Genomic DNA, 57,671 nt, shown 5'->3' on the forward strand with positions numbered 1-57,671 from the left:
TGACCTGCGACGCCGAAGGTCATTTCTACACCTTCGCTGCGACCAATCCAGTTGCGCTGCATGGTCTTAACCTGTTCAGGCCAGCCATCTAAGGTATCGATATCGTTTAACAATTCTTCTGCATAGGCAGTGATCTTAATAAACCACTGTGGAATTTCTTTTTGTTCCACAGGGGTATCACAGCGCCAGCAGCAACCGTCTTGAACTTGCTCGTTCGCCAGTACGGTTTCATCGTTTGGACACCAGTTGACTGAAGCTGTCTTTTTATAGACTAGGCCTTTCTCGTACAACTTAGTGAAGAACCATTGTTCCCAGCGATAATATTCAGGGGTACAAGTGGCGATTTCACGGCTCCAATCGTAACCAAAACCCAGCAATTTCAGCTGGTTCTTCATGTATTCTATGTTTTCATAGGTCCATGGCGCAGGCGCAGTCTTGTTGTTAATCGCGGCATTTTCTGCGGGCAAACCAAAGGAGTCCCAACCAATAGGCTGGAGCACGTTTTTGCCTTGAAGACGTTGAAAGCGTGCAACTACGTCACCTATGGTATAGTTGCGTACGTGTCCCATGTGGAGTCTGCCAGAAGGGTACGGAAACATCGAAAGGCAATAAAACTTTTCTTTGTTTGCGTCTTCAGTGACTTCGAAGGTTTTGTTGTCATGCCAGTGCTTTTGCACTAAGGCTTCAATTTCTGAGGGATTATATTGCTCTTGCATCACTCTATTTCCGGCAGTGCCGCCTATTATTGGATCTAACGCCATATCAGCGCGAGTAAGATCTGCATAGAATAAACTAGAAGCGATGCATTAAAAAGGTTCGTATGAAGGAGTATTGGTTATGAATGATAGAAGTAACGCGTTACTAGGACTGTATCAAGCCTTAATTACCGAAGTGAAATCTCAATTTGCAGAAGATAACACTATGACTGTAAAGAACTTATTCAACTCTGTCACTCAAGGTAAGGAGTATTTACGTCTTAAAGAACAGGCAGGGGAAGATGAACTCGCTTTAGTCGAACAATTCTTAAAGCGTGATATTACGAGTTTTCTCCGTGAGCAGAACGCGGATAGTTTGAGTCATAGCCCAACCGTGATTACTTTAGAGAATACGCTTTGGCATTGGCTCAGTGAAATCACCGACCGCAGCCAAGTCGAATGGCATGAGTTAACGCAAGATTTTAAGCACCAAGGCTACTACAAGAGTGGTGATATTGTGAATCAGGGCATCATGGTGTGCACTAACTGTGGCAATGAAATGAGTATTGAATTTCCAAGTCCCATCCCAGATTGTCCAGAGTGTGATCATGAAGAATTTACCCGCGAGCCGCTAACGCCTTAATCAAGGTGGTGATGTTATGCAGCTAAAACGACGCCTCAGCGTCGTTTTTTTTGAGTTCTATTAGACCTAAATTGCTCATATTTGCATTAATTAGGCTGTATCAACTGTTGGTACGAGAGTAGTTGAGGATTTGACCGCCAAAGGGCGCTAATAAAAATTCAGTGTGAATGGGTTTATGTTGTGAGTGTTCGTAACCTAAGGTCACCATACGTTTACTGAATTTTGCATGATTACCACGGCCTGGATCGACTAAGACTACATCACAAATTGGTTTAGCATGCTGCTCAATAAATTGTGATAAGAGATCGGCATGTTCTTGTTCGTACAAGAGATCGCTGCCGATAATGAGATCAAATAAACCTAAATTAGTTTGTGCATCTGCCCATCCTGTTCGAACAAACGGAATCGCACGACCATGATTTAAATCGACATTTTGCTTAAGGAAATTCTCTGACTCGGGGTGATAGTCGGTTGCTGTGATGTCGGCATGTCTGTGGTTTAGCACTAGACTTGCCAGCCCTATACCGCAGCCAACTTCAAGAATGCGTTTATTATCAATTTGATAATCGGCCATATGATGGGATAGCACTTGGCTAGACGGCCAAACTATGCCAAATAATGGCCAAGTTGCGGAGGAAATACCGAGCTTTTCAGCTTCGCCATCTATGTCTTCAAATTCTTGGTTATTTCTTAGGGTTCTGACATGAATGTCGAGATCCCCAAATTCGTGGGTTTGGTAGCGCACGCGAAGCTGTGCCATAGAGTTGCCTTGACTGTGTACCTTGGTTAAGGAACGAGGTAATGGTACCAATCTATTGGCTATGCAGACACAGTCACTGTGATTGGTATAAGGCCACGTCTAATCGTTCACCTTAACGTGGAACGCGCAATCAGCCTAATGTATTCGCAGACAATTGCGGGATAACACAGGTTAACTGAGTGTCAGCCTAACAACCTTGGGTGTTGATATCATATTGCGGCGCAGTGTTGGCATCGCTGGCTTGGGTGTAGCGGAAATAGCATTGGTCATCATTCACTAAGGAATTGTTGTTAAGATCGTAGCCTATATAAGTGATATCAATGCCTTGATATTGAATGATAAGTTTATCATCTGAGGTGATCCATTTTTCCACATCAGTATTATCGAGGTAACCCCATTTTAATCGTGTATCTGGAGTGCCATCACCATTGAGGTCGATATCAATAATATCATCGCGCCCAGCTACCGCTTGGCTCAGTAGGCTAGGCATTTGGGTTTTTGAGTAAGCTAGCATATTGGCTGTTTTAACGCTGGCCTGTACTTGGCTTAAGGTTTGTACCCGCGCTTCTTTACTTAAGCCGATAAATTTAGGCGCGGCGATCACAGCCAAGATCCCAAGCACAATAATCACAACGACAAGTTCAATTAAGGTAAAACCTGCCACATCTTGTTTATTGACTTGGTAATGCATGGCCTAAATCCTATTGCGCTTTAAAACGTCGGGCAAGACCGAGTAGAACGATTAAACCACAGAGTATCAGTAGGGGCATTTGGCCTAATTTTGCAAACCAAGTTTGTCCTGTGACTAATGGAATGGTTGCACTTAGCACGCCTATTTCAAACTGTGGCAATGACGCTGTGATATTGCCATGCTCATCGACTATGGCTGTCACGCCATTGTTGGTTGCGCGTAATAGAGGCCGACCCAATTCAACCGCGCGCATTTGAGCGATTTCCATATGCTGTAATGGCCCATTTGAGCTACCAAACCATGCATCGTTAGAGACAGTTAATAGTATATCTGTCCCTTGATTAACGTTGTCGCGCAACTGTTCCGGAAAGGCTATTTCATAACAAATTGCTGGCGCGATTTTATGGCCTAGTGCGCTGAGGTTAGGCTGTTGATATTCGCCTCGCGTAAAGGACGACATGGGCAAATTAAAGAAAGGTGCTATCGGGCGCAGCAGCGCTTCAAAGGGGACAAACTCGCCAATTGGCAACAGATGGTGTTTCTTAAATTGATTGCTACCATCGCCCTCATAGTCTGGGCCAGCTTGTTGTTTCTGATTATGATTACCAAGCACAATCAATGAATTATAGAACTCATTGTTTTGATGGCTAATAATGCCTGTGATAATTGAGGTATGGTTTAGATTGGCGACTTTATTGGCGTTATCTAAAAAGTCCTGCACCATAGATTCTGGCGCTGGAATTGCTGCTTCTGGCCAAATAATGATATCGGCATCCAGATGTTCGCGGGATAAATCCATGTATTTTAACAGCGTCGGCCACAGGGCATCGGGTTCCCACTTCATGCTTTGGGGAATATTGCCTTGTACCAGTGCCACTTTAACATTTTCACCCGTAGGATGAATCTCCCAAAGTTTAGGCGCAGCCCAAACGGCCAGAATACTGAGCGGCAGTAAAAGCAGTAAACTCTTATAACGCTTAGTAAAACAAAGGGCTAATGCACCAGCGAGCATGGCCAATACAAAACTTATTCCCAGTGTGCCTATGATGCTGGCAAGGGGTTTTAGCGGCCCTTGAGTTTGCGAGTAACCCGCCCATAACCAAGGGAAGCCTGTCATTACCCAGCCACGAGCCCATTCGGTCAAGGTCCATAACGCGGGGAATAGGGCGAGATTACGCCAAAGACCAAATCGAGTTTCACCATCATGGCTCAGCGTTTTAGTTAACCAAACCAGCGCTAAACCAGTTAGCGCTGGATACAAGGCTAAATACAAGGCTAACAAGGCCATTAACCCAACGGAGGCAATGAGCGGCATACCACCAAAGGTATCCATGCTCACGTGAACCCAGCTGATCCCTACGGCAAAACAGCCAAATCCAAAGCTTAACCAATAGTAAAAGCTTGCCTTAGCGCTCAGCGTTCGGCTGTGCCAGAGGGTAATCGCCATGGCAAACGGATAGATTATCCAAATGGAATAGGGCGCAAATGAAAGCGCCGTACTGGCGCCAAGGGCAAATGCCAGTACGAGTCTCACAGCACTAGGTTGGGACTGTTGTTGGGCAAAAGCCCGGATTTTTTTTAGCACGAGTGATTATTCTACGTCTTCGCCAGTATTAGGATCGGGGAGTTTAACTCTGAGTTGGATTAAACGCCTAGTGTCAGCATTGATGACTTTAAATTCTATGCCTTCAATGATGATGCTCTCGTTACGTTCTGGCAGATGGCCAAAGGCGTGTGAGACTAAGCCACCGACGGTATCAAACTCTTCATCGCTGAATTCAGTGTTGAATTCTTCGTTGAAATCTTCGATTGGCGTCAAAGCTTTAACCATATAAACCGTGTTACCGACTTTGCGGATCTCGGTTTCTTCAGTGCTATCGTGGTCGAATTCGTCTTCAATCTCGCCGACAATTTCTTCAAGAATATCTTCGATAGTCACGAGTCCCGATACGCCGCCGTACTCATCAACCACAATCGCCATATGGTAGCGTTGAGAGCGGAATTCTTTTAGCAGAACATCGACGCGTTTGCTTTCGGGCACAACCACGGCGGGACGGATCACGCGATCCAGTGAGAAGGGCTCATCACTGTTGGAGAAACCGTAAGGGATCAAATCTTTGGCAAGCAATATGCCTTCGATATGGTCTTTATCTTCGTTAACGACGGGGAAGCGCGAGTGACCTGAACCAATAACAGTCGCAAGTAACTCTTCGACCGAGTTGTCTATCTGGAGGGCGACAATTTGAGCTCTTGGGATCATGATATCCCGAACACGCATATCAGAAACGTCTAATACACCTTTTATCATCTCGCGGGTATCTTGGGTGATCAAATCGCGCTGCTCGGCACCATCAATCACATCGACTAGATCTTCGCGATTTTGAGGTTCGCCCTGAAATAGCTGACTTACTCTATCAAACCAACCTTTCTTGTGGGCGTTCGTACTAGGGGGGATATCGTCACTCATAGTTTTCTCATTAGCTTTTGATAGGGATTATCTTAGCTAATTATTGTTCCTTATATGGGTCAGTAAAACCTAAGCTTTCAATGAGTTGAGTCTCTAATGACTCCATCTCTTCAGCTTCTTCATCGTCGATGTGATCATACCCTAGCAGATGCAAGCAACCATGTACAACCATGTGTGCCCAGTGCGCTTCTAGTGGTTTTTGTTGTTCACGGGCTTCATTTTCAACGACTGCCGCGCAAATGACAAGATCTCCGAGTAAAGGAAGTTCAATTTCTGGTGGTGCTTCAAAGGGAAATGACAGTACATTGGTCGGTTTGTCTTTACCGCGATAGGTATTGTTGAGCATTTGGCTCTCGCGGCTATCGACGATACGTATGGTTAATTCAGCTTCATCCATGCTATTGCCAATTGCGGTAGTGGCCCAAAGGGCGAATTGTTCGTCCGTTGGTAGCCACTCACTGGTGCTGGCATGTTGAATATCTAAGGCTAACTCAAGACTCATGTGTTGCGGCTTCCTGCTGTTGCTTTTGGTACTGGCTTTCTTTTTTGGCTTTTAAGGTTTGCTCTTTTAACTCGAAGGCTTCATAGGCTTCAACGATACGGGCAACCACAGGATGGCGCACTACATCTTGGGAGACAAAAAAGTTAAAGCTGATTTCTTCGACTTGGCTTAACACTTCAATCGCGTGACGTAGTCCTGACTTTTGATGTTTAGGTAAGTCGGTTTGAGTGATGTCGCCTGTGATCACCGCACGGGAATTGAAACCGATACGGGTAAGGAACATCTTCATCTGCTCGATTGTGGTGTTTTGGCTTTCATCGAGAATAATAAAGGCATCGTTCAAGGTACGACCGCGCATATAGGCAAGCGGTGCCACTTCTATTACATTTTTCTCGATGAGGCGTTCCACTTTTTCAAAGCCAAGCATTTCGAACAGGGCATCGTAGAGCGGACGCAAATAGGGGTCTACCTTTTGACTTAAGTCACCGGGTAAGAAACCGAGTTTTTCACCCGCTTCCACTGCAGGGCGAGTCAGCAGAATGCGGCGCACTTCTTGGCGCTCTAACGCATCTACTGCCGCTGCTACGGCAAGGTAGGTTTTGCCCGTTCCTGCAGGACCAATACCGAAGGTAATATCGTGACGCGTAATATTGGCCACATATAAGCTTTGATTCGGATTGCGTGGCTTAATGACACCGCGGCGGGTTTTGATATTAATACCGCTGTCGTCGTTAGCGTCTGCTTGCTCTAGGGCAATGGCCGCTTGAATGGCGATATGGACTTGCTCAGGCTCAAGATCGGGCGTGCTGCCTTTCACCGTTTGGGTCTCGATGTAGAGTTCTTTGAGTAAGTTGTTGGCGCTTAAACAATTGCGTGGCAGTCCGGTGATCTGGAAATGATTGTTCTTACGGACGATTTCAACGCCAACGCGACGTTCTATCTGCTTGATATTGTCATCGAATGGACCGCACAGTGAAGCCAAACGGCGTGTTTCTGCGGGTTCGATATACAGATTCATGGTAGTTAATTTACTGGACAAATAGCACTCCCAATAGCGAATAAGAAAGCAAGGTACGAGGTTGGTTAACCATCGCAAGATAATTTTAGTTTACGAGCCATAGCCGATAATTGCTAACGGAAAATAGCAATTGCCTCGGTAGACTTAAATAAAAGTGCGTTAAAGCAAAAGGGCGACTAAGTCGCCCTTCTTTATATAGGTACTGATATCGGTACTGTTTAAGTTAAGCCGATTTAACGCTTATGGCTTAAATTGAGTCACACCCAGTTCATCATCTTGCTTGCGCTTGGCCAGAATTTCTGCAGGGCGCAGGCTACGACGTAGATCCATTTCATCTTCGCCGCGAATAAAAGTACCGCGCAGTGAGTTAGTGTAAACGTCGACGATTTCGACATCCACGAAAGTACCAATGTGTTTTGGTTGACCTTCGAAGTTCACCACTCGGTTGTTCTCAGTACGGCCGCGCAGTTCCATAGGATTTTTCACCGATGGTCCTTCAACCAGAATACGTTGCACTGTGCCCATCATGTGGCGGCTGTAGCGCATGGCTTGCTGGGTGATGCGGTCTTGCAGAATCGCCAGACGTTGTTTTTTCTCTTCCATATCGACGTTATCGGGCAAATCTGCCGCTGGCGTGCCCGGACGTGCGCTATAGATAAAGCTGAAGCTGTGGTCGAAACCTATGTCTTCAATCAACTTCATGGTATCGGCAAAGTCTTCTTTGGTTTCGCCTGGGAAGCCAATGATAAAGTCTGAGCTGATTTGAATCCCTTCACGGGCTTTACGCAGGCGGCGGATGATTGACTTATATTCAATCGCCATATGGCCGCGTTTCATCGCTGTGAGAATACGGTCAGAACCCGATTGCACTGGCAAGTGCAAGAAGCTTACAAGCTCAGGGGTATCTTCGTAAACGTCGATGATATCTTGTGTAAATTCAATCGGGTGACTGGTCGTGAAGCGGATACGGTCGATACCGTCGATGGCTGCCACGAAGCGCAGTAATTCCGCAAAAGTACAAATTGCGCCATCGTGAGTTGCGCCGCGATAGGCATTCACGTTTTGGCCGAGCAAGTTTACTTCGCGCACACCTTGCTCCGCCAATTGGGCGATTTCAAGGATAATATCGTCCGATGGACGGCTGACTTCTTCGCCGCGAGTATAAGGCACAACACAGAACGAGCAGTATTTGCTGCAACCTTCCATGATAGACACAAACGCGGTTGGGCCTTCGGCGCGTGGCTCTGGCAGACGGTCGAATTTTTCGATTTCAGGGAAGCTGATATCGATAACCGCTTTGTCGCCACGGCGCACTTGCTCGATCATCTCGGGCAGACGGTGCAAGGTTTGTGGTCCGAAAATAATGTCGACACATTGGGCTCTGTCTTTAATGGCTTTGCCTTCTTGTGAGGCAACGCAGCCGCCCACGCCAATAATCAAATTGGGATTTTTATCTTTAAGCGTCTTCCAGCGTCCTAGCTGATGGAACACTTTTTCTTGCGCTTTTTCGCGGATAGAACAAGTGTTGAGCAGGAGAATGTCTGCCTCAGACGCTTCTTCAGTCAAGGTATAACCTTGGTATTCGCCTAACAGATCAGCCATCTTGGATGAGTCATACTCATTCATTTGACAGCCCCAAGTCTTGATATGGAGTTTCTTACTCATCAGTTGTGTCGCCCTAGATGACCAATAAAAATAGCGCGACATTTTACCTGCTGTTACGGCTGCTGACCAGCTTTGTCCACACTTTTAGCTGTTGGCTTTTGCCAAGGGCGATACCCTCACAAATGCTAGGTTTTTATTGTTCGGCTGCATTTGGGCAAGATTAATATTGTTAACAGGTTGAGCTTTCGTTATTTCCAGCAAACTATTCGGGCTTGAATGCCTATGTCTTCACGGATTTCGAATCGAAATGCGCTCAACATTTCCGTGGTATCTTGATATAAGGCATAATCAAGCGGGTTTGTGAAAAGTCGCTTAGGCAGAAATACAGAAGGGCTTAAAGGTGCTAACTAAGGTGGTAACTAAGGTGGTAACTAAGGTGGTAAGTAGGATGAGCCAGATTGAAGAGACACATGCACAGATGATATCCGACACCACAGATTCTAACGTGACTCATGCTGACGTCACTCATGCAGAAGGCACTGAGTTCGATGTCATTCTTGTCGGCGGCGGTATGGTCGGTGCGGCGACGGCAATTGGATTAGCCCAACAGGGTTTGCAAGTGGCGGTGATTGAATCTTTTGCGCCAGAAGCTTATCAAGCCGAACAGCCATTAGATGTGCGAGTCTCGGCCATCAGTGTGGCTTCTGAAACGCTGCTTGAACGTCTTGGCGCCTTGGACTCATTGCTCAAGATGCGTAATGTGCCTTATTTGGGCTTAGAAACTTGGGAGCTCGATGGCTGCATCACCCAATTCCACTGTTCACAAATTGGCGCCAGCCATTTAGGTCATATAGTCGAAAACCGTTTAATCCAACTTGCCCTGTGGCAACAGATGACACAATTGGCTGGCATCACCTTATATTGTCCCGATAAAGTGGTGGCATTTGCCCGCGATAGCGACGGTGTGAGCGTGCACTTACAGTCAAATAGTAAACTGACCGCTAAGTTGTTGGTTGGCGCCGATGGTGCTCACTCGCAGGTACGTCAATGGGCGGGAATTGGCATTTCGGGTTGGGATTACGCTCAATCGGCCATGTTGATTAATATCAACACCGCACAGGGGCAACAGGATGTGACTTGGCAGCAGTTTACGCCCAAAGGACCGCGTTCATTATTACCTTTACCAGGCAATAACGCTTCGCTGGTGTGGTACGACGATGCCAATCGAATTAAGCAGTTAATGCAGCTTAATAATAAACAGCTTGCAGATCAGATAAGAGTGCATTTTCCAGCGCGTTTGGACGCTGATTTTACCGTTGAGAATAAAGGCAGTTTTGGCCTCACTCGTCGCCATGCCCAGCGCTACTATAGTCATAATGTGGTGATTTTAGGCGATGCCGCCCACACCATTAATCCGCTCGCTGGCCAAGGGGTGAACCTTGGGTTTAAGGATGTCGAAGCGTTTTTGGCGGTCATCAAGGATGCATTAGCCCAAGATAATATCTGGTGGTCGAATGAAGTGCTTGCCCAATATCAGCGCAAACGTTATCGCGATAATCAATTGATGATGACGGCGATGGATTTGTTTTACGCCGGTTTTAGCAACGATTTTCTGCCGCTAAAGCTGCTGCGTAATGGCGCGTTAAAGTTGGCAAACATCAATTCCCCGCTCAAAAAGACAGTCCTTAAATATGCTATGGGACTTAATTAACGCTGAGTTGTTCTGTGTTCTGACCTTGTGTTCTGCTCCTGTGCGATGACGTGGCATTTGTTGACTTGGGGTTTGAGTGCTAAAATGCCGCGTTTTTAGCAGGTATGGTCAGTTCAGTCGGCACTTTGCGCGGCTGTCATCAACGAAATATCAATATTGAGTGTCATGAGCGAAATAAAATTAATAGTTGGTCTGGCTAATCCAGGTGCTGAATATGCACACACTCGCCATAATGCGGGGGCTTGGTACGTACTTGAGTTAGCGAGAATTTGCGGCGTGACTTTAGTGGCTGACAGTAAGTATTTTGGCTTGACTGCCAGAGCCGTATTGCACGGTAAAGATGTCCGCTTATTGATCCCAACGACTTATATGAATTTAAGCGGTAAAGCGGTTGGCGCTTTGGCGAATTTTTTTCGTATCACGCCGGAAGAGATTCTGGTCGCTCACGATGAACTCGATCTGCCGCCCGGTGTGGCTAAGTTTAAGCTCGGTGGCGGTCATGGCGGCCACAATGGTCTGAAAGATATTATTGCTAAACTGGCTAACGATAAAAACTTCTACCGTTTACGCTTAGGTATCGGTCATCCCGGTGATAAAAATCAAGTGAGTGGTTACGTACTGGGAAAAGCACCTGCTAAAGAGCAAGAACTTATCGAGGCGGCGATAGATGAAGCCGTGCGTTCTACCGAAATTTTGTTTAAACAAGACATGGTGAAAGCCATGAACAGATTACACTCCTTTAAAGCGGAGTAGGTTTTGCCTTTGGCGAGACTTAAGTGTTAAGTGATTCAAGTGATTTAATTATTCAGTAATGTGCTGCCATAGGGCAGGACGACTAAACCTCGCTGATGAGTGTGACTTGTCAGCCAATAATCGAGAGAAAGGTAAGCATATGGGTTTTAAATGCGGCATTGTTGGTCTTCCTAACGTAGGTAAATCAACGCTTTTTAATGCGTTAACTAAGGCTGGCATCGAAGCGGCTAACTTCCCGTTTTGTACCATTGAACCTAACACTGGTGTTGTACCTGTGCCGGATCCACGTCTGGATGCGTTAGCTGCGATTGTGAATCCACAACGTGTGTTACCTACCACCATGGAATTCGTGGATATTGCGGGTCTTGTGGCTGGCGCATCTAAAGGCGAAGGCTTAGGTAACAAGTTCCTCGCTAACATCCGTGAAACCGATGCCATTGGTCATGTAGTACGTTGTTTTGATGATGACAACATTGTTCACGTTGCTAACAAGGTTGACCCAGCTGGCGATATCGAAGTCATCAATACTGAATTAGCGTTAGCTGACTTAGACAGTTTAGAGCGTGCGGTTCAGCGTCAGCAGAAACGTGCTAAAGGTGGCGATAAAGACGCTAAGTTTGAAGTAGAAGTATTAGAAAAAATGCGCCCCATTTTAGACGAAGCTCAAATGTTGCGTTCAATGGATTTATCGAAAGAAGAACTGGAAGCGGTGGCTTACCTGAACTTCTTAACCTTAAAGCCGACCATGTATATTGCTAACGTTGCGGAAGATGGTTTTGAAAATAACCCGCACTTAGATGCCGTTCGCGCCATTGCTGCCACTGAAAACGCTATCGTTGTTGCAGTATGTGCGGCGATTGAATCTGAACTGGCCGAGATGGAAATCGAGGAGCGCGATGAGTTCATGGCGGATCTGGGTATCGAAGAACCAGGTTTAGATCGTGTGATCCGCGCAGGTTATGAATTACTGAATCTGCAAACCTATTTCACCGCAGGCGTGAAAGAAGTGCGTGCTTGGACTGTGCCAGTGGGTGCGAGTGCTCCGCAAGCGGCAGGCGTTATCCATACCGATTTTGAACGCGGTTTTATCCGTGCCCAAGTGATGGCATTTGACGACTTTATTGCCCACAAAGGTGAAGCTGGCGCGAAAGAAGCCGGTAAGTTACGCGTGGAAGGTAAAACCTATATTGTTAAAGATGGCGATGTGATGCATTTCCTGTTTAACGTATAACAAAGCTTATTCACGCTGTAAGTCTCGATAAATTAAGCTAAGTATGGGCAACAAGGTGTTATTTAGCACATCTGTTGCTCAGTTTGGTGAAGTAATAGCCGAACAGCTTAACCTAAGGGAAATAGCGAAAAAAAGCTGTTGACCTAGATACCTCGAATAAGCATAATACGCCCCGTTCCTCGCTGAGAGGGGCGCGTAATATCGATGTGGCAATGTAGCTCAGCTGGTTAGAGCACAGCACTCATAATGCTGGGGTCGCAGGTTCAAGTCCCGCCATTGCTACCATTTTATTTAAGATAAACTTCTTATATAAAATGAATCACGATTTTACTCTAGCATTGATTGCTAGCATCTCTTCACGATGTAAACATGAAGCTGTGCGGGAATGGTGAAATTGGTAGACACGCCAGATTTAGGTTCTGGTGCCGCAAGGTGTGAGAGTTCAAGTCTCTCTTCCCGTACCATTTTTTAGATATATGAATTTAGAAACATCGGCGATAGCGGATGTTTGAAACAGAGTTAGTTGGGGTATCGCCAAGTGGTAAGGCACCGGGTTTTGATCTCGGCATTCCAAGGTTCGAATCCTTGTACCCCAGCCATTTTTTCTCAGTTTCCAAGTTGATTGGGGTATCGCCAAGTGGTAAGGCACCGGGTTTTGATCTCGGCATTCCAAGGTTCGAATCCTTGTACCCCAGCCATTGGCAATGTAGCTCAGCTGGTTAGAGCACAGCACTCATAATGCTGGGGTCGCAGGTTCAAGTCCCGCCATTGCTACCATATTTAACTCTGTTAAAGTGATTTATCAGAGAAAAATCCAAAAATGTTGAATAGACAATTTTGGTACATTTTGATGCGGGAATGGTGAAATTGGTAGACACGCCAGATTTAGGTTCTGGTGCCGCGAGGTGTGAGAGTTCAAGTCTCTCTTCCCGTACCATCAAAATGCAATCTTCGATAGAAGATTAAACACAGTTTATTGGGGTATCGCCAAGTGGTAAGGCACCGGGTTTTGATCTCGGCATCCCAAGGTTCGAATCCTTGTACCCCAGCCAAAAAGTTAAAAAGCCTGTCTTCGGACAGGCTTTTTGCTTTTTAACTTTTAACTATTTTCAGCTTAGCGTTATTTTGCTTTCAGTTTCCCTTCAATATTAGCCCTTCCAGTCTTTCCCTTGTCTCTATAATTCCCGTTGGTTGTGGCAATTCAGCTATTTTCAAAGTTAATCCACAGTGCCATTTGAGCTGGCACTGTGGTGATCCGTTTTATTGCTTTTTGACTTCAGGAGTAACAGGTGGCGATTTTATTTCTGCTGGAGCCGCTGGAACGGCGACTTTTGCAGCCGCTTCAGTGCTATTGATTGGCATTGCAGCATTCTTAATGACGGCATTCTCTGTGACCGCACTATCAATAACGGCACCTTGGGCCGCTTTAACATCACCTGTTGCAACGGCTTTGACAGCATCAGGTATTGCTAATTGTTGCTGTACTTGATTTGCGCCCGCTTCTAAGGCTTTTTGTTGTAACTTCTGTGGATCGGTATAGTCGGCTAATTCCTTCGGCCAACTTGGGACCCGTTTTTCTACCTGATTACTGAGTTGCTCAGAAATCACTAAGGGTGCACCGCCTTTCATCAGCATGACTGCCATTTGGTTGGTGTCTGAGTTCCAAACAAGACCCGCTTTTTCGGCCATTTCGGGGACAGGGGTGTAAGTTGACACTAAGTAGATGAGTGGACCTTCCTGTTGGATCTTGTCGGCCGTTTTGAGCAGGGATAGGGTGGTATCGTAATTTTTACCCAGCAATTCCTGCATACGGTTTTTGATGAGCGGTTGTTCGAATAATCCGACATCGTTCGGATCTAAACCGACAAGGGGTTTAAGCAGGGCCCACATGAGCTGGCCTTGAGGTGACATTAATAATAGTGGTGCAACGCAGGCGTTGAGCATTAATGCGAGCCACACAATATGCAGGCAGCGCATTTTTTTGAGCAGAGATGTACTCAAGATGATATTTCCTTGGAAGTACCAGCAAGTCGCCGGCGGCGGATTGTAGCTGATTGGCATAAGGTAAACGAGAGGGTGGCAAAGTAAATTTTAAGGAAAAAAGTTAGCCCAAATGTTGAATTTTATCCTTATGAATTTTATAGGTATTTACAGGTGATACAATAGATTGTTTGCTGCTAATTTAATCGAAGGTAATGGTTTTTGAGTGCTAAAAACAGATTTACCCCTAAGTGCTTTATTTTTAGCACTTATTTTCTTCTTACTTTTTAACTTCTTTTTCAGTATTGAATATGTAAAGTTTGTAAACTTTGTTCTGTTTGATAATCGATCTCATTTAATCTCGGCGCATTAAATTAGTTTAATGCAGCTCATTTCTATCCTTAGCTGCATAGGGAAAGCAGACTCTGGAGGTATTTCTCTTCGGTTTGTTTTTGAGAGTGCATCATTGAAATTAAGAGTCAGTAAGTCGTCTTTGTCCTTTGCCCGCATTATTCATGTTTATGTGTCTATGGCTTTATTGTTGCTGATGCTGTTTTTTGCGGTGACAGGTATAACGTTAAATCATCCTAATTGGTTTTCTCAAGCTGATCAGGAACCTAAGCGGGAGCAAGTGCCAATCCCGGCCTATTTGTTACCCGTTAATGCCCAAGACTCACAATGGCGTCTGGCTGCGGGTCATTGGTTGAAAAGTGAATGGGCTATGGATATGGCGAGTGCCGATATCGATGAAGATGAAATTAGTTTAGTCAGCAAAGGGCCCGGCACTTACCGCAGCCTGACTTTGGACTTACTCGACAGCCAAGCCTATGTCGAAACCTTAGATTACGGTGTCGTTGCCGTAGTGAATGATTTGCATAAGGGCCGTAACACAGGAGCAGCTTGGGCTTGGATACTCGATCTCAGCGCTGTGCTTATCATTTTATTTTCGCTTACTGGGGCTTATTTGTTGCTGCCTCAAACCAAGCGCCTCAAAAAGTCATTGTTATACATGGTACTCGTCAGCAGCAGTTGCGGGTTTGTGTATGTTTATTTTGTTCCATAAGGAGTGTAGGCCGAGTATGCGTCATCTTATTCGCACCATTACGGTGAGTGCTTTGTTTGTCAGTTCTGTGGCGTTTGCGACGCCTAAAATGACAGTCGATTTAACCTTGCCTGAAATTACCGAAGGGCAATATCACAGACCTTATGTGGCCGTATGGGTTGAGGATGCCAAGGGGCAAACGGTTAAAACCTTAAGCCTTTGGGTATGGGATGAAGGCCATAAATGGTTGAAAGATATCCGTCGTTGGTGGCGTAAAGCCGGACGCGAAGATATGAGCTTTGTTGACGGTATTGCATCTGCGACACGTCCCGCGGGTCATTACAAAATCGATTGGGATTTAAAAGATGAGGCGGGAAAAGTGCTTGAACCTGCCACTTACACTGTATTTATTGAAGTGGTGCGTGAACACGGTGGTCGCGATCTTGTACGACAAAATATCGATTTAGCTGCAGGAGATTTCTCTGTGCAGTTGCCCGCCACGACAGAAACTGGCGTTATCGACATACGCTTAAGCGGCATGGCTCGTTGAGTCAATCCATTAAATATTTAGCCCGTATATTAATCGTTAAACTTAAGGAAAAGGCATGAAATTACGTCTTATTACATTACTTGGCACACTTTGTATTAGCCCATTGGCAAGTAGCCACGACAGATGGATTTTACCTAGCCACTTCAACGTTTCGGCTGAAAGTGAAGAAATTGTGTGGATTACTTCAGATGTGTCTGCCAGCAATCAAGTGTTTATGATGGATAAACCTTTTAGTGCCAGTGATGTGCGTGTGTTACAGCCAAATGGAAAACCAACGTCTCCAAGCTCAAGTTATACGGGCGGACGTAAGTCGGTGTTTGATGTGCAACTGATGCAAGATGGCACTTATAAGTTTGAAAAAGAAGTTTCACCTCGTTATTTTTCTCAATATAAAGTTAAAGGAAAAGAAGGGGTTGTACGCAGCCGTATGGATAAAAAAGCCACAACTGCTGCTATGCCAAAGGGAGCCTATGAACTTGAAAGTTCTTTAAATGTGTCGCGGGTTGAAACCTATGTCACACGTAATAAGCCAACTGAGGAAGTGTTAAAGCCTAAGGGGGAATATTTAGAACTAGTGCCTGTGACTCATCCTGCAGATATTGTTGAGAATGAAGCTGCTACCCTGCAATTTGTTTTCGATGGTAAGCCCGTTGAAGGCGTTAAAGTCGCCATTATGAAAGACGGTAGCTTATATCGAAACAAACCAGAGGAAATCGAATTTACCTCAGATAAAGACGGTAAAGTTTCAATGATCTTACCTTCAGCAGGACGTTATCTCTTACATGCGGCAATTGAGCGCCCTAATTCAGATAAATCCCTTGCTGATAAAACGGTTAGTGAAATCTTTTTGACCTTTGAGGCAGGGCTTGAATAAATGAGTTAACCTCTATTTGAGGTTTTTGCTTTGAGTCTTAATGCCCACAGTCTAAATGGCGAGTGGGCATTTTTGTACCCATTTCGAGCTAAAAATTGTGCGAAATTTCCTTATGTATACAGATTTGAATTTGATTACTGGTAACTCTGCTTAAGGTTGGGTAAGCTGCGTCAATGCATTGTTCTTGGTGCATCAAAAGCGCATAACGATTAGAATAGCGCAATTCCACCCTCATTTGACTGTGTTGACCTTAGCGTTGGCACGGGTTGCTTTTGTTTTAAAGGAGACGAAAGAAGTTATGACTAAGGTTCCTATGACAGTTGTCGGTGCAGAGCAGCTGCGTAAAGAGTTAGATATTCTCAAGTTTGACCGTCGTCCTAAAATCACTGAAGCAATTGCTTCAGCGAGAGAGTTAGGCGACTTGAAAGAAAACGCGGAATACCATGCGGCTCGTGAGGAACAAGGTATTTGTGAAGCACGTATCCGTGATATTGAGGGTAAGTTATCTAACGCGCAAATTATCGACGTCACTAAGATGGTGAATAACGGTCGTATCATTTTTGGCGCCACTGTGACTATTTTAAATCTTGATACCGATGTCGAAGTGACTTATCGCATAGTCGGCGATGACGAAGCGAATATTAAAGAAAACCTGATTTCAGTGAATTCACCAATAGCTCGTGGCTTAGTCGGCAAAAATGAAGGTGATGAAGTGTCTATTACTACGCCAGGTGGTATGACAGATTACGAAATCATCTCAGTACAGTATTTATAATCTGCTTATAATACTTTGCTTATAGTGTTGTGAGCGTGACTCATGCGATATCGCTAAAACCGTCCTAGGGCGGTTTTTTGTTATCCGCGAATTAAGTTTGTTTACGGCTTGAGTTTAGGGCTCGAATTTAGTGCTTTAGCCAAGGATATCGACCGCGCTTCAGCGTTGAATTCGGGGTAAGATGGACAAAGTTTAATTTGTCTCTTTGTAGGTTTTTGCCTAAGCTGCCATCCTAGCAAATTCAACATTGGCGAAATGTGTATGTTGTTTTTTTGCGCGAGTTTCACTTTATGGACCCACAGTTAAGCATCAAAAGCTAACAATGAATAGGTTCATCTTTAGTTTGATAATGTTTTATAAGAGGGCACGCTTTGGTCAAACATTGGCGTACAGGATTGATGTTAGTTTGCGTGGCGATCATGTTGATTGCGCACTCGGCTAGCTATGCGCCAAAACCCTCAGTACAGCGCAGTGATGCAACTCGCCATTATGCTCAGATGCATACTGTGAGTCTTGATAGCTCGACTCCCCATACAAAGCGAAGCGCTGAGCCTCAAAGCTTGCCCGATGCCGATGTTATCGCCCAAGACAATGCACAGCTCAATGCCCAATCTAATGCACAGTCTGATGCGCAAACCGTTGAAAGCTGCGGCTCACCGAATAGTCATGATACCGATCTAGTCAATTCAGAATTAGAATCACAGCCAGCACCTTGTCCGAGCTCTGACTATGTAAGTCATTCTGATGACTTAGATTTTGCCCCGATAAATTCGCCGCGATTTATCAGTCTTGCCCAGCACGATGTGCGTGAGGTCAAGCCAGTATATGTACTCGCTGTAGACTTTACTGCCGAACCGACATCCAATGTTGTTGAACCCACCGATCTTGATATCACATCAGATTGGACGCTTTCTGCTGTTTCTTCCCCCGCCCGAATTTCGGGTTGGAAAGTCTCAAATCTTCAATATCGATTTAGCCAACAAGCCGCTTAACTCGCCTATTTAGGCATGATGTTGATAGGAGCCTACTCTTATCGATTTTTCATGCTGTTGCCTTTTTGTACTCACCGAAACTTTTTATAGCTGCTTAAGTAAGCAGTGATGATTTGAGCCTTACGAGCTTAGCCGCTGGTACTCAATTACGGGTTTCGGACTGATATCAATATGTTCGCTTAGCGATTTGATTTAAATGCTGAGCGTTAAATAGCGAGTTAATCCCATGGAAAGAAAACCCAATCAACGGCTGCTAAATCACTATTCAGCTTGGAAATACTTAGTGCTTATCGTCACTATTATCGTGATGCTATTTAGTGCTTTGCCGACATTTTACGGTGAGGATGCGGCTGTGCAGGTGGGCGCGAAGGCGGGGTTAACGCTCACACCTATTGCCCTTCGAGATAAGCTACAAGCTGAAGGCGTGACGGTAAAACGTATCGACCAAAAAAATGGTGAAACCATAATTGTCCTCGATGCAGATAACCAACAAACCTTAGTCAAAACTTTAGTCTCTTCTATGGTCGCAGAGCCAAAAGAGTTGACTTTATCCCTTGCCAGTGCGGCGCCAAGTTGGTTACAAAACTTAGGCTTTCAGCCGATTAAACTCGGGCTCGACTTGCGCGGTGGCGTACAGTTCTTACTCGATGTTGATATTGATCCTGTTTATCAAACTCAGGCCGAGACGCTTGTTGATTCGCTACGTCAATTCATCCGTGAGCAGAAAATTCGTGGTGCTAGCGTGCATTTGGACCAAAGTCATCAGTTAAACATGACGTTGCCGGATAATGACGCCCGTGCAGCTGTGCGTCAAATGATGAAAGAGTCCTATCCTCATTGGCAGCTATCCAATGCAGATGGCGCGGGTTTACTGATTAAGTTGAGCCAAGAAGAGCAAACGAAACTGCGTAATTTGACAGTGCAGCAAAACTTACAAGTGATGCGCAGCCGTATTGAAGAACTCGGTATCACTGAAGCTTTAGTGCAGCGTCAAGGGGAGCATCGAATTCGGATTGAATTGCCTGGAGTACAAGATCCTGCAGCCGCTAAAAACGTTATCGGTGCTACGGCGAGTCTGGCCTTTTTCGAGGTTAAAGAGTCTGGCTCCGTTAATGCTATGGTGCTCAATGACAAGTCTGGTAAGCCTATTTATGTGAGCCGCACACCAGTGCTGGGTGGCGATCATATTGTCGATGCGAGGGCGAGTTTAGGCGAGATGGGCATGGCGGAGGTGAACATTAACCTTGACCGTGTGGGCGGGCAGAAAATGTCTGAGTTTTCCCGTACCAATATCGGCAAACCTATGGCGACGTCTTACAGCGAATACAGCCGTGATGAGCAAGGTAAGGCAAAGCAAACACAAGAGATTATCAGTGTTGCGACGATTCAATCCCAACTTGGAGATCGTTTTCGCATTACGGGTGCAGGCTCCTATCAAGAAGCACAACAATTAGCTTTGTTACTGCGAGCTGGCTCTATGACGGCGCCAGTGACTATTGTTGAAGAGCGCACTATTGGCCCGACGCTGGGTGCTGAAAACATTGAAAACGGTTTTGCTGCCCTTGGTTTAGGGATGGGGATTACCTTGCTGTTTATGGCGCTTTGGTATCGCCGTCTCGGTTGGGTGGCGAATATAGCGCTGATCTCCAATATGGTGATCCTGTTTGGTTTACTGGCGCTTATCCCTGGCGCTGTGTTGACCTTACCTGGGATTGCGGGTTTGGTGTTAACAGTCGGTATGGCTGTCGATACCAACGTACTGATTTTCGAGCGAATAAAAGATAAGTTAAAGGAAGGTCGCAGTTTTGCGCTGGCAATTGATACGGGGTTTGATAGCGCGTTTTCTACCATTTTCGACGCCAACTTCACTACTATGATTACTGCTGTGGTGCTTTACTCCATAGGTAATGGTCCAATCCAAGGTTTTGCCTTGACCTTAGGCCTAGGTCTATTGACCAGCATGTTTACCGGTATCTTTGCTTCAAGGGCCTTGATCAACTTAGTTTATGGACGTGATGCTAGCCGTCATGTAAAGGTATAACTATGAAAAATATCAATCTAACTAAATGGCGTTATGTTTCGAGTGCTATCTCAATTTTGTTAATGCTAGTGTCATTAACCATCATCGGCGTGAAAGGTTTTAACTGGGGCTTAGATTTTACTGGCGGTGTCGTCACCGAAGTGCAGATCGATAGAAAAATTACCAGCAGTGAATTGCAACCTTTACTCAACGCCGCTTATCAGCAAGAAGTGAGTGTAGTCTCCGCCAGTGAGCCGGGACGTTGGGTGTTGCGCTATTCCGATATAAAGAGTGCCGATACAGAGCAAGGTAATATCGATATTCAGCAGGTATTAGCGCCGCTTAACTCTGAAGTGCAAGTGCTTAACAGCAGTGTTGTCGGGCCGCAGATTGGTCAAGAATTGGCAGAGCAGGGCGGTTTGGCGCTGTTAGTCGCTATGCTGGCGATATTAGGTTATTTAAGTTACCGCTTCGAATGGCGACTCGCATCGGGTGCACTATTCGCGTTAGTGCATGACGTAGTGTTCGTGCTGGCATTTTTCGCGTTGACTCAGATGGAGTTTAATTTAACGATACTTGCGGCTGTGCTGGCGATTTTAGGTTATTCCTTAAACGATTCGATCATTATCGCTGACCGTATTCGTGAATTATTGATTGCTAAGCCAAAGCTTGCTATTCAAGACATTAACAACCAAGCAATTGTGGCGACGTTTTCTCGCACTATGGTGACCTCAGGAACAACCTTAATGACGGTCGGTGCGCTGTGGATCATGGGCGGTGGGCCGCTGGAAGGATTTTCGATTGCAATGTTTATCGGTATATTAACCGGCACATTCTCTTCTATTTCAGTTGGTACCTCATTGCCTGAGTTATTAGGCTTAACGCCAGAGCATTATAAGGAACAAGTGATTTCTGAAACACCTTAGGGCTATGCTAATCGCTTAAATTAACAGCGAAAACAAAAAGGCCACTCGATTGAATGGCCTTTTTGTTAACACGATAAAATCAAGAAAAATTACTTTGCCTTTGGCAAAGCAATTTTCATTTCTGGTGATTGACGATAAATCACCAGAATATGACCAATAAGTTGCACTTTTGCGGATTGAGTTTCACGTACTATGGCATCAACGATGGCATTTTTTAGCTCTCTGTCGGCAGAGGCTACTTTCACTTTAATCAGTTCATGATAAGCGAGTGCGCTTTCAATTTCAGCGAGTACGCCTTCAGTCAATCCATTGGCACCAAGCAGCACCACTGGCTTTAGCGGATGCGCTAGACCTTTTAAATGCTGTTTTTGTTTGGTTGTTAAGTTCATTTCTACCAACTTTTGCTGAGTTACTGTTGAAAAACGGCTATTCTACCCTTATATAGCCTTTGTGTAACTCTCAATTGTTGCGGATTTTAAATGTCAGGTATAAAACGTACGGCCAGTTCTAATCGCTGGATGCTAGAACACTTTGATGATCACTATGTCAAACTCGCCCAAAAAATGGGCTTGCGATCTCGCGCTGCGTTTAAGCTTGAGGAGATCCAGCAAAAGGATCAACTGATCCGCCCAGGCATGACTGTGGTTGATCTCGGTGCCGCTCCGGGAGGTTGGTCTCAAGTGGCAGTTAAATTAGCGGGAGATAGAGGTAAAGTCATCGCCTGTGACATTTTGCCTATGGATCCCATCGTCGGCGTCGATTTTTTGCAAGGGGATTTTCGTGAAGATAAAGTCCTTCAAGCATTACTTACTCGCGTCGGTGATGCTAAAGTTGACGTTGTGTTGTCTGATATGGCACCCAACATGAGTGGTTCAGATAGTGTTGATCAGCCCCGTGCCATGTATTTAGTGGAATTGGCGTTAGATATGTGCCATCAAGTATTGGCTCCTAATGGCTGTTTTGCGGTAAAAGTCTTTCAGGGGGAGGGCTTTGACGAATACATGAAAGCGGTAAAAGCAGTGTTTAAAGTCGTTAAAACACGTAAACCAGACTCTTCACGGGCTCGTTCCCGCGAAGTCTATCTTGTGGCGACTGGGTACAAGTTGTAGTAACCTAGCGTTAATAATCGCAAGACTTAATGAGGTCTAGTAATTTGAGTGACATGGCAAAAAATCTAATACTCTGGGTTGTCATCGCCGTTGTGCTGATGTCAGTGTTTCAGGGTTACTCCCCCTCTTCTTCGTCATCGCAGAAGATGGATTATTCTACCTTCTTAGATAATGTCCGTGATGGACAGGTCGCAACTGTTGAAGTTAAGAGCGACCAACGTACTATTGAAGGTGCTAAACGAACTGGTGAAAAATTCACTACTATCATGCCGTTATATGACCAAGATTTAATTAATGATCTTGATCGTAAAGGCATCACTATGAAGGGCCAAGAAGCCGAAGAGTCAGGGTTCCTTACCCAAATCTTCATCTCTTGGTTCCCAATGTTATTGCTTATCGGGGTATGGATTTTCTTCATGCGCCAGATGCAAGGCGGCGGTGGCAAAGGCGCTATGTCCTTTGGTAAGAGCAAAGCCAAGCTGATGAGCGAAGATCAGATTAAAACTACTTTTGCCGATGTTGCTGGTTGTGACGAAGCAAAAGAAGAAGTGAAAGAGCTGGTTGATTACCTGCGTGACCCAACTAAATTCCAAAAATTGGGCGGCCGAATTCCAACGGGCGTACTGATGGTGGGTCCTCCAGGTACAGGTAAAACCTTGCTGGCGAAAGCCATTGCGGGTGAATCTAAAGTCCCTTTCTTCACTATTTCAGGTTCTGATTTCGTGGAAATGTTTGTTGGTGTCGGTGCATCCCGTGTGCGTGACATGTTTGAACAAGCGAAAAAATCTGCACCTTGTATTATCTTCATCGATGAAATCGATGCGGTCGGTCGTCAACGTGGCGCGGGTTTAGGTGGTGGTCATGATGAACGTGAGCAAACACTGAACCAAATGCTGGTTGAGATGGATGGCTTCGAAGGTAATGAAGGCGTTATTGTTATCGCGGCAACTAACCGTCCAGACGTACTCGATTCTGCGTTATTACGTCCGGGTCGTTTTGACCGTCAAGTGGTCGTTGGTTTACCAGACGTTCGTGGTCGTGAGCAGATTTTGAAAGTGCATATGCGTAAAGTGCCGCTTTCTGAAGATGTGAAAGCAAGCGTGATTGCCCGTGGTACGCCAGGTTTCTCGGGTGCTGATTTAGCTAACTTAGTGAACGAAGCTGCCCTGTTTGCGGCTCGTGGAAATCGCCGAGTTGTAGGCATGGAAGAATTTGAGCGTGCAAAAGATAAAATCATGATGGGTGCTGAGCGCCGTTCTATGGTGATGTCTGAAGCCGAAAAAGAAATGACTGCTTACCATGAAGCGGGCCATGCGATTGTGGGTTGTTTAGTGCCAGAGCACGATCCTGTGCACAAGGTGACTATCATTCCTCGCGGCCGTGCCTTAGGTGTGACTTTCTTCTTACCTGAAGCTGACTCAGTGAGCCAGAGCCGTCGTAAGCTAGAAAGCCAAATTTCGGTCGCCTACGGTGGTCGTTTAGCAGAAGAGCTTATCTACGGTACTGAGAAAGTGTCGACTGGCGCATCACAGGACATCAAATACGCGACATCTATTGCGCGTAACATGGTGACTCAGTGGGGCTTCTCGGACAAGTTAGGTCCATTGCTGTATGCAGAAGAAGATGGTGAAGTCTTCTTAGGTCGCAGCATGGGTAAAGCCAAAGCGATGTCCGATGAAACTGCAACCATTATCGATGCTGAAGTAAAAGTCTTTATCGACAAAAACTACGCTAGAGCGAGACAGATATTGACGGATAACCTCGATATTCTGCACTCAATGAAAGAAGCTTTAATGAAGTATGAAACCATTGATTCACTTCAAATTGACGATTTAATGAAACGTCGTGAAGTGCGTCAGCCTGCTGATTGGCAAGTGGATGACAGTGGTTCTAACGATAAAGGCAATGGTCATGGTGAACCAGCAGCGAAAGCTGAAGACAGTGTGACTGCACCTGCTGAGCCAGAACTGAAAGATCCTGATGAATCTCCAGCTAAGTAATGTGTTGTGAAACCAAAGAAAACCCCGTAAAGGGGTTTTCTTGTTTTACCTTGTAGCAATTTGACTGCGCTGTCATTGATACTCTCTGCCACCATTGATATTTATCTTCTGACATTGGTCTTTTCGGATAGAAAATGAAGGCTTGAAATTAATGACGCAAGTTTTGCCAGTGAGTAAAATCGTAAGTGTTCGTATTACAGGAGTAAATGCGTGTTTGAACTGATTGCTGGCACTAAACGCCTCGCGTTATCTTCGCCCATTGTGATGGGTATACTTAATGTCACTCCCGATTCTTTTTCCGACGGTGGTCAATATTCTTCCTATGAGCTTGCCTGTCAGCATGCCGATGACATGGTGGCTCAAGGCGCGGGAATGATAGACATTGGCGGTGAGTCGACAAGACCTGGCGCCGCCGAGGTGAGCTTAGCCGATGAACTTGCGCGGGTGATCCCGTTGGTGAAATATGTTGCGGCGCACCATGATGTGTGGATTTCGGTCGATACCAGTAAACCTGAAGTCATGCGTCAAGCTGTTGCTGCGGGCGCACATTTGATTAACGATGTGCGCGCCCTGATGGAACCAGGTGCGCTTGAAGCTGCTGCAGAGTTGCAAGTCCCCATATGCTTAATGCATATGCAAGGTGAACCCAAAAGCATGCAATTTGCACCGACTTACCATAATGTTATTGAAGAAGTTTCTGCCTTTTTAACTGAGCGGATTGAAGCTTGCTTGCGAGCAGGGATCCCCCGTGAATTATTAATACTCGATCCGGGATTTGGTTTTGGTAAAAGCTTAGAGCATAACTATGAATTACTGGCGAAGCTCGACTGTTTTGCCCAGTTTGATTTACCGATATTGATAGGATTGTCTCGTAAGAGCATGATAGGAAACCTCTTAGCAAAACCGACCTCAGAACGTCTTGCTGGGAGCCTTGCTGGCGCTATGATAGCGGCCCAAAAGGGCGCTCATATCATTCGTGTGCATGATGTTACTGAAACTGTGGATATGCTCAAGGTGTTACAAGCGACACAAGCGTATTTTTAAGCATCGTTATGCTCTCGTTAAGCATTTAATTAATATTATGATCCCAAATCATTGGGACACATTTGAGTTTGTGGAGCGATATGAAAGAACGTAAATTTTTTGGAACTGACGGTATTCGGGGAAAAGTCGGTTCAGGTCAAATGACGCCTGAGCTCGCGCTTAAGTTAGGTTGGGCGGCGGGGCGCGTGTTATCCCGCAGTGGTACCAAAAAGGTGATTATAGGGAAAGATACCCGTATTTCGGGCTATATGTTTGAGTCAGCATTAGAAGCTGGCCTTTCTGCTGCAGGCCTTAATGTGATGTTAATGGGACCTATGCCAACGCCAGCAGTAGCCTATTTGACGCGCACGTTTCGCGCCGAAGCTGGGGTGGTGATCAGCGCGTCACACAATCCGTATTACGATAATGGTATTAAGTTTTTTTCCACCGACGGCAGTAAGTTAGACGATAACCTAGAGCTAGAAATTGAAGCCGAGCTTGAAAAGCCCCTCGTTTGTGTTGAATCGCATCTATTGGGGAAGGTATCGCGTATTGAAGATGCCCGTGGCCGTTATATTGAGTATTGCAAAGGTAATTTTCCTGCAGAACACACGTTAACTGGGCTAAAAATTGTGGTTGATTGTGCCCATGGCGCAACTTATCACATAGCGCCAGCTGTGTTTCGTGAGTTAGGCGCCGAGGTGATTGCCATTGGTGATAAACCCAACGGGATGAACATCAATGATAAAGTGGGCGCGACGTCCATGGGCAAAATTTGTGAAACCGTTCTAGCCGAAAGTGCCGATTTAGGCATCGCACTCGACGGTGACGGTGACCGTATTATGATGGTCAACAGCAAAGGCGAAGTGATCGACGGCGATCAAATTTTATATATTCTGGCCTGTGATGCGAAATCCCGTGGCGTATTACGTGGTGGTGTAGTTGGTACGTTAATGTCAAACCTTGGGCTTGATCTCGCCTTGCAAGCATTAGACATCCCCTTTGCGCGTTCGAAAGTGGGCGACCGTTATGTGATGGAACTACTTAAAGAACTCGATTGGCGCATTGGCGGTGAAAATTCAGGGCATATCCTCAATCTTGATCACGGCACAACTGGTGATGGCATCGTTGCGGGGATTTTAGTGTTAGCGGCTATGCGTCGTCAGAATGCCACGCTAGAAGAACTGACTTCTGCGATGGAAATGTTGCCGCAGGTGTTAGTCAATGTGCGCTTTGAAGGCGAGCACGACCCTCTTAAGTCAGATAAAGTTAAAGCGGCGCAGGCACAGGTTGAATCTCAACTGGGCGTGCGTGGCCGAGTATTATTACGTAAGTCAGGTACTGAACCTTTGATCCGTGTCATGGTTGAAGGTGACGATCATAGTGCAGTATTGGCGCACGCAAATTTGATTGCGGATGCGGTAAAATCGGCAAGCTAATATTTGCTAATTTTGTAATGAGTGCGGCTGATACCAATTTAAAATTAAGGTGTTAGCTGCACAAATGAACAGAAAACAGCTTTGGCGTGTAAAAAATAAGCATTCCAACCTGATATCTGAAAAAATTCGAATTTAGCTATTGTAACTTAATAAGTGGTTCGCTATTATTCACGCCGCTTTCAGAGGAGACAGTGATGGCACTCAGACGTCCTATGGTAGCTGGTAATTGGAAGATGAACGGCAGTGCGGCATTAGCCCAAGAGTTGTTCAAAAAATTTGCCTCTAAGCTCCAAAATGATTCAGCTGAAGTGGTTTTATGCCCGCCTTCTATCTATCTAGAGAGCGTTAGGCAACTGCTAGAAGCAAACAAGGAAGCGTTAGACGGTTCACTTGTTAGGATGGGCGCACAAAACCTAAGTCAACATGACTTTGGCGCTTATACCGGAGAAGTTTCAGGTCAGATGCTCAAAGATTCAGGATGTCGATATGTAATTATCGGGCATTCAGAACGTCGCCGTATGTACGGAGAGACGAGTAATATCGTAGCGGAGAAATTCGCCGCTGCACAAAAGCATGGCTTAACTCCAATTTTATGTGTGGGTGAGTCAGGTCCAGCACGTGAAGCAAGACGCACCTTTGAGGTGATTGCTGAAGAGTTGGATATAGTGATCCAGAAAAATGGCACTATGGCTTTTGATAACGCTATTATCGCCTACGAGCCGCTTTGGGCTGTAGGAACAGGTAAAAGTGCTACACCAGAGCAGGCACAAGAAGTTCATGCGTTTATTCGCAAACGCCTCTCTGAAGTGTCTCCGTTTATCGGAGAAAATATCAGGATTCTCTACGGTGGTAGTGTGACACCGAGTAATGCTGCAGATTTATTTGCCCAACCTGATGTTGATGGTGGACTGATTGGCGGTGCTAGCTTAAACTCTAGCGAGTTTTTAAGTCTGTGTACCATAGCGATGAGCGCATAATATGTATGAAGTTCTAGTAGTTATTTACTTGTTGGTTGCATTAGGTCTAATCGGCTTAGTATTAATTCAGCAAGGTAAGGGAGCTGACATGGGGGCCTCTTTTGGCGCCGGTGCATCAGGTACTCTTTTTGGTTCAAGCGGTTCAGGTAACTTCCTGACACGCAGTACGGCGATTCTTGCCATTGCGTTTTTCACTTTAAGTCTGCTTATTGGTAACTTAAGTGCAAATCACGCAAAAAATGAAGATTCATGGAAAGATTTAGGTTCAGACACTGAACAGGTTACCCAACCTGTTGAGCAAGGAACCCAAAAGTCAGAAACGAAAATTCCTGACTAGTAAAAGGTGTCGCCGAGGTGGCGAAATTGGTAGACGCGCAGCCTTGAGGTGGCTGTGACCTAACGGTCGTGCGGGTTCAAGTCCCGCTCTCGGCACCAAATATAACTAAGATAGACGAGATAAGTTCTCTCTTAGTTATTGCAAGAAATGACGATAGTCAATATACTTGCACACAGTTGACGCGGGGTGGAGCAGCATGGTAGCTCGTCGGGCTCATAACCCGAAGGTCGTCGGTTCAAATCCGGCCCCCGCAACCAGCTCCTAGTAACGAATAGTGTTTGAATTCGTTATGGTTTACAGGTTCTTGAAATTAATGACCTCGTGATTACGGGGTTTTTTGTTATCTGGGACTTTTAAATTTGTCGCATGCTTCGTATGTGGCGTTGTACTAGGGCTATTAAGCCCTTTTTTGTTTTTTCGGGGGTCAATCTTGGCAACGTTAGAATTCAGACTGGCAGAAATGCTCAAAGTACCTGTGGAAGCATTAGGCTTTCAGCTGTGGGGCATTGAATATGTTCAAGCGGGTAAGCATTCCACACTGCGAGTGTTCATTGATGGTGAGAATGGTATCAATATTGAAGATTGTGCCAATGCAAGTCGCCAAGTCAGTGCTGTACTCGATGTTGAAGATCCTATTTCTACAGAATATACCCTAGAGGTTTCTTCGCCAGGCGTAGATAGACCCTTATTTACTGCTGAGCAGTACGCGGGCTATGTAGGCGAGGATGTAAAGCTTCAATTGACTATGCCGGTTGACGGCAGTCGTAATTTAAAAGGCGCCATCACTGCGGTCGACGGGCAAATGCTCTCGCTGAAAGTGAATGGTAAAGAGTTAGTTGTCGCATTGGATAATATCCGCAAAGGCAACTTAATCGCTAAGTTTTGATGGTTTCAAGGTGAACGAGGCAAGACGAGATGAATAAAGAGATTCTGCTAGTCGCTGAGGCGGTTTCAAATGAAAAGGCCGTTCCACGCGAGAAAATTTTTGAAGCGCTAGAGATTGCTCTGGCCACAGCAACCAAGAAAAAGTACGAAGGTGATATTGACGTTCGTGTTGCTATCGACCGTAAAACCGGTGGTTATGATACTTTCCGTCGTTGGATGGTGGTTGATGATCACGGTGAAGCGTTAGAAAACCCTTATCGTGAAATCACGTTAGAAGCGGCACGTTACGAAAATCCGGACATCCAGCCTGGCGAGTTTATCGAAGACGATATCGAGTCAGTGGTGTTTGACCGTATTACCACTCAAACCGCTAAGCAAGTGATCGTACAGAAAGTACGTGAAGCTGAACGTGCGCAAGTGGTTGAGCAGTTCCAAGATCAAGAAGGTGAGTTAATCACTGGTGTGGTCAAAAAAGCGACTCGCGAGAGCGTAGTGGTTGACTTAGGTAATAACGCTGACGGCGTATTGTTCCGTGAAGACTTAATTTCACGCGAATCTTTCCGCCCTGGTGACCGTGTGCGTGCATTATTGTACTCAGTACGTCCAGAAGCTCGTGGTGCACAGTTATTCTTAAGCCGTACTAAGCCTGAAATGCTGATCGAGCTTTTCCGTGTTGAAGTGCCTGAAATCGCTGACGAACTGATTGAAATCATGGGCGCTGCTCGTGATCCAGGCGCTCGCGCTAAGATCGCCGTTAAGTCGAATGATCGCCGTATCGATCCTATCGGTGCGTGTGTGGGTATGCGTGGTGCGCGTGTACAAGCCGTTTCGAATGAACTGGGTGGCGAGCGTGTTGATATCGTGTTGTGGGATGATAATCCAGCACAATACGTGATCAATGCCATGGCGCCAGCCGATGTTGCCTCTATCATAGTCGACGAAGATAACCATTCTATGGATATCGCTGTTGAAGCCGATAGTTTGGCACAAGCCATTGGACGTAATGGCCAGAACGTACGTTTAGCAACACAACTGACTGGTTGGGTTCTGAACGTTATGACAGTGGAAGATATGAATAAGAAACATCAGGCAGAAAGTGCCAAGGTGGTTGATTTATTTGTTAACTCACTGGATGTCGATGAAGATTTTGCACAAGTACTGGCAGATGAGGGCTTTACGTCGCTCGAAGAAGTTGCCTATGTGCCTGTGTCTGAACTATTGGCGATTGACGGTTTTGACGAAGATCTCGTCGAAGCTTTACGTGAACGTGCAAAAGCGGCGATCTCAACTCGAGCTCTCGCTACTGAAGAAGCACTGGATGGTGTGGAGCCAAGTGAAGAGTTGCTAGCACTTGAAGGTGTTGAAAGACACTTAGCCTATGTTTTCGCTAGCAAAGGTATTGTGACTCTAGAAGACTTGGCTGAACAAGGCATTGATGATTTGATCGAAATTGAAGAATTGACAGAAGAAAAAGCAGGTGAGCTCATCATGGCAGCCCGCAATATCTGTTGGTTTGGCGAAGAAGCATAAGTCGATCAACAGGGGGATTTAACTGATGGCAGATACTACCGTAGAGAAATTGGCCACGGAAGTGGGTAAAAGTGTTGAACGTCTGATTGAGCAATTCTCTCAGGCTGGAATTAAGAAAGGCCAAGCTGATAAAGTGACTGAAGCTGAAAAGCAGCAGTTACTGGATTATCTGAAAAAGCAGCACGGTGGCGAAAATGCGCCAACGAAAATGACGCTGCAGCGTAAAACCGTATCGACCCTAAGTGTGGCTGGTAATGGTGGTCAATCTAAAGATGTTAAAGTTGAAGTTCGTAAAACACGAACTTTCGTTAAGCGTGATGCTAATGAGGCTACTCTGAAGGCTGAAGAAGAAGCGAAAGCCGAAGCAGAAGCTTTGGCAAAAGCAAAGGCCGAAGCAGAAGCTGCTGCGGCAGCAAAAGTGAAAGCTGAAGCAGATGCTAAGGCAAAAGTGGAAGCAGAAGCTAAGGCTAAAGCTAAAGCAGCAGCCGAAGTGAAAGTGGTTAAAGATATGTCACCAGAAGCAGAAGCGGCTCGTCTAGAAGCTGAACGTTTGAAAGCGGCGCAAGAAGCGGCAACCAAACGTAAGCAAGACGAAGAAGCAGCTAAAGCGGCAGAAACTGCTCGCTTACTCGCTGAAGAACATTCTAAGCGCTGGGCCGAAGAAGAGCGCCAACGTTTAGAAGCCGAGAAAAACGGTGATCATCACATCACGACATCTAAAGTAGCTCGTGCTGCTGAAGATACTTCTGATCTGGATGAAGAAAAACGCGGACGTCGTGCTCGTAACAAGAGCAACGCGAAAAAACGTGGCGGCAAAGATGCCCGTGACGGCCGTGAAAAGCACATGCGTAACCGCAGTACTGCACCTGAGTCTATGGCGCATGGCTTCAATAAGCCTGTGGCAGCAGTGAGCCGTGATGTGCGTATCGGTGAAACTGTGACTGTTTCTGAACTTGCGCATTTAATGGCAGTGAAAGCGACTGAAATCATCAAACAGATGATGAAAATGGGTTCTATGGTCACGATCAACCAAGTGTTAGATCAAGAGACTGCCCAGCTAGTTGCTGAAGAAATGGGTCACAAAGTTGTGCTTATCCGTGAAAACGAACTTGAGCACCAAGTGCTACAAGACCGTGATGATGAAGATGGCATCAAGCTAGAATCTCGTGCACCAGTTGTGACTATCATGGGTCACGTTGACCACGGTAAGACTTCGTTACTCGACTACATTCGCCGCGCTAAAGTGGCTGCTGGCGAAGCCGGTGGTATTACTCAGCATATCGGTGCATACCATGTTGAAACTGAAAATGGCATGATCACTTTCCTTGATACTCCTGGTCACGCCGCGTTTACCGCAATGCGTGCCCGTGGTGCCAAGGCAACGGATATTGTTGTGCTAGTTGTTGCTGCCGATGACGGTGTAATGCCGCAAACAATCGAAGCTATTCAACATGCTAAAGCTGGTAACGTGCCATTAATCGTGGCTGTGAACAAGATGGATAAACCGGAAGCGGATATCGATCGCGTTAAGAGCGAATTGTCGCAACACGGTGTTATGTCTGAAGATTGGGGTGGAGACAACATGTTTGCCTTCGTTTCAGCTAAGACAGGTGAAGGCGTTGACGAACTGTTAGAAGGTATCTTACTGCAAGCTGAAGTTCTCGAACTGAAAGCGGTACGTGATGGTATGGCTGCCGGTGTGGTCATTGAATCACAATTGGACAAAGGTCGCGGTCCTGTGGCTACGATTCTGGTTCAAGAAGGTACGCTGCGCCAAGGTGATATCGTTCTGTGTGGTCTTGAGTACGGTAAAATTCGTGCAATGAAAGACGAAAACGGTCGTTCAATCACTGAAGCGGGTCCATCTATTCCTGTTGAAATTCTAGGTCTGTCAGGCGTTCCGTCTGCAGGTGATGAAGCAACAGTCGTACGTGACGAACGTAAAGCTCGCGAAGTTGCCCTGTATCGTCAAGGTAAGTTCCGTGATGTGAAACTGGCACGTCAGCAAAAATCTAAGCTAGAAAACATGTTTGCGAACATGACAGACGGCGAAGTGAAAGAACTGAACATCGTTCTTAAAGCAGACGTACAAGGTTCACTCGAAGCGATTACTGATTCGTTAACAGGTTTGTCTACCGACGAAGTGAAAGTGAACATCATCGCTCGCGGTGTGGGTGCACTGACTGAAACGGATGCAACCTTAGCGGCTGCCTCTAACGCTATCATGGTTGGCTTTAACGTACGTGCCGATGCACAAGCCCGTAAGACTATCGAAAGTGAAAGTGTTGATTTACGTTACTACAGCGTTATCTATAATTTGATTGATGAAGTGCGTGCAGCAATGACAGGTATGCTGTCTCCTGTGTTCAAACAACAAATTATCGGTCTGGCTGAAGTTCGTGATGTGTTCAAGTCACCTAAGCTGGGTGCAATTGCTGGCTGTATGGTGACCGAAGGTACCATCAAGCGTAGCGCACCAATTCGCGTACTACGTGATAACGTTGTTATCTACGAAGGTGAACTCGAATCTCTACGTCGCTTCAAAGACGACGTTGCTGAAGTTCGCAATGGTATGGAATGTGGTATTGGCGTTAAGAACTACAACGATGTTCGCGTAGGCGACCAAATCGAAGTATTCGAAACCGTCGAGATTGCTCGTACTCTGTAACGATAATAAGGGCGGCTTTAGCCGCCCTTATCAATTTAAGCTATGGTAAGAAATATTATGGCAAAAGAATTCAGTCGTACTCGTCGAATCGCTCAGCAGCTTCAGCAAGAACTTGCTCAAGTGCTACAGCGCGACATGAAAGATCCTCGTATTGGCTTTGTGACTGTGAATGACGTCGACGTCTCTCGCGATCTCAGCTATGCCAAAGTGTTTGTGACTTTTTTCGAAGAAGACAAAGCTGTCGTTCAAGAAAAGCTAAATGCTTTGATCAGCGCAGCTCCATATATCCGCACTTTAGTGGCGGGTCGTATGAAGCTGCGTGTCATGCCTGAACTGCGTTTTATTTACGATAGCTCGCTGGTTGAAGGTATGCGCATGTCTAACTTAGTTAGCCAAGTGATCAACCAAGACAAAGCGAAGCAACAGCAATTTGGCAGCGAAGACGCATCGGTTGAAGATGAAGTCTTAGGTGATGATATTGCTGATGACGCAGATGAAACTGAAGGTAAAGATTAATGGCTCGTCGTCCAAAAGGTCGTTTTATCGATGGGATAGTGCTGCTGGATAAATCCACTGGCATGAGTTCTAACTTTGCATTGCAAAGGGTAAAGCGCTTTTTTAATGCGAATAAAGCTGGGCATACGGGCGCACTCGATCCGTTAGCGACAGGTATGTTACCTGTATGCTTAGGCGAAGGGACTAAGTTTTCTCAGCATCTATTGGATGCCGATAAACGCTATTTAGTCACTGCAAAACTTGGCGAACGGACAGATACCAGTGATTCCGATGGTGAAGTGGTGCAAACCCGCGCCATTGATTTTACCGAGGCGCAGTTATTAACCGCGCTTGATTTCTTCCGTGGTGAAACTCAGCAAGTGCCTTCTATGTATTCCGCGCTGAAATATCAGGGTCAGCCCCTGTATAAATATGCCCGTGAAGGCATAGAAGTGCCGCGTGAATCTCGCCCTATTACGGTATTTGAGCTAAATTTCATCGGTCTTGAAGGCGATGAGCTGACCTTAGACATTCATTGCTCTAAGGGCACTTATATTCGCACTATCATAGACGATCTCGGTGAGATGCTCGGTTGTGGCGCCCATGTGATTATGCTGCGCCGCACCCAAGTTGCACAGTATCCCTATGCCAGAATGGTCACTTTAGAACAACTTGAAGCGCTAGTTGCTCATGCACATGAACAAAAGATAGATCCGAGCGTATTACTCGACCCTCTGTTATTGCCTATGGACACGGCCGTGGCCGATTTCCCTGAGGTGAATGTGCCGGATGCGATAGCTCCTTACTTAATGCAAGGTCAAGCGGTTCGGGTACCGGTTAATGCAGAATTGAAAACCGATGAGTTGGTACGTATCACTTTAGGTGATATTCGCCGATTTGTGGGGATTGGCACAATGAACGAAGATGGCTTATTAGCGCCGAAACGACTCATTGTTATCCATGACGAACCTGCAGAAACGCATTAGCCCGCTATCCATCGACAAATGATTAAATTAGTTGATGCATTAGTCCCCGCCTTTTATTGCGCTAGGGTGGGTTTATGGGTAAAATAGCGCGCCCTCTGGCTGAGTTAGTGATCGGCTAGAGATTCATATTATTTATTTGGAGATATACATGTCACTAAGTCCTGAAGCAAAAGCAAAAATTTTGGCTGATTTTGGCCGTTGTGAAAACGACACTGGTTCAACTGAAGTTCAAGTTGCTTTGTTAACTGCGCAAATCAACCATTTGCAAGATCACTTCAAAGAGCACATTCATGATCACCACTCACGTCGTGGTCTGTTACGTATGGTTAGCTCACGTCGTAAGTTAACTGCTTACCTGAAACGTACTGATTTAGCACGTTACACTGCTCTGATCCAAAAGTTAGGTCTACGTCGTTAATTTCGCGTCGACTAACGTGAAAAAGGAGGCTTAGCCTCCTTTTTTATTGCCTAAAATTTAACAGAATATTTATTGTGCAAACGAGAGATATACAGAAGTTACAGCCAAAATCAGTCTAATGTTTAGGTCCGTTATGCTTAGCTTGATGTGATTAAGCATCGAATCGAAACTTAAGTGCCAATGTAAGTATCCTAAGCCCCACGTAAACCATCAAGACTGCTTATTGTTGCTGTTTGTGTTGCTATATACAGCGCTTCAAATTCTGCTTGGGGTAGAGGCTGACTAAAATAGAAACCTTGGCCGACTTGGCACTGATTTTCTTTCAACCAATCCAATTGCTGCTCGTTTTCAATGCCTTCGGCCACAATGGTCAAATTAAGCTGCTTACCTAACATTAAAATGGTTGATGCAATTGCGCTATCCCCTGGTAGATCGGAAACGAAACAACGATCGATTTTCATGGTAGTGATAGGCAAATGGCGCAGGTAAGAGAGTGAAGAATACCCTGTGCCAAAGTCATCGACTGCAATACCAAATCCGGCTGATTTCAATTGTTCAAGCTTAGCGATAGCGAGTTCAATGTCGTTCATCAAAGAGGTTTCAGTGATTTCAATTTCCAGCAACTCGGGTTGGATTTGATAGCGTAATGCCATCTGTTTGATATCGGGAACTAAACTAGCATCGGCAAATTGCTGTGAGGCAACATTAATCGCAATTGGGATGGCATAGTTATATTTTTTCTGCCATTCCCTAAGTACTTTACAGCTTTGCTCTATCACCCAACGACCTATAGGAATGATGATACCGGTCTCTTCCGCGACGGGAATAAAGGAAATGGGGCTGATGAGTCGTCCGTCTTTTTGCCAACGGATCAAGGCTTCACAGGCGATGACTTTGCCTGTTTGCAGATCAAGTTTCGGTTGGAAATACAGTAAAAATTCATTGTTTTTTAACGCATCATGTAAAGATGCTTCAGTGCGTAAACGAACTGCTGCTCGCTCAGTCATCTGTTGTTTGAAGAAGGCCCATTGATTCGAGCCTGCAGCTTTCGCGCTGTACATGGCAATGTCAGCGTGACGGATCAAATCTTCAGCGCTGTTACCGTCTTCGGGATAAATAGAAATCCCAATCGATGCCGCAGGATGAATTGCATGTTCATTTAATTGAATCGGGACATTGAGCTGGATCAGTAGCTTATCTACAAAATCTGCCGCTTGGTCTGGGGTGTGAACCGTATCGGCCAGAATAACGAATTCATCGCCACCTAAGCGGGAAACTGTGCCTTTATCACCAACGAATCGTTCGAGAATTCGGGCGATACGAGCGAGGAATTGATCGCCTAATGCGTGGCCAAGGGAATCGTTGATATTCTTAAAACGGTCTAAGTCGATAAACATCAATGCAAAGCTGCGTTTGTGTACTCGCGAGCGTTGGATAGTGACTGCAATGGTTTCAAGCAATAGTGTGCGGTTCGGTAAGCCTGTTAGCGGATCTCGGGTCGCCATTTTGCGCAGTTTGGATTGGGTTTGGCTAAATTGGATAAGAATTTGGTTGAATTTCGAGGTCACTAGGCCGAGTTCATCATCCTTGTGTGCGTTGGACATAGGTAAGAGATTTTCGTCCGGAGAGTCGGGTTCGATCTTATCGATGGCCTCACTGATGCGTGCGATAGGCTGAGTCAGGAAGCGATGGAATACCACGGAAAGCACTAAGGTGAGTAAGAGTGCACGAGCGAGAGTGGCAAAAAAACTAAATCTTAACTGCGAGAAGAGGGTGTTTGTTAGTTCTTGGGTATCGTAGAAAACCGTTAATGTACCAATGAGTTGCTGTTGTTGGGTACCTTCAAAATAAAAAGGCCTATACAAAGGGCGAGAAATTTCTTTGAGATCATCAAATAATTTATTACTTAAACTGATAAAAGTCTGTGAGTTATTCTGCTTATTATTACTGACAGAAACAAACATTGAGCCATCGTCCAGCTCAATCACCGCCGAGCCAACATGTTCGACTTTGATGGCACCCTCTAAAGTTTGACGGGCTAAATTATCATCTAATGCCCATACGGCATTTGCTGCAGGTTGTTCAACTGAATCAAGGAGTTCTTGCTGAGTGGTCGTGAGTTGTTGTTTGGTTGATACGACGACTAAAGCGATTTCAACAATAAAAATGGCAATGGCAAAAAATAGGGCAGTAAATACGACTAGGTTAGTTTGTTTCCACGTCAGTGACTTAAAACGGCCTGTCATCGGGCGCATCCTTCATGATAATTATTCACCATCGGCGAGATTTTCCGTATCAATATAAACCGCAACTCTTTGTTGATTTAACCACTTTAGTGAAAAGTTACGTATTTGTCATCATTATCTGCTCTTTATCTATTGATCCGAATTGCAGTATACTTACGCGCGTAATTCAAGGTCATTAATTAAGGAATGGGTCACGTGAATCCTATTGTAAAGAGTTTTGAGTATGGTCAACATACAGTCACCCTGGAAACAGGTGTTATAGCGCGTCAAGCTGATGCAGCCGTTTTAGCGAGTATGGGTGACACGACAGTGTTAGTCACTGTTGTCGGTAAAAAAGATGCAGATGCAGGCCGTGACTTTTTCCCTCTGACTGTTAACTATCAAGAAAAAACCTACGCAGCGGGTAAAATTCCTGGTGGTTTCTTTAAGCGTGAAGGCCGTCCTTCAGAAGATGAGACATTAATCGCTCGTCTGATCGACCGTCCAATTCGCCCTCTTTTCCCTAATGGTTTCAAAAACGAAGTTCAAGTTATCATTACCGTAGTATCTGTCGATCCACAAATCGAGCCAGATATCATCTCCATGATCGGTACTTCTGCAGCACTGGCTATTTCTGGTATTCCATTCAGCGGTCCTTTAGGTGCTGCACGTGTGGGTTACATTGATGGCGAATACGTGTTGAACCCAAGTGTTGCACAACTTGCAACTAGTCAACTGAACTTAGTGGTTGCTGGTACTGCTGGTGCAGTATTAATGGTGGAATCAGAAGCCCAAGCATTACCAGAAGAAGTGATGTTAGGTTCTGTAGTTTACGGTCACGATCAACAACAAGTGGTTATTAAGGCGATTGCTGAATTTAAAGCAGAAGCCGGTAAACCAACTTGGGATTGGACTGCACCAACGCAAGATGCCGATTTAGTCGCTCAAATCAAAGAGCTTGCTGAAGCTGGTTTAGGTGATGCGTATAAAATCCAAGTTAAACAAGATCGTTATGCTCAAGTTTCTGTTGTTAAAGCAGCAGCAAAAGAAGCCTTGTTAGCGAGCAATCCAAGCGTTGATTTACGTGAAGTTGACAACTTACTGGGTAGCTTAGAGAAGAAAGTGGTTCGTGGTCGCATCATCCGTGGCGAGCCACGTATCGATGGTCGTGAACCAGACATGATCCGTGCCTTAAGTGTGTTAGCGGGCGTATTGCCACGTACTCACGGTAGCGCATTGTTCACTCGTGGCGAAACTCAAGCGTTAGTCACTTGTACTTTAGGTACTGAACGTGATGCACAGAAGATCGACAGCATCATGGGCGAGCGCACTAACCGTTTCATGCTGCACTATAACTTCCCTCCATACTCTGTTGGTGAAACAGGCATGGTGGGATCACCTAAGCGCCGCGAAATCGGTCATGGTAAGTTAGCTTGGCGCGGTATTAACGCTGTTATGCCTTCAGCGGCTGAATTCCCATACAGCGTACGCGTTGTATCTGAAATCACTGAATCTAACGGTTCAAGCTCTATGGCGTCAGTATGTGGTACTTCTCTCGCGCTGATGGATGCCGGTGTACCTATCAAGACTTCTGTAGCGGGTATCGCTATGGGTCTAGTGAAAGAAGGCGATGATTTCGTTGTTCTTTCTGACATCTTAGGTGATGAAGATCATTTAGGTGACATGGACTTTAAAGTTGCGGGTACGCGTGATGGTATTACTGCACTGCAGATGGATATCAAGATCGAAGGTATCACTAAAGAAATCATGGATATCGCACTGCAACAAGCCTATGGTGCACGTGTACATATCCTGAACGTGATGGATCAAGCGATTGGTTCACACCGTGATGATATTTCTGATCACGCTCCACGCATCACTGTTATCAAGATCAATCCAGAAAAAATCCGTGATGTTATCGGTAAAGGTGGCGCAGTTATCCGTGCTCTGACCGAAGAAACGGGTACTACGATTGAACTAGAAGATGATGGTACTGTGAAGATCGCTTCTTCAAACGGCGAAGCAACTAAAGAAGCTATCCGTCGTATCGAAGAAATCACTTCAGAAGTTGAAGTGGGTCGTATCTACAATGGTAAGGTTATCCGTATCGTTGATTTCGGCGCATTCGTGAATATTCTGCCGGGCAAAGACGGTTTAGTACACATTTCACAAATCAGTGATGAACGTGTTGCTAACGTGTCTGATCACCTTGAGCTGAACCAAGAAGTTGCCGTTAAGGTGATGGAAGTGGATCGTCAAGGCCGCGTACGTCTGTCAATTAAAGAAGCACAAACGAAAGAAGCTGCTGCTGAATAATGAGTCTTTGACTTATTTATAGGCACACACTTTTTAAGTGATTGCATCAAAAGGAGATCAAATGATCTCCTTTTTTGTTTTAGCATTAAGAAAGTCAGTATTAATCTTAATTCCCTAATAGCGGTCCTGTGGTGGGATTGCTATCATGAAGATTCTTCTGCGTATGTTGGGAATCTAAAAAGGTAGAAATGGATGAGTCTTAAAATTAGAACCGCTGTCGTTGCTGTGCTGGCGAGTGCCAGTCTGTTGTTAGCCGGATGCGCAACCACCCAGTCTCCTTTAGATAACCATAATGATGTTGAAGGTAAATTGGTTGTCGCGCCAGTTATGCCTGATTATAAAGTCGAAGTGACACTGGCAAAACTCAACGAGATTTTGGCTACGGTCGAACTGACGAATGAACAGAGAGCCAGATTTCATTACGATCGTGGTGTGATTTACGACAGTGTGGGCTTAAGACTGCTCGCACGGATTGATTTTATGCAAGCGTTAAAACTTCAGCCTGATCTTGCTGATGCCTATAATTTCCTTGGAATTTATTACACCCAAGAAGGTGAATACGACAGCGCCTATGAAGCCTTCGATGGCGTATTAGAGTTAGCACCTAATTATGATTATGCCTATTTGAATCGCGGTATTGCTTTGTACTATGGCGACCGTATTGATTTAGCGACTAAAGATATGCAGGCGTTTTATGCAGGCGATAATAAAGACGGTTATCGGGCATTATGGTTGTATTTGATTGATTTGAAAGCTGACTCCGTTGAAGCTAAAAAACAGTTAGCGCAGCATCGTCAGAATTTAGAAAATGATGCTTGGGCGACCGTTATCGTCGATTATTATTTAGGTAAAAAAAGCCGTGACGAGGTGTTTTCTGCGGCTAAAGTAGGCTTAACTTATCCGAAAGAATATGCTGAACGTTTATGCGAAGCTTATTTTTACCTTGCAAAAATGGCGATAGAAACTAAGCAATATCAAGATGCTGCAAACTATTTTCGCTTAGCATTGGCAACCAATATCTATGATTTTGTCGAACATAGATATGCGCGTATTGAACTCGCCAAAGTCAAAGGTTTGCTCGAAGCCACAAAATAACCTCTCTCAGCCCGAGTTCATCTCGGGCTTTGCCTAGCCAAGCTCGAACTGAGGCGCTATAATTTGCGCCTTTTTAGCGATACAAGTGCATAGGTTAACATGTCAGGCAATAAAGTAGAGGTCGATAAACGTCGCACCTTCGCGATCATATCGCACCCCGACGCGGGTAAAACAACCATTACCGAAAAAGTGCTGTTATTCGGAAACGCTTTGCAGAAAGCGGGTACGGTTAAAGGCAAAAAATCGGGTCAGCATGCTAAGTCTGACTGGATGGAAATGGAGAAAGACCGTGGTATTTCTATTACTACGTCTGTCATGCAATTTCCCTATGGTGGCGCCCTTGTTAACTTACTCGATACGCCTGGTCACGAAGACTTCTCTGAAGATACTTATCGTACTCTGACGGCCGTTGACTCATGTTTGATGGTGATCGACTCTGCTAAGGGTGTTGAAGACCGTACTATCAAGTTGATGGAAGTGACACGTCTGCGTGATACGCCGATTGTGACCTTTATGAATAAACTCGACCGCGATATCCGTGATCCTATTGATCTAATGGATGAAGTCGAAAGCGTGCTGAATATTGCCTGTGCACCTATTACTTGGCCTATTGGCAGCGGTAAAGAATTTAAAGGTATTTACCACATACTGCGTGATGAAGTGGTGTTGTATCAAGGCGGTATGGGACACACGATCCAAGAGCGTCGCGTAATTAAAGGCATTAATAATCCTGATCTTGAGAAAGCGATTGGCAGTTATGCCGCTGATTTGCGCAATGAGATGGAATTAGTGCGCGGCGCGTCGCATGAATTTGACCATTCAGCTTTCTTGAAAGGCGAGTTGACCCCAGTATTTTTTGGTACTGCTTTGGGTAACTTTGGTGTGGACCATATTCTTGACGGCATCGTCGAGTGGGCACCTAAGCCATTACCGCGCGAAAGCGATACACGCGTTATCATGCCTGATGAAGAAAAATTCACCGGTTTCGTGTTCAAGATCCAAGCAAACATGGATCCAAAACACCGTGACCGTGTTGCCTTTATGCGTGTCTGTTCAGGTCGTTACGAGCAGGGCATGAAAATGCACCATGTGCGTATTGGTAAAGATGTTAACGTTAGCGATGCATTGACTTTTATGGCGGGCGATCGTGAACGTGCTGAAGAAGCTTACCCTGGCGATATCATCGGTTTACATAACCATGGCACTATCCGTATTGGCGATACGTTTACCCAAGGTGAAAAATTCCGTTTCACTGGCGTACCTAACTTCGCCCCTGAAATGTTCCGCCGTATTCGTCTGCGTGATCCGCTTAAACAGAAGCAACTCTTAAAAGGCTTAGTACAGTTATCTGAAGAAGGTGCTGTACAAGTATTCCGCCCAATTGATACTAACGATTTGATTGTTGGCGCTGTGGGTGTACTGCAGTTTGAAGTGGTTGTTGGTCGTCTGAAGAGTGAATATAACGTCGAAGCTATTTACGAAGGTATTAGCGTGTCGACAGCTCGCTGGGTTTATTGTAAGGATGAGCGTAAGCTTGAAGAGTTCCGCCGTAAGTGTAGCCAAAACTTGGCTCTCGATGGTGGCGATAACTTAACCTATATTGCACCAACTATGGTTAACCTTAATCTTTCGATGGAAAGATATCCTGATATTGAGTTTGCGAAAACCCGCGAACATTAATAGGGTTCGGTCTAGAATAGTGGTTGAAATGGCGGTGAATTCACCGCCATTTTTGTATCTAATGAAAATTAAAAATCGGTTCTGGATGTGAATGATGGCGAATTGGATCACAAAAACATGGCAGGCTTATATTCATTGGTGCGACCGAATGGGGCTGACACCTGAAAATCGTCGCTGTTGCATGCCGCGCCTTGAAGATCCTCCATTAGCGGTAAAATGCGCTAAAGCTTTGGTGGTTGACGAAACAGTATCGCCACCCGAACTTCATTCAATTGGTAAATCGACCGCAGAGTGAGGAATTTATTGTGATTGATACCCACGCCCATTTGGATTTTGCTGAGTTTGATGTTGACCGCGACGATGTGGTGTTGCGAATGCACAGTGTTGGCGTAGATAATCTGATTATTCCTGGTGTGTCCCCGCAGCACTGGCACAAACAGCTCGTCGTTGCCGAACAATACCAAACTTATTTTGCCCTCGGTATTCATCCTTGGTTTTGTCCAGAGGATGTTGATGCTGGGATCTTAGCATTAACATCTCAAGTTTCGGCGTTACTAGAATGTCCTCGCTTTGTTGCTATTGGTGAATGTGGCTTAGATAAGCTCTATTCCTCAACGTGGTCTCAGCAGCTTGCATTTTTTGAGGCACAATTAGCTTTAGCTAAGTCCGTTAATCTGCCAGTTATTATTCATAGCGTAAAAGCACATTCAGAGGTTTTAGGGTGTTTGAAAAAGCATCAATTGCCTAGAGGCGGTGTGATACATGCTTTTTCTGGCAGTACTGAAATTGCACTGGAATATATCAAATTAGGTTTTAAGCTGGGAATTGGTGGTTTGATTATGAACCCTAATGCCAAAAAATTGCTCAAAACTGTCAGCGAATTACCACTTCAGCACTTCATACTTGAGACTGACTCTCCTGCAATGACGCCGATAAATGTTACTGAAAAACGTAACCAGCCCGCTAACCTTGTTTTTTTTATAGACAAAATTGCCAATTTGCAAAAAAAATCAAGTGTTCTAATATCAGAACACTTGGTGTTGAATGCAATGCAACTGTTTGACCTTTAGCTGTTTTTAAATAAACAGGTGTAGGTCGCACTAGCATTCTGCACTAAGCGATTGAAATTAAACTCCAAAAATATGATCAAAACGACGATTTTCGACTTTGCCTCGGGTATAATCTGACTCGGAAATAGGTTGATTAACAACATAATTAAAAAGTGTTAACAATAGGGTGATGGTTAATGGATATATTAATGAGTTTAGTAGGGGTGGTCACCCTACTTGCGATAGGTTTCCTCCTATCGAATAACAAAAAAGCAATTAATTTACGTACAGTGGGCGGCGCGTTAGCTATCCAAGCTGCCTTCGGTGGTTTTGTACTGTATATTCCTGTTGGTAAAGACATTCTGAAAGGAATGTCTGATGCGGTTTCTAGCGTTATTGGTTACGCACAAAACGGTATCGGTTTCCTGTTTGGTGATTTAGCTAACTTCAAACTTGGCTTTATCTTCGCAGTTAACGTGTTACCCGTTATTGTGTTCTTCTCTTCTCTGATTGCGGTTCTATATTACTTAGGCGTTATGCAGTGGATCATCCGTATCATCGGTGGTGGTTTACAAAAAGCATTGGGCACAAGCCGTACTGAATCTATGTCAGCAACTGCTAACATCTTCGTTGGTCAGACTGAAGCCCCATTAGTGGTTCGCCCATTCATTCCAACTATGACGCAGTCTGAACTGTTTGCGATCATGGTGGGTGGTTTGGCATCAATCGCGGGTTCAGTATTGGCTGGTTACGCGCAGATGGGTGTACCTATCGAATACTTAGTTGCCGCTTCATTCATGGCAGCACCAGGTGGTCTATTAATGGCTAAACTGATGCACCCTGAAACTGAAGCTGCTAAAAATGACATGAGCGATTTACCAGAAGATCCTGACAAACCAGCTAACGTATTAGACGCCGCTGCTGCAGGTGCTTCATCAGGTATGCATTTAGCCTTAAACGTAGGCGCTATGTTGTTAGCCTTCGTTGGTTTGATCGCTATGGTCAACGGCATTATTGGTGGTGTGGGTGGTTGGTTTGGCGTTGAAGGTTTAACACTTGAACTGATCCTTGGCTATGTGTTCATGCCATTAGCATTCCTTATCGGTGTGCCTTGGAATGAAGCATTAGTAGCAGGTTCTTTCATCGGTCAAAAGATCATTGTTAACGAATTCGTTGCTTACTTAAACTTTGCTCCATATATCTCTGATGCTGCCACGGCTTGTACAGCAGTAGCTGCTGAAGTTGTTAAAGGTCTGCCGTTATGTGTTGCTGAGACACAAGCTGTGATGACTCATAGAACACAAGCGATTATTTCGTTTGCTCTGTGTGGTTTCGCTAACTTGTCTTCAATCGCGATTCTGCTTGGTGGTTTAGGTGCTATGGCTCCTAACCGTCGTCATGATTTAGCTACAATGGGTATTCGTGCGGTTATCGCCGGCTCTTTAGCTAACTTAATGAGCGCAACACTTGCTGGTTTGTTCTTAGCTATCTAAGTAGCAACAGTAGGGGGAAACCCCACTAACTGGGTCCTGACCATGCAGGGCAGGGCCTAAGTTAATTCAACCATTTTCCAGTAGTGATTCCTGTAGTGAATAGTTTCTCCAATTGAAAGACACAGAATGCAACTGAAGTGTAGCTGTCATTCTGTCTTAAATGTCGTGAGTCTACGGTTACGTTAATTAATCGTAATGCAGAAGTCGCGACTTTGTTCACAATTAAGAATTTTGTGTTTGTGATTTTACGCTAGATTATTGAGATTTTTTTTAATCTAGGTAGAATGCGAACGCCACAAAAAGAACGCTACCCTCGATGGTAGCAAACAAGATAAATGGGGTTGATGATGAAAAACGTTAAAACTTTAGCTTTAGCCGCTACTGCAGTAGCAGCAATCTCTGGCAACGCATTTGCTGCTGATCGTACTGATCTTCACGGTACTGATTATAAGTGGATGCAGTTCAACGCTATGTACTCTATTGGTGAAAAGCCAGATAACCCAGCAACAGGCGATCAACACAACTACTTAGAAATGGAATTCGGCGGTCGTTCTGGCGTATTCGATCTATACGGTTATGTTGACGTATTCAACTTAGCAAACCAATCAAGCAGCAACGGTGACAAGAACCCAGGTTCTGGCACAAGCAAAATTTTCATGAAGTTTGCTCCACGTGTGTCTATCGATGCTTTGACTGGTAAAGACTTATCTTTTGGCCCAGTTCAAGAAGTTTACTTCTCTACTCTGTTCAACTGGGATGGTCTGAATGGTGAAGGCGTTAACTCTTCATTCTGGGGTGTTGGTGCTGATGTAAACGTGCCTTGGTTAGGCAAAACAGGTATGAACCTATATGGTTTCTACGACCTGAATGCTAAAGAGTGGAACGGATATCAGTTCTCTGCTAACTGGTTCAAACCTTTCTACTTCTTTGATAACAAGAGCTTCCTGTCATTCCAAGGTTACATCGATTATCAATTCGGTGCAGATGAAGACCAAGCTGCTTTCGTACCAAAAACGTCAAACGGTGGTAACATCTTCTTCGGCCTATACTGGCATTCAGATCGTTATGCTCTGGGCTATGGCTTGAAAGGCTTCAAAGACGTTTATCTGTTAGAAGATGGTGCTGGTGCTCTAGCTCTAGAATCAACAGGTTGGTCACACTACCTGTCAGCAACTTACAAGTTCTAATCTCTTGTAATTATTGCTTGTTGGAGCCGCATTATGCGGCTCCATCTTTAGTTTTACCATGAGTCTTTATCTAAGCCTATTAGGCTAACAAGTGGGTTTATATAAAGGTTTGTGTTTTTCTCGCGCTAAAATGGATTTTTCGCGGAAAAGTAGGAGCAAGATTTTATTCGTATCCTCTCTTCCGGTCTTCAAGGATTCAAGTCGTGGTCACTTATAAGTTATTTTAAGTGTCAGGATGCCTATTGCTCTTTATGACTTAGGCAAGATTGAATACCTACAACAAGGTAGTTTGTACAAGCAAATTACTCGGCACCGCCTGAAGGCCCGGCCATATAAAAATAATCAAAATAATGCCACCTCTCAAGCGTTGCTTTTATGCGACTGATTTCTATTCATTTAATTTTTATTTTGGAGAGCTATTATGACTGATTTAAAAAAAGCAGCACAACGCGCCATTGAGTTAATGGACTTAACGACTTTGAATGATGACGACACAGATCAAAAAGTGATCGACCTGTGCCACAAAGCGAAAACGGCTGCGGGCAATACTGCCGCTATCTGCATTTACCCACGTTTCATCCCGATTGCACGCAAGACGTTAGATGAAATCGGTGCTGAAGATATCCAAATTGCCACTGTGACTAACTTCCCCCATGGCAATGATGACATTGCCATTGCTGTGCTAGAAACTCGCGCCGCTGTTGCCTATGGTGCCGACGAAGTTGACGTGGTATTCCCATACCGCGCACTGATGGAAGGCAATGAAACAATTGGTTTTGAATTAGTTAAAGCCTGTAAAGAAGCCTGTGGTGAAGTCTTGTTAAAAGTCATCATCGAATCTGGCGTGTTAGCTGATCCTGCTCTTATCCGCCGTGCATCTGAGCTTTCAATCGATGCAGGTGCTGACTTTATTAAAACCTCTACAGGTAAAGTGCCTGTAAACGCCACACTTGAAGCGGCTGAAATCATGTTAACTGTGATCAGCGAGAAGAATACACAAGTAGGCTTCAAGCCTGCCGGTGGTGTGCGTGATGCTGCACAAGCGGCTGAATTCCTTGGTGTTGCTGAGCGTATTTTAGGTGCTGAATGGGTTTCACCACGTACCTTTAGATTTGGTGCTTCAAGTTTACTAAACAGCTTGTTACACACACTAGAATTAGCTGATGCGCCTAAGCCGACTCAAGGCTATTAATTGCAAACTATCGCTGATTAATACTATCAGCGTATAGCGAGCCTAATTAAGTGTGACCTAAATCTATTTGGCAAACTCAAAACTTCGATAGTATGAACTTGTAATATTGCTACAGTTTTGATGTTTCATTGCAAAGATAAGCACTAGCGACAGGGTTGTTAGTGTCTATCTTGGAGGCAGTATCATGTTTCTAGCTCAAGAGATTATTCGTAAAAAACGTAATGGTTTAGCGCTAAGTTCCGCAGAAATACAGTTTTTTGTTCAAGGTATCACTACTAACGCAGTGTCCGAAGGCCAGATTGCCGCATTAGGCATGGCTGTGTACTTTAATGACATGAACATGGATGAAAGAATCGCTTTAACAACAGCGATGCGTGATTCTGGCACTGTACTTAATTGGCAGTCATTGGGACTCAATGGCCCTGTTATCGACAAACACAGCACTGGCGGTGTGGGTGATGTGATTAGCCTTATGCTTGGCCCTATGGCTGCGGCTTGTGGTGGTTATGTGCCTATGATTTCTGGGCGTGGCCTAGGTCATACGGGCGGCACGCTCGATAAGTTTGATGCCATTCCGGGTTATCAAACTGAGCCATCAAGTGAATTGTTCCGTAAAGTGGTTAAAGAAGTCGGTGTGGCGATTATTGGCCAAACAGGCGATCTCGTTCCTGCCGACAAACGTTTCTATTCTATCCGCGATAATACCGCCACCGTTGAATCCATTTCCCTCATCACTGCGTCGATTTTGTCTAAGAAATTAGCCTGTAATTTAGATGCGTTGGCGATGGATGTGAAAGTCGGTAGCGGCGCCTTTATGCCAACCTATGAAGCATCGGAAGAATTAGCTCGCAGTATTGCAGCTGTTGCTAATGGCGCGGGCACTAAAACGACAGCTTTGCTTACAGATATGAATCAAGTGCTTGCATCTTGCGCAGGTAACTCGGTTGAAGTGAAAGAAGCCATCGACTTTTTAACGGGTGCTTACCGTAACCCGCGTTTATATGAAGTCACTATGGGTCTTTGCGCTGAGATGTTGCTTCTGGGCGGTCTTGCAAGCAATGAAGCCGACGCTCGCGCTAAACTGAATCGTGTGCTCGATAATGGTCGCGCTGCAGAACTCTTTGGCAAGATGGTGTCGGGTCTTGGTGGTCCAGTCGATTTTGTTGAAAACTACAGTAAATACCTACCGCAATCACAAATTATTCGTCCAGTTTTTGCCGATATGCAAGGTTATGCCTATAGCATGGATACCCGTGAATTAGGTTTAGCGGTTGTGACCTTAGGTGGCGGCCGCCGTAAGCCTGGTGATGCACTAGACTATAGTGTTGGCTTAACTCAAGTGTGTGCTTTAGGCGATAAAGTAGATTCATCGACTCCGATTGCCGTTATCCATGCACAGTCTGAAGCCGCCTTCGCGGAAGCTGAACTTGCGGTGAAAAAAGCGATTCACATTGGTGAAACCGCTCCAGAAAAAACACCTGAGATCTATGCCTATATTCGTGCATCGGATCTTTAAGGAAGAATTATGAAACGTACCATTATTATGATGTTGGACTCCTTTGGAGTCGGTGCTTCTGCTGATGCAGCAAGCTTTGGTGATGTCGGTTCCGATACCTTTGGTCATATTGCTAAAGCATGCGCCGAAGGCAAAGCCGATATTGGCCGTGAAGGCCCGCTGAAATTACCTAACTTAGCGCGCTTAGGTTTAGGCCATGCAGCGATGGAAAGTACTGGTGCCTTTGCACCCGGTTTTGGCGATAATGTTGAGCTGATTGGTGCTTATGGTCATGCACAAGAGTTAAGTTCGGGTAAAGATACGCCGAGCGGTCACTGGGAGATGGCGGGCGTGCCCGTACTATTCGAGTGGGGTTATTTCAGCGAGCACCAAAATTCTTTCCCTAAAGAACTGACGGATAAGATCTTAGCCCGTGCAGGTCTGGATGGATTCTTAGGTAATTGCCATGCCTCAGGTACAACCATTTTAGAAGAGTTAGGCGAAGAGCACATGCGCTCTGGCAAGCCTATTTTCTACACCTCTGCTGATTCAGTATTCCAAATCGCTTGCCATGAAGAAACGTTTGGTTTAGAAAATCTCTATCGTCTTTGCGAAATAACCCGTGAAGAGTTAGAGCCTTACAACATAGGTCGCGTCATTGCCCGTCCATTTGATGGTACTGGTCCAAGTGATTTTGCCCGTACCGGCAATCGTAAGGATTATTCGCTCGCGCCACCTGCAAAAACTGTACTCGATAAGCTGAAAGAGGCTGGCGGTGAAGTGGTGAGTGTAGGCAAGATTGCCGACATTTATGCTTACTGTGGTATCACTAAAAAAGTGAAGGCGAACGGCTTAGAAGCACTTTTCGATGCGACCTTAGCCGAAGTGAAATCTGCGGGTGATAACACTATAGTGTTTACTAACTTCGTTGATTTCGACTCTCACTACGGTCATCGCCGTGATGTTGCTGGTTACGCCAAAGGGCTGGAATATTTTGATGCCCGTTTGCCTGAAATGCTCGCATTATTAGGTGAAGACGATCTGCTGATTTTAACGGCGGATCACGGTTGCGATCCAACATGGCAAGGCACGGATCATACCCGTGAATATGTGCCAGTATTAGCCTTTGGCGCTGGATTGAAAGCGGGATCGCTGGGTCGTCGTAATAGCTTTGCCGATATCGGCCAATCTATTGCGAGCCACTTTAAGCTTGAACCTATGGCCTATGGCGAATCGTTCCTTTAGGCAAATTAGCATTTATTTCGATTTGGCGGCTGACATTTGCCGCCAGTAAACAAAGACTTAAGTCTTAATAAAATAAACAGGGGTTATTTCGATGGCAACACCACACATTAATGCTGTAGAGGGCGCATTCGCTGAGACAATGCTGTTTCCAGGCGATCCATTACGTGCAAAATATATTGCTGAAACATTCTTAGAAAATGTTGAGCAAGTGACTGATGTTCGAAACATGCTAGGTTTTACTGGTACTTACAAAGGTAAGCGTATTTCAGTAATGGGTTCTGGCATGGGTATTCCTTCATGCTCTATCTATGCAACTGAATTAATTCGTGATTACGGCGTTAAGAACCTGATCCGTGTGGGTACTTGTGGTGCGATCAGCACTGACGTTAAAGTACGTGACGTGATCATCGGTATGGGTGCATGTACTGACTCAGCGGTTAACCGTTTACGTTTTAAAGGCCAAGATTTTGCCGCTATCGCTAACTATGAGCTGATGAATGCGGTTATCGAATCTGCGAAAGCTCGCGGGACTAAAGTTCGCGTAGGTAACATTTTCTCTGCGGACCTGTTCTACACTCCTGACCCACAAATGTTTGACGTGATGGAGAAAATGGGCGTGTTAGGCGTTGAAATGGAAGCGGCTGGCCTGTACGGTGTTGCCCATGAGTTTGGTGCGCGTGCCCTGTGCGTTGTGACTGTATCTGATCATATCCGCACCGGTGAAAAGACTTCTGCAGAAGAACGTCAAACCACATTCAATGATATGATCATCATGACATTAGAAGCGGCGATTACACTGTAACTGTTATTCTGTAAGAGTGTGCTACTGAAAAAGGGTTCGCAATGCGAACCCTTTTTTATGCCAATTTTTAGCGGCTGTTCTATTCGACTTTGTTATTAATGGTTTGGTTATTAGAAATTGCTTGTTTATGGCTTATCTAGAGCTTAGCTATCAATAGATTAGTGATTTACCTTATCTATCGAAATAGATATTAACCTGTTGAATCTGTGTCGAGATCACTTGGTTCACTGGGTGTTTTTGGCGTCGAGGTTTCGGCCGCAGCGGCTGTTGCTTTAGCCGCGTGTTTTACCCGACGGACACTTTTCACTTTAGGTTTAACCTTAACAGGTACCGTTTGTTCCGCATCGTTTGCCGCGTTTTCAACTGCTGTATTATCCTGTAATTCCAATGAATTTTCTGACGTTTTTTCGGCCTTAGTTTGCACGCTTTCCTGCACGAGCTTATCAACACGGGTCTCTGTCACTGCTTTTGGCGCCTTAGTGGGTTTAGCCGCTTTTTCTTGTGGATGATCAGTGGTCAACACTGTTTGATCTTCGGTTAGCACTTGCGCCAAACCATCATTAACACTTTCTGATTGCTCTTTAGCTGATGATCGTTTCTCAGGTTTTTTCGGCGCTTGACGCAACTTAACCCGAAAGCGGCGGCGGTCGAAGTCGGCACGTTTGAAAGACAAAGAGCGTGAAAGCAACATACCAATCAAGCCTGCAACCAGCAGCATGATTTGTTGTTGCTCCATGTTTAAATTATGGGCTTCTTTGATTTCGTTGAAAAATAACTTGGTATCAAGCCTGACTTCGACATAACCTAGATTTTTCCCTTCTTGGATCACGGGCTCTACATAGGGAGGATATTTGCTTAGCAGCAAATTCATTTCTTCCGAGTCAGGATCAACTACATCCTTAGTGATGCTTTGAGCGAAGGATAGCCGCATGCCTTGGTCACTGAAGATGGCGGCGGACATCACCTTAGGATCTTCCACTAAAGCGCTGGCGAGCCATTGCAACTGTTCGTCATTTTGCAGTTGTAGCGCGGGTGCGGCACCATAAGCGGTTTGCTGTACCAGTAATCTGGCCATCTTTTGAGTTTGGGACTTTAGAAGCAGCTGACCTTGTAGTAGGCTTGTTTGCCACAATTGCACTAAGCCGAATATTAAGGCGAAGGCGGCGGCAATTTGGATCAGTCTACTGATTTTATGGCTTTTCTTTAGCCCTTTAAGATATAACACTTTGACCCTTAAAATGTAGAGCGCTTGCCTAATCATAATTGATTCTGAGTGAGCCCGATAGTTGGAGAATTTAAGTCCGATGGAAAGCTTGAACCAAGATGCGCTTTTTTTGTGGTTAGTCTCTGACCATTCCCCAAGGTTTGAACGCCAAGGGCAAGTGTTTGAACGTTATCAAGAGTCAGCAAACCCCGCAGGTGTTTCACGTGTGCGAATTATTTATCAAGATGCCGTGGTAGAGTCGACAATATCGGCATGGATAGCGCAATTACCTCAGTCTAACGTTATCGGTATCGCACATATCGAACGCCAAGTTGGTTTACATTGTATCGAGTTGGCACTGGTAAATTTGCCTTCTCAGGCGCAGTTAGCGGCATTCCCGCAATCTTTAGCTGAACTGCATGTCATCAATTTTGATTTGCCTCGCTTGAATCATCCCGGTTTATTAGTGATGGATATGGATTCCACTGCGATTCAGATTGAATGTATTGATGAATTAGCGGCCATGGCAGGCGCGGGTGAGCGCGTGGCGGCGATTACTGAACGTGCTATGCAAGGTGAGCTAGATTTTGAGCAGAGTCTGCGTCAGCGTGTGGCACAGCTTAAGGGCGCCGATGCCAGTATTATCACGACATTGTGCGACAACTTGCCTTTGATGCCTGGGCTTGAGCTTATGCTTTTAGAGCTTAAATCCCATGGCTGGCGTTTAGTGGTGGCATCTGGCGGCTTTACGCCTTTTGTTGGCCATTTAAGGCAGCTTCTAAACTTAGATGCGGCCTTTGCTAATGAGTTAGTGATCACTGACGGTAAACTTGCGGGGGAAGTAACAGGTAAAGTTGTGGATGCGCAGTTTAAAGCGGATGTGGTTGAGCGTTGCAGTGAGCAGTGGCAAATTCCAAAAGGCCAAAGAGTCGCGATCGGCGATGGCGCGAATGATATTCCTATGGTGATGGCAGCGGATTTTGGTATCGCTTTCCATGCCAAACCTAAGCTGGCAGCGGCGGCGGATGCCAATATTCGTCACCTCGACCTGCGAGTTCTACCTTACCTGCTACAAATCTAGGTTATTCATTTATTTAAATATAAGTCTAGATAGAGACTGAGTTAGAGTAAGGACTCTTGTCTTTTATTGATGAGCTGGTAGTTTAGGGATATTGATAAACTACCAGTGACTTATTTTGACTCAGCTCGCCCAAGGCTCAATTTCGACCATTTCACAGTCTTCAATCTACCTGCCGTACCGCGATGGTCAACTGCATCTACGCCAGTTATTACCGGCAGCGCCTGATTTTTCTAAAACGCCTATCCTCATGCTCCATGGTGCTATGTCTAACGGTCGGGTGTTTTATAGCCAGAGTGGCCGTGGTCTTGGTTGTTATTTAGCGAAGGCGGGATTTGTGGTGTATGTGCTGGATACTGCAGGAAGAGGGCTCAGCTTGCCTAAAATCGATCGTGATTTTACCTTAGGGCAGGGTGAAGTGATCCGCGAGCAGTTACCTTTAGTGCAGCAGGCGATTCTCGATTTACATCAAAAAGTCTGCCAAGAGCAGACGGCTCGTAAAGCCGTGGCGCCTTTGCAGGTGCATTGGTGCGCCCATTCATGGGGCGGCGTGTTGATGGCGAGTAGTTTGGCCCGATATCCTGATTTGCAGCAAAGCGTTCGTTCACTGCTTACTTTCGGTAGCAAACGGACAATTCGGGTTAAGTCCTTCAAAAAGTGGTTAATGGTTGATGTTTTTTGGAATCGTTTAGCGCCAGGTTTAGCGATGGGCCAAGGTTACCTCGCCGCCGATAAGCTGCGCATTGGTATGGACAATGAAAGTCGCGCCTCATTAGTTCAAAGTATCGATTGGGTGCGGGGTGATTGGATCGATCACGATGATGGGTTTGATTATGCGAAAGCGGCAAAGCGTGCTCATTGGCCACCGGCTTGGTTTATCTCAGGGCAAAACGATACTGTGTTGGGGCATCCAGAAGATGTGGCGGATATGGTCGTAGAGTGTGGCTTTAAACGGGTTAAATCGACGCTTCTCTCTAAGGATAATGGCTTTAAGCATGACTATGGTCATGCAGATATGCTGACGCATTTAGATGCCACCAGCGATCATTTTCCTAAGATAAGGGATTGGTATTTAGGTTTTGATTTGGTGGTATTGAACAATTAAGACTGCTTTTTATGCAGTACTGGGTATCTTAATTCGACTTCTTGGGTAATATCTAACAGTTCGCCGACACCAATCACACGCCATAACTGTTCTTCTAACTGCTTAGCTTTATGGTTTGCATGAATATTAATGTATTCCAATTCACGGCGTAGGTAGTTCATGTCAGGCTTCTCTGTCGCGCCGCGATAAATGCGTAGGGCGAGGAACCTGCCTAGTGCTTTGCTCTGATTGATAAAGGTTATCTGTGCTTCGACATCACCGATTTCAGTTGCAAGAGTGCACTTTAAAAAGATTTTTCCGCGAGATTGACGAATTAACTGAATAAACACTTCAATAAAATCCATGTCCTGTTGGGGTTTCATTTGACGGATAGGTTCGAGAATATCTCGCTTAAAAAAACCGTCTTTTAGCAGCGGCGCTAAATTATATTGCAGAGTATCTGAGGTGCCCGCGGCAAAAATATCGCTGATTTCATCCTGTTGTGTACCAACGCCTAAACAAGCGACTTGGGCAGATTTTGTCGTTTTTTCAACAAAATAGGGCACAGAATGTAAATCATGCATCAAAATATTTTTTAAACCATCGGCAAGTTCTTTGATTTCACTATTGTTTTCGGTGAGTTGCTCTAATTTTTCTTTGTTATGGGCAATAAGTTTATTTAAAAATTCGACCCCAACATGGGGCGTATGGCCCATAACGGCGGTTAAATGCAAGGTTACACCATTCTTGCGGGTACGCACTAAGCGGTAGGGGAGGTTATCTAGCTGTGTTTTGCCTGCAATGGTTTGGAGCTTTGGGAAGCTTAACAGTAGTGGTTTATTTGATGAAAAATCTGCAGGATTATCCAAGGTTAATTGCATGCCTCGGCTTGAAATATCTAAAGTAATGCCCGTGGCTTTGTGCTTGTCTTGAGTCACATTGACTAAGGTTTTAAAGGCGAAACGCGCTTCTTGGCGTCGCTCGCTAAACTGCATGGAAACTAACTTAATTTGATTGGTGGTCAGTCTTTGTTGACCAAAGGTTTTTAGGGCGTTGGCATTACTATCGTCTTGCCAAGCTTTGTAATGGCCTCTGGTATCTTCGTTGCTGATTTCGATGAGCTGAAGCAAATGGCTAAATTGTGATAATTGTTGTTCGACCAATGGGCTAAATTTTGCTTCATCTCCTGGGAGGGTCGCACGTCGATAACCCTTATCATGATAAATTTTATCTTGGGTGACTTTGAAGATCCGCCAGCTGGGCTTGGTCGATGCAAAGCCTAAAAATAAAGGCATCATGCCCTTAGCTTTAAGCTCTGCTAAGGTGGCAGAGTAAAAATATAAGCAACCTTGGGCATTATAGGTAAAGCTAAAAAATAGCCCATGGTCGGGATTTTCAGGATGATTAAGTAGCTCAGATAAACGGCTTGGTGTCAGCATAGCTGGTAACTGGCTCACATCATTTTCATCTTGAAAATAATGCACTATCTGCTGGTTATCTCGGCTGAGTAGCATGTGGCTCAAACCTTGCGTTTGAGTATTGAAATATAAAGGTAAGTGCGGTAAATGGGGTAAATAATGACGCTCAAATCCAAGCCCAGATGCAGTTACTATCACATCATTCACATCTACTTTGTAACGCAGTTTGTAGCCGCGGATTAAATTGCCAAGCATTTCACTTAAGGCTTCGCTGCCCCCAATACGCTTGAGTCTTAACCAAATGTATTCGCCATTGGTTTGGCTATCGACAACCTCATAGTCAACACCGAGCTGGAGATCGGGATAGTAAAACTCTTCACTGAGTTCCAGTAGTTTTATTTTAAGGGGATGGTCGAGATCGAAGGGATGGTTAGCTGCAAGGCGAATACGGGCACCACCTACGGATAAATCTGCAGTTATCCCTTGTACTTCACCACGGCCGGTTTGCGATGCTGCGATGCGAATACTGTAATTCATCCGCTCTTCTGTGCGGTTGAAATAACTGCCTAATACCACGCCGGGCACCATAAAAGGCTCTGATTCTGCGGCCTCTACCTGCGTGACACTTTGGCGCAACTTTAACCGACGTTGTTGGTGAGCATTGAGCACATACTCGTATACTCCCAAGGTATATTGGTTGCGAAACAGTGACATGGCCTCATGCATACTGTTTTTGGCGGGTTCATCTAAAAAATGTCGCTGTTGACCTAACATCACTTCAACACAAGGAAGCTCAGATTTATCCCTGAGATCGATAATTCGTGTGCATGGTGAAGCCAAACGACTGAGTTCCATTTTCACTAGAAAACGGGTCGAATTGGTTTCATCTATCGTCAGCTGCTGGAAAATCTCTTGGAAGTTAGGTTCCATGAGCAATGGCTTGAGCTGTTCGATGAGTGCACTATGGTTATCTAGACTCATGTAGGGTTCTTTTTAATGCTTATTTTGTATTGGGCTGTTAGTCTTATGTCGGCAGTATTCGCAGTTACTTAAATTGATTTTATACAGATTTTAATGAGTTATGGCAAAGAATAAAACGGCGTACGTATGTAATGAGTGTGGACAAGACTTTCCCCGTTGGCAAGGGCAGTGTAGCGCTTGTCAGGAATGGAATACGATCACTGAGGTGAGGCTCGGTGCAGCTTCGTCTGGGCGCAGCACTAAGTTTGTCGGTTATGCCGGAGCAAGCAGCAATGAAGTGAAGACATTAGATCAAATCGATCTCAATGCCTTACCGCGGATCTTGAGTCATTTTGGCGAATTAGACCGAGTACTCGGTGGTGGGATTGTACCAGGTTCTGCCATTTTGATAGGCGGACATCCAGGCGCAGGTAAGAGTACGCTTTTATTGCAAACTCTGTGTCATTTGGCCGAGCAAATGCCTGCACTGTATGTCACGGGTGAAGAATCGTTGCAGCAGGTAGCGATGCGCGCCCATCGCCTTGGTTTACCAACCAATAAATTGCGGATGTTGTCTGAAACCAGCGTCGAGCAAATTTGCGAAGTTGCCCTTAAAGAATTGCCTAAAGTCATCGTTGTTGACTCGATTCAAGTGATGCACATGAGTGATGTGGCATCGAGCCCAGGCAGTGTGTCGCAGGTGCGCGAATCCGCTTCTTACTTAACCCGTTTTGCGAAAGAAAATGGCATTGCCGTGATTATGGTCGGCCATGTGACCAAAGATGGCAGTTTGGCTGGGCCCAAGGTATTGGAACATTGTATCGACTGCTCTGTGATGTTTGAAGGGGATAGCGATAGTCGTTACCGCACCTTGCGCTCCCATAAAAATCGTTTTGGCGCGATCAATGAATTAGGCGTATTTGCCATGACAGAGCGCGGCTTAAAGGAAGTCGCCAATCCTTCGGCAATCTTCCTCTCTCGTGGTGAAGAAGAATCTTCTGGATCGCTTGTTATGGTGGTTTGGGAAGGCACGCGGCCCTTGTTGG

The 57,671-nt window shown here is 45.3% G+C and carries 50 protein-coding genes and 9 tRNA genes (2 of these 59 cut by a window edge); 46 read left to right on the forward strand and 13 right to left on the reverse strand.

The window, feature by feature from the left end:
* Positions 1 to 716 carry the 5' portion of a leucine--tRNA ligase gene (gene leuS, locus KO537_RS13090; RefSeq protein WP_173248572.1) on the reverse strand. Its footprint begins 1,864 nt before the window's first position, so only the first 716 of its 2,580 coding nucleotides appear in the window; it begins with the start codon at positions 714 to 716; its stop codon lies off the left edge, out of view.
* Between the two features lie 121 nt (positions 717 to 837).
* On the opposite strand from leuS, the gene KO537_RS13095 reads away from it, so the two are divergent.
* Positions 838 to 1,338, forward strand: a complete 501-nt coding sequence (locus tag KO537_RS13095) for a zinc ribbon-containing protein (protein WP_028761474.1) — start codon at positions 838 to 840, stop codon at positions 1,336 to 1,338.
* Positions 1,339 to 1,438: 100 nt separating this feature from the next.
* On the opposite strand, the gene KO537_RS13100 is transcribed toward KO537_RS13095, so the two are convergent.
* From KO537_RS13100 to miaB, 7 genes are all read right to left on the reverse strand, one after another.
* On the reverse strand, positions 1,439 to 2,098 hold the full coding sequence (locus KO537_RS13100; protein ID WP_173243240.1) for a methyltransferase domain-containing protein: 660 nt from the start codon (positions 2,096 to 2,098) through the stop codon (positions 1,439 to 1,441).
* A gap of 187 nt (positions 2,099 to 2,285) precedes the next feature.
* The gene (locus KO537_RS13105) at positions 2,286 to 2,789 is read right to left on the reverse strand and encodes a prepilin-type N-terminal cleavage/methylation domain-containing protein (protein ID WP_219234622.1); all 504 of its coding nucleotides are present in this window, start codon (positions 2,787 to 2,789) and stop codon (positions 2,286 to 2,288) included.
* Between the two features lie 10 nt (positions 2,790 to 2,799).
* Positions 2,800 to 4,374 carry an apolipoprotein N-acyltransferase gene (lnt, locus tag KO537_RS13110; protein ID WP_219234623.1) on the reverse strand — a complete coding sequence of 525 codons (1,575 nt, stop codon included), beginning with the start codon at positions 4,372 to 4,374 and terminating at the stop codon, positions 2,800 to 2,802.
* A 6-nt stretch (positions 4,375 to 4,380) separates the two neighbouring features.
* Entirely contained in the window at positions 4,381 to 5,256 is an 876-nt protein-coding gene (gene corC, locus KO537_RS13115) for a CNNM family magnesium/cobalt transport protein CorC (RefSeq protein ID WP_006082742.1), read from the reverse strand.
* Positions 5,257 to 5,296: 40 nt separating this feature from the next.
* Positions 5,297 to 5,758 carry an rRNA maturation RNase YbeY gene (gene ybeY / locus KO537_RS13120; RefSeq protein ID WP_168822798.1) on the reverse strand — a complete coding sequence of 154 codons (462 nt, stop codon included), beginning with the start codon at positions 5,756 to 5,758 and terminating at the stop codon, positions 5,297 to 5,299.
* Positions 5,748 to 6,797 (reverse strand): PhoH family protein, encoded by a 1,050-nt coding sequence (locus tag KO537_RS13125; protein ID WP_173243248.1) that lies wholly within the window; start codon positions 6,795 to 6,797, stop codon positions 5,748 to 5,750. The genes ybeY and KO537_RS13125 overlap by 11 nt, the downstream gene beginning before the upstream one ends.
* Before the next feature lie 219 nt (positions 6,798 to 7,016).
* Entirely contained in the window at positions 7,017 to 8,441 is a 1,425-nt protein-coding gene (gene miaB / locus KO537_RS13130; protein ID WP_173243250.1) for a tRNA (N6-isopentenyl adenosine(37)-C2)-methylthiotransferase MiaB, read from the reverse strand.
* A gap of 388 nt (positions 8,442 to 8,829) precedes the next feature.
* On the opposite strand from miaB, the gene KO537_RS13135 reads away from it, so the two are divergent.
* The 10 genes from KO537_RS13135 (at position 8,830) to KO537_RS13180 (ending at position 13,128) form a co-directional block, all read left to right on the forward strand.
* Positions 8,830 to 10,092, forward strand: coding sequence for an FAD-dependent monooxygenase (locus KO537_RS13135; protein WP_173243253.1), 1,263 nt, complete (start codon positions 8,830 to 8,832; stop codon positions 10,090 to 10,092).
* A 165-nt stretch (positions 10,093 to 10,257) separates the two neighbouring features.
* The gene (gene pth, locus KO537_RS13140) at positions 10,258 to 10,845 is read left to right on the forward strand and encodes an aminoacyl-tRNA hydrolase (protein ID WP_028761467.1); all 588 of its coding nucleotides are present in this window, start codon (positions 10,258 to 10,260) and stop codon (positions 10,843 to 10,845) included.
* A gap of 139 nt (positions 10,846 to 10,984) precedes the next feature.
* A complete protein-coding gene (gene ychF / locus KO537_RS13145) occupies positions 10,985 to 12,076 on the forward strand; it encodes a redox-regulated ATPase YchF (RefSeq protein WP_173497501.1) in 1,092 nt (363 codons plus the stop codon).
* Between the two features lie 208 nt (positions 12,077 to 12,284).
* A tRNA-Met gene (locus tag KO537_RS13150) sits at positions 12,285 to 12,361 on the forward strand.
* A 94-nt stretch (positions 12,362 to 12,455) separates the two neighbouring features.
* A tRNA-Leu gene (locus KO537_RS13155) sits at positions 12,456 to 12,540 on the forward strand.
* A 60-nt stretch (positions 12,541 to 12,600) separates the two neighbouring features.
* Positions 12,601 to 12,675, forward strand: a tRNA-Gln gene (locus tag KO537_RS13160).
* A 24-nt stretch (positions 12,676 to 12,699) separates the two neighbouring features.
* Positions 12,700 to 12,774 (forward strand) — tRNA-Gln (locus tag KO537_RS13165).
* 2 nt (positions 12,775 to 12,776) lie between these two features.
* Positions 12,777 to 12,853, forward strand: a tRNA-Met gene (locus tag KO537_RS13170).
* A gap of 75 nt (positions 12,854 to 12,928) precedes the next feature.
* Positions 12,929 to 13,013, forward strand: a tRNA-Leu gene (locus KO537_RS13175).
* 40 nt (positions 13,014 to 13,053) lie between these two features.
* Positions 13,054 to 13,128, forward strand: a tRNA-Gln gene (locus KO537_RS13180).
* 208 nt (positions 13,129 to 13,336) lie between these two features.
* On the opposite strand, the gene KO537_RS13185 is transcribed toward KO537_RS13180, so the two are convergent.
* Entirely contained in the window at positions 13,337 to 14,053 is a 717-nt protein-coding gene (locus KO537_RS13185; protein ID WP_173248574.1) for a hypothetical protein, read from the reverse strand.
* A gap of 469 nt (positions 14,054 to 14,522) precedes the next feature.
* Here KO537_RS13185 and KO537_RS13190 point away from each other — a divergent pair, with 469 nt between their 5' ends.
* From KO537_RS13190 to secF, 7 genes are all read left to right on the forward strand, one after another.
* Positions 14,523 to 15,119, forward strand: coding sequence for a PepSY-associated TM helix domain-containing protein (locus tag KO537_RS13190; protein WP_173243256.1), 597 nt, complete (start codon positions 14,523 to 14,525; stop codon positions 15,117 to 15,119).
* Between the two features lie 16 nt (positions 15,120 to 15,135).
* The gene (locus KO537_RS13195) at positions 15,136 to 15,648 is read left to right on the forward strand and encodes a DUF2271 domain-containing protein (RefSeq protein ID WP_173243258.1); all 513 of its coding nucleotides are present in this window, start codon (positions 15,136 to 15,138) and stop codon (positions 15,646 to 15,648) included.
* A 55-nt stretch (positions 15,649 to 15,703) separates the two neighbouring features.
* Positions 15,704 to 16,522: a DUF4198 domain-containing protein gene (locus KO537_RS13200; RefSeq protein ID WP_028761462.1), complete on the forward strand. Its 819-nt coding sequence runs from the start codon at positions 15,704 to 15,706 to the stop codon at positions 16,520 to 16,522.
* A 298-nt stretch (positions 16,523 to 16,820) separates the two neighbouring features.
* Positions 16,821 to 17,297, forward strand: a complete 477-nt coding sequence (gene greA / locus KO537_RS13205) for a transcription elongation factor GreA (RefSeq protein ID WP_028761461.1) — start codon at positions 16,821 to 16,823, stop codon at positions 17,295 to 17,297.
* Between the two features lie 398 nt (positions 17,298 to 17,695).
* Positions 17,696 to 18,289, forward strand: a complete 594-nt coding sequence (locus KO537_RS13210) for a hypothetical protein (RefSeq protein ID WP_173243261.1) — start codon at positions 17,696 to 17,698, stop codon at positions 18,287 to 18,289.
* A 226-nt stretch (positions 18,290 to 18,515) separates the two neighbouring features.
* Complete coding sequence (gene secD, locus KO537_RS13215; RefSeq protein WP_173243264.1) at positions 18,516 to 20,330, forward strand: protein translocase subunit SecD; 1,815 nt, start codon at positions 18,516 to 18,518, stop codon at positions 20,328 to 20,330.
* A gap of 2 nt (positions 20,331 to 20,332) precedes the next feature.
* Positions 20,333 to 21,235: a protein translocase subunit SecF gene (gene secF, locus KO537_RS13220; protein WP_028761458.1), complete on the forward strand. Its 903-nt coding sequence runs from the start codon at positions 20,333 to 20,335 to the stop codon at positions 21,233 to 21,235.
* Positions 21,236 to 21,324: 89 nt separating this feature from the next.
* On the opposite strand, the gene yhbY is transcribed toward secF, so the two are convergent.
* The gene (yhbY, locus tag KO537_RS13225) at positions 21,325 to 21,624 is read right to left on the reverse strand and encodes a ribosome assembly RNA-binding protein YhbY (protein ID WP_006082725.1); all 300 of its coding nucleotides are present in this window, start codon (positions 21,622 to 21,624) and stop codon (positions 21,325 to 21,327) included.
* Positions 21,625 to 21,714: 90 nt separating this feature from the next.
* Here yhbY and rlmE point away from each other — a divergent pair, with 90 nt between their 5' ends.
* The 14 genes from rlmE (at position 21,715) to rpsO (ending at position 35,102) form a co-directional block, all read left to right on the forward strand.
* Positions 21,715 to 22,344 (forward strand): 23S rRNA (uridine(2552)-2'-O)-methyltransferase RlmE, encoded by a 630-nt coding sequence (gene rlmE, locus KO537_RS13230; RefSeq protein ID WP_006082724.1) that lies wholly within the window; start codon positions 21,715 to 21,717, stop codon positions 22,342 to 22,344.
* Positions 22,345 to 22,373: 29 nt separating this feature from the next.
* Positions 22,374 to 24,344 (forward strand): ATP-dependent zinc metalloprotease FtsH, encoded by a 1,971-nt coding sequence (gene ftsH / locus KO537_RS13235; protein ID WP_173913187.1) that lies wholly within the window; start codon positions 22,374 to 22,376, stop codon positions 24,342 to 24,344.
* Positions 24,345 to 24,554: 210 nt separating this feature from the next.
* Positions 24,555 to 25,388, forward strand: coding sequence for a dihydropteroate synthase (gene folP / locus KO537_RS13240; RefSeq protein ID WP_028761455.1), 834 nt, complete (start codon positions 24,555 to 24,557; stop codon positions 25,386 to 25,388).
* Between the two features lie 80 nt (positions 25,389 to 25,468).
* Positions 25,469 to 26,806 (forward strand): phosphoglucosamine mutase, encoded by a 1,338-nt coding sequence (gene glmM, locus KO537_RS13245; protein WP_028761454.1) that lies wholly within the window; start codon positions 25,469 to 25,471, stop codon positions 26,804 to 26,806.
* A 194-nt stretch (positions 26,807 to 27,000) separates the two neighbouring features.
* Positions 27,001 to 27,783 (forward strand): triose-phosphate isomerase, encoded by a 783-nt coding sequence (gene tpiA, locus KO537_RS13250; RefSeq protein ID WP_006082720.1) that lies wholly within the window; start codon positions 27,001 to 27,003, stop codon positions 27,781 to 27,783.
* Between the two features lies 1 nt (position 27,784).
* A complete protein-coding gene (gene secG / locus KO537_RS13255; RefSeq protein WP_028761453.1) occupies positions 27,785 to 28,120 on the forward strand; it encodes a preprotein translocase subunit SecG in 336 nt (111 codons plus the stop codon).
* Between the two features lie 11 nt (positions 28,121 to 28,131).
* A tRNA-Leu gene (locus KO537_RS13260) sits at positions 28,132 to 28,218 on the forward strand.
* A gap of 82 nt (positions 28,219 to 28,300) precedes the next feature.
* A tRNA-Met gene (locus KO537_RS13265) sits at positions 28,301 to 28,377 on the forward strand.
* Positions 28,378 to 28,550: 173 nt separating this feature from the next.
* Complete coding sequence (rimP, locus tag KO537_RS13270; protein WP_006082718.1) at positions 28,551 to 29,006, forward strand: ribosome maturation factor RimP; 456 nt, start codon at positions 28,551 to 28,553, stop codon at positions 29,004 to 29,006.
* A gap of 29 nt (positions 29,007 to 29,035) precedes the next feature.
* The gene (gene nusA / locus KO537_RS13275) at positions 29,036 to 30,535 is read left to right on the forward strand and encodes a transcription termination factor NusA (protein WP_028761452.1); all 1,500 of its coding nucleotides are present in this window, start codon (positions 29,036 to 29,038) and stop codon (positions 30,533 to 30,535) included.
* A 25-nt stretch (positions 30,536 to 30,560) separates the two neighbouring features.
* Positions 30,561 to 33,203, forward strand: coding sequence for a translation initiation factor IF-2 (gene infB / locus KO537_RS13280; protein WP_105251699.1), 2,643 nt, complete (start codon positions 30,561 to 30,563; stop codon positions 33,201 to 33,203).
* A 57-nt stretch (positions 33,204 to 33,260) separates the two neighbouring features.
* Positions 33,261 to 33,719: a 30S ribosome-binding factor RbfA gene (gene rbfA, locus KO537_RS13285; protein ID WP_105251700.1), complete on the forward strand. Its 459-nt coding sequence runs from the start codon at positions 33,261 to 33,263 to the stop codon at positions 33,717 to 33,719.
* Positions 33,719 to 34,684 carry a tRNA pseudouridine(55) synthase TruB gene (truB, locus tag KO537_RS13290; RefSeq protein WP_219234624.1) on the forward strand — a complete coding sequence of 322 codons (966 nt, stop codon included), beginning with the start codon at positions 33,719 to 33,721 and terminating at the stop codon, positions 34,682 to 34,684. Before rbfA ends, truB begins: the two co-directional genes overlap by 1 nt.
* A gap of 148 nt (positions 34,685 to 34,832) precedes the next feature.
* On the forward strand, positions 34,833 to 35,102 hold the full coding sequence (gene rpsO / locus KO537_RS13295; protein ID WP_028761447.1) for a 30S ribosomal protein S15: 270 nt from the start codon (positions 34,833 to 34,835) through the stop codon (positions 35,100 to 35,102).
* Positions 35,103 to 35,293: 191 nt separating this feature from the next.
* On the opposite strand, the gene KO537_RS13300 is transcribed toward rpsO, so the two are convergent.
* The gene (locus KO537_RS13300) at positions 35,294 to 37,348 is read right to left on the reverse strand and encodes an EAL domain-containing protein (protein ID WP_105251701.1); all 2,055 of its coding nucleotides are present in this window, start codon (positions 37,346 to 37,348) and stop codon (positions 35,294 to 35,296) included.
* Between the two features lie 195 nt (positions 37,349 to 37,543).
* On the opposite strand from KO537_RS13300, the gene pnp reads away from it, so the two are divergent.
* From pnp to deoD, 11 genes are all read left to right on the forward strand, one after another.
* Positions 37,544 to 39,643, forward strand: coding sequence for a polyribonucleotide nucleotidyltransferase (gene pnp, locus KO537_RS13305; protein ID WP_105251702.1), 2,100 nt, complete (start codon positions 37,544 to 37,546; stop codon positions 39,641 to 39,643).
* Between the two features lie 192 nt (positions 39,644 to 39,835).
* Positions 39,836 to 40,738, forward strand: a complete 903-nt coding sequence (gene nlpI, locus KO537_RS13310) for a lipoprotein NlpI (protein WP_168822816.1) — start codon at positions 39,836 to 39,838, stop codon at positions 40,736 to 40,738.
* A 99-nt stretch (positions 40,739 to 40,837) separates the two neighbouring features.
* Entirely contained in the window at positions 40,838 to 42,418 is a 1,581-nt protein-coding gene (prfC, locus tag KO537_RS13315; protein ID WP_219234625.1) for a peptide chain release factor 3, read from the forward strand.
* Between the two features lie 91 nt (positions 42,419 to 42,509).
* Positions 42,510 to 42,713, forward strand: a complete 204-nt coding sequence (locus tag KO537_RS13320) for a hypothetical protein (protein ID WP_198572941.1) — start codon at positions 42,510 to 42,512, stop codon at positions 42,711 to 42,713.
* A 10-nt stretch (positions 42,714 to 42,723) separates the two neighbouring features.
* Positions 42,724 to 43,488, forward strand: a complete 765-nt coding sequence (locus tag KO537_RS13325) for a TatD family hydrolase (RefSeq protein ID WP_219234626.1) — start codon at positions 42,724 to 42,726, stop codon at positions 43,486 to 43,488.
* A gap of 176 nt (positions 43,489 to 43,664) precedes the next feature.
* Positions 43,665 to 44,960, forward strand: coding sequence for a NupC/NupG family nucleoside CNT transporter (locus tag KO537_RS13330; RefSeq protein ID WP_105251707.1), 1,296 nt, complete (start codon positions 43,665 to 43,667; stop codon positions 44,958 to 44,960).
* 347 nt (positions 44,961 to 45,307) lie between these two features.
* Entirely contained in the window at positions 45,308 to 46,147 is an 840-nt protein-coding gene (locus KO537_RS13335; protein ID WP_113939307.1) for an outer membrane protein OmpK, read from the forward strand.
* Between the two features lie 421 nt (positions 46,148 to 46,568).
* Positions 46,569 to 47,339 carry a deoxyribose-phosphate aldolase gene (gene deoC / locus KO537_RS13340; RefSeq protein WP_219234627.1) on the forward strand — a complete coding sequence of 257 codons (771 nt, stop codon included), beginning with the start codon at positions 46,569 to 46,571 and terminating at the stop codon, positions 47,337 to 47,339.
* A gap of 184 nt (positions 47,340 to 47,523) precedes the next feature.
* Positions 47,524 to 48,855 carry a thymidine phosphorylase gene (gene deoA, locus KO537_RS13345; RefSeq protein WP_219234628.1) on the forward strand — a complete coding sequence of 444 codons (1,332 nt, stop codon included), beginning with the start codon at positions 47,524 to 47,526 and terminating at the stop codon, positions 48,853 to 48,855.
* A gap of 9 nt (positions 48,856 to 48,864) precedes the next feature.
* A complete protein-coding gene (locus KO537_RS13350) occupies positions 48,865 to 50,079 on the forward strand; it encodes a phosphopentomutase (protein WP_219234629.1) in 1,215 nt (404 codons plus the stop codon).
* A gap of 91 nt (positions 50,080 to 50,170) precedes the next feature.
* Entirely contained in the window at positions 50,171 to 50,881 is a 711-nt protein-coding gene (gene deoD, locus KO537_RS13355; protein WP_113939310.1) for a purine-nucleoside phosphorylase, read from the forward strand.
* 190 nt (positions 50,882 to 51,071) lie between these two features.
* On the opposite strand, the gene KO537_RS13360 is transcribed toward deoD, so the two are convergent.
* Positions 51,072 to 52,142 carry an AhpA/YtjB family protein gene (locus tag KO537_RS13360; RefSeq protein ID WP_251071101.1) on the reverse strand — a complete coding sequence of 357 codons (1,071 nt, stop codon included), beginning with the start codon at positions 52,140 to 52,142 and terminating at the stop codon, positions 51,072 to 51,074.
* A gap of 43 nt (positions 52,143 to 52,185) precedes the next feature.
* Here KO537_RS13360 and serB point away from each other — a divergent pair, with 43 nt between their 5' ends.
* Positions 52,186 to 53,166 (forward strand): phosphoserine phosphatase SerB, encoded by a 981-nt coding sequence (gene serB, locus KO537_RS13365; RefSeq protein ID WP_219234630.1) that lies wholly within the window; start codon positions 52,186 to 52,188, stop codon positions 53,164 to 53,166.
* Positions 53,167 to 53,281: 115 nt separating this feature from the next.
* The gene (locus KO537_RS13370; protein WP_219234631.1) at positions 53,282 to 54,268 is read left to right on the forward strand and encodes an alpha/beta hydrolase; all 987 of its coding nucleotides are present in this window, start codon (positions 53,282 to 53,284) and stop codon (positions 54,266 to 54,268) included.
* Here KO537_RS13370 and KO537_RS13375 read toward each other — a convergent pair.
* Positions 54,265 to 56,646: a PilZ domain-containing protein gene (locus KO537_RS13375; protein ID WP_219234632.1), complete on the reverse strand. Its 2,382-nt coding sequence runs from the start codon at positions 56,644 to 56,646 to the stop codon at positions 54,265 to 54,267. The two genes, KO537_RS13370 and KO537_RS13375, sit on opposite strands and share 4 nt — an antisense overlap.
* Before the next feature lie 100 nt (positions 56,647 to 56,746).
* Here KO537_RS13375 and radA point away from each other — a divergent pair, with 100 nt between their 5' ends.
* Positions 56,747 to 57,671, forward strand: the 5' portion of a protein-coding gene (radA, locus tag KO537_RS13380; protein ID WP_219234633.1) for a DNA repair protein RadA. Its footprint extends 440 nt past the window's final position; only the first 925 of its 1,365 coding nucleotides appear in the window; it begins with the start codon at positions 56,747 to 56,749; the stop codon falls past the right edge of the window.

Origin of the sequence: Shewanella sp. NKUCC01_JLK (assembly GCF_019345615.1) — a bacterium.
GTDB lineage: Bacteria > Pseudomonadota > Gammaproteobacteria > Enterobacterales > Shewanellaceae > Shewanella > Shewanella oncorhynchi.

What these genes read in the sequence shown, in the direction of transcription:
- KO537_RS13095 (WP_028761474.1), top strand. Translation starts at nt 838, where the DNA reads ATGAATGATAGAAGTAACGCGTTACTAGGACTGTATCAAGCCTTAATT.
- KO537_RS13100 (WP_173243240.1), bottom strand. Translation starts at nt 2,098, where the DNA reads ATGGCACAGCTTCGCGTGCGCTACCAAACCCACGAATTTGGGGATCTC.
- KO537_RS13105 (WP_219234622.1), bottom strand. Translation starts at nt 2,789, where the DNA reads ATGCATTACCAAGTCAATAAACAAGATGTGGCAGGTTTTACCTTAATT.
- corC (WP_006082742.1), bottom strand. Translation starts at nt 5,256, where the DNA reads ATGAGTGACGATATCCCCCCTAGTACGAACGCCCACAAGAAAGGTTGG.
- ybeY (WP_168822798.1), bottom strand. Translation starts at nt 5,758, where the DNA reads ATGAGTCTTGAGTTAGCCTTAGATATTCAACATGCCAGCACCAGTGAG.
- miaB (WP_173243250.1), bottom strand. Translation starts at nt 8,441, where the DNA reads ATGAGTAAGAAACTCCATATCAAGACTTGGGGCTGTCAAATGAATGAG.
- KO537_RS13135 (WP_173243253.1), top strand. Translation starts at nt 8,830, where the DNA reads ATGAGCCAGATTGAAGAGACACATGCACAGATGATATCCGACACCACA.
- pth (WP_028761467.1), top strand. Translation starts at nt 10,258, where the DNA reads ATGAGCGAAATAAAATTAATAGTTGGTCTGGCTAATCCAGGTGCTGAA.
- ychF (WP_173497501.1), top strand. Translation starts at nt 10,985, where the DNA reads ATGGGTTTTAAATGCGGCATTGTTGGTCTTCCTAACGTAGGTAAATCA.
- KO537_RS13185 (WP_173248574.1), bottom strand. Translation starts at nt 14,053, where the DNA reads ATGCGCTGCCTGCATATTGTGTGGCTCGCATTAATGCTCAACGCCTGC.
- KO537_RS13195 (WP_173243258.1), top strand. Translation starts at nt 15,136, where the DNA reads ATGCGTCATCTTATTCGCACCATTACGGTGAGTGCTTTGTTTGTCAGT.
- KO537_RS13200 (WP_028761462.1), top strand. Translation starts at nt 15,704, where the DNA reads ATGAAATTACGTCTTATTACATTACTTGGCACACTTTGTATTAGCCCA.
- greA (WP_028761461.1), top strand. Translation starts at nt 16,821, where the DNA reads ATGACTAAGGTTCCTATGACAGTTGTCGGTGCAGAGCAGCTGCGTAAA.
- KO537_RS13210 (WP_173243261.1), top strand. Translation starts at nt 17,696, where the DNA reads ATGTTAGTTTGCGTGGCGATCATGTTGATTGCGCACTCGGCTAGCTAT.
- secD (WP_173243264.1), top strand. Translation starts at nt 18,516, where the DNA reads ATGGAAAGAAAACCCAATCAACGGCTGCTAAATCACTATTCAGCTTGG.
- secF (WP_028761458.1), top strand. Translation starts at nt 20,333, where the DNA reads ATGAAAAATATCAATCTAACTAAATGGCGTTATGTTTCGAGTGCTATC.
- yhbY (WP_006082725.1), bottom strand. Translation starts at nt 21,624, where the DNA reads ATGAACTTAACAACCAAACAAAAACAGCATTTAAAAGGTCTAGCGCAT.
- rlmE (WP_006082724.1), top strand. Translation starts at nt 21,715, where the DNA reads ATGTCAGGTATAAAACGTACGGCCAGTTCTAATCGCTGGATGCTAGAA.
- ftsH (WP_173913187.1), top strand. Translation starts at nt 22,374, where the DNA reads ATGAGGTCTAGTAATTTGAGTGACATGGCAAAAAATCTAATACTCTGG.
- glmM (WP_028761454.1), top strand. Translation starts at nt 25,469, where the DNA reads ATGAAAGAACGTAAATTTTTTGGAACTGACGGTATTCGGGGAAAAGTC.
- tpiA (WP_006082720.1), top strand. Translation starts at nt 27,001, where the DNA reads ATGGCACTCAGACGTCCTATGGTAGCTGGTAATTGGAAGATGAACGGC.
- secG (WP_028761453.1), top strand. Translation starts at nt 27,785, where the DNA reads ATGTATGAAGTTCTAGTAGTTATTTACTTGTTGGTTGCATTAGGTCTA.
- nusA (WP_028761452.1), top strand. Translation starts at nt 29,036, where the DNA reads ATGAATAAAGAGATTCTGCTAGTCGCTGAGGCGGTTTCAAATGAAAAG.
- infB (WP_105251699.1), top strand. Translation starts at nt 30,561, where the DNA reads ATGGCAGATACTACCGTAGAGAAATTGGCCACGGAAGTGGGTAAAAGT.
- rbfA (WP_105251700.1), top strand. Translation starts at nt 33,261, where the DNA reads ATGGCAAAAGAATTCAGTCGTACTCGTCGAATCGCTCAGCAGCTTCAG.
- truB (WP_219234624.1), top strand. Translation starts at nt 33,719, where the DNA reads ATGGCTCGTCGTCCAAAAGGTCGTTTTATCGATGGGATAGTGCTGCTG.
- rpsO (WP_028761447.1), top strand. Translation starts at nt 34,833, where the DNA reads ATGTCACTAAGTCCTGAAGCAAAAGCAAAAATTTTGGCTGATTTTGGC.
- KO537_RS13300 (WP_105251701.1), bottom strand. Translation starts at nt 37,348, where the DNA reads ATGACAGGCCGTTTTAAGTCACTGACGTGGAAACAAACTAACCTAGTC.
- nlpI (WP_168822816.1), top strand. Translation starts at nt 39,836, where the DNA reads ATGAGTCTTAAAATTAGAACCGCTGTCGTTGCTGTGCTGGCGAGTGCC.
- prfC (WP_219234625.1), top strand. Translation starts at nt 40,838, where the DNA reads ATGTCAGGCAATAAAGTAGAGGTCGATAAACGTCGCACCTTCGCGATC.
- KO537_RS13320 (WP_198572941.1), top strand. Translation starts at nt 42,510, where the DNA reads ATGATGGCGAATTGGATCACAAAAACATGGCAGGCTTATATTCATTGG.
- KO537_RS13330 (WP_105251707.1), top strand. Translation starts at nt 43,665, where the DNA reads ATGGATATATTAATGAGTTTAGTAGGGGTGGTCACCCTACTTGCGATA.
- KO537_RS13335 (WP_113939307.1), top strand. Translation starts at nt 45,308, where the DNA reads ATGAAAAACGTTAAAACTTTAGCTTTAGCCGCTACTGCAGTAGCAGCA.
- deoC (WP_219234627.1), top strand. Translation starts at nt 46,569, where the DNA reads ATGACTGATTTAAAAAAAGCAGCACAACGCGCCATTGAGTTAATGGAC.
- deoA (WP_219234628.1), top strand. Translation starts at nt 47,524, where the DNA reads ATGTTTCTAGCTCAAGAGATTATTCGTAAAAAACGTAATGGTTTAGCG.
- KO537_RS13350 (WP_219234629.1), top strand. Translation starts at nt 48,865, where the DNA reads ATGAAACGTACCATTATTATGATGTTGGACTCCTTTGGAGTCGGTGCT.
- deoD (WP_113939310.1), top strand. Translation starts at nt 50,171, where the DNA reads ATGGCAACACCACACATTAATGCTGTAGAGGGCGCATTCGCTGAGACA.
- KO537_RS13360 (WP_251071101.1), bottom strand. Translation starts at nt 52,142, where the DNA reads ATGATTAGGCAAGCGCTCTACATTTTAAGGGTCAAAGTGTTATATCTT.
- serB (WP_219234630.1), top strand. Translation starts at nt 52,186, where the DNA reads ATGGAAAGCTTGAACCAAGATGCGCTTTTTTTGTGGTTAGTCTCTGAC.
- KO537_RS13375 (WP_219234632.1), bottom strand. Translation starts at nt 56,646, where the DNA reads ATGAGTCTAGATAACCATAGTGCACTCATCGAACAGCTCAAGCCATTG.